This is a genomic window from Streptomyces sp. NPDC007025 (genome assembly GCF_042869455.1).
Taxonomy (GTDB): domain Bacteria; phylum Actinomycetota; class Actinomycetes; order Streptomycetales; family Streptomycetaceae; genus Streptomyces.
Window position 1 is genome coordinate 382,020 of record NZ_JBIAFT010000002.1, and the last position, 56,691, is coordinate 438,710.

The following is a 56,691-nucleotide window of genomic DNA, read 5'->3' on the forward strand; positions in this document are numbered from 1 at the left end:
GCTGGTCCTGCCAGGCGTCCCCGGCCAGCGGCCAGCCGTGGATGAAGACCACCGGCCGTCCCCGTCCCCAGTCCTTGTAGAAGATCTCGACGTCGTCGCGTGTGGTGATTACGGGCATGGCGCGTTCCTCTCACGGGCAGCTGGATCCCCCCGCGGGCCGGGACGGCGCCCGCCCCCTCCCCATGCTCCGCTCCGGCGGGCAGATCCGCAATCCGAATCCTTCGCCCCCCGGCTGACCACCGGGTCCGCCGGCCGCGGAGAGGTGCGGGGCGCTGCCGGGAAGCCCGGGACGCGCTCCGGGCCGGCTGCCTCCGGAGCGTCTTCCCGGCCCGGCGGTCCTCACCCGGGCGGCTGTGCGGCCACCGGTGCGGCCTCCGGCGCGGGGGCGGCGTCGCCGGGCGGTGTCAGGACGGTCCGCTCCGGGATGTGGGCCGTGTCGTTGCGGCACAGCAGCCAGTACAGGGCAGCGGGCGCGGCGAGTCCCACCAGCCAGGAGATGTCCGCGCCGCCGAGCGGATCCACCAGCGGTCCGGTGTAGAAGTGCGTGGCGAGGAACGGGAACTGCACGCAGAGGCCGACGCCGTAGACGGTGAGGGCCCTCCAGCGCCACGCGCCGTACCGCCCCTGCGGGTCGCTGAGCGCCGGCAGGTCGTAGCGCTCCCTGGCGATCAGGTAGTAGTCGACGAGGTTGATGGCCGACCACGGCGTGAACGCGGTGAGCAGGAAGAGCAGGAAGTCCTTGAAGGAGGTCAGGAAGCTGTCCTTCCCGGCCAGCGCCACCGCGGTGCCGGCGGCCATGATGACGGCGATGTACCCGGCCCGGGCCCGCGGCCCCAGCTCGCGCTGCCCCCGGAAGCCGCTGACGCCGGTCACCATCGACATGAATCCGCCGTAGGTGTTGAGGACGTTGATGGTCAGCTTTCCCAGCGCGATGACGAAGTAGAGCAGCGAGGCCATGAGTCCGGCGCCGCCCAGTCCCACGAGATAGCTCACCTCGTGCCCGACGAACGCCGGACCGGCCGCCGCGGCGGCCAGGGCGCCGAAGGTCATGGACCACTGGGAGCCGAGCACCGAACCGCCCAGCGTCCACCAGAACGTGGCGCGTGCCGAGGTCGAACGCGGCAGATAGCGCGAGTAGTCGGCGACGTACGGGCCGAAGGCCAGCTGCCAGGAGGCGGAGAGCGAGACGGCCAGCAGGAAGAGGGGGAGGGAGAACTCCCGCTCGGCCAGCAGTCCGGACAGGTCCGCGCGCTCCAGCAGCCGGGCGCCGAGAAGGACGAAGGCCAGGGCGCACACCAGGCTCGCCACCCTGCCCAGCGCGTGGATGATCCGGTATCCGACGGCTGCGGCCACGGCGGTGACGGTGGCGAACAGCACGATGCCCGGGGTTTCGCCGAGGTGTGTCAGCTCGCCGACGGCCTGCCCAGCCAGCACGCTTCCGCTGGCGAAGAACCCGATGTACATCACGACGACCAGGGCCAGCGGCACCACCGCGCCCCGTACGCCGAACTGGGCCCGGCTGGAGATCATCTGCGGCAGTCCCAGCCGCGGCCCCTGCGCGGAGTGCAGCGCCATGACCGCCCCGCCGAGCAGGTTGCCCAGCAGCAGACCGGTCACCGCCCAGAAGGCCGGTGCCCCGAAGACGACGGCGAGGGCGCCGGTCACCACGGCGGTGATCTGGAGATTGGCACCCAGCCAGAGGGTGAACTGGCTGAATGCCCTGCCGTGTCGCTCCGCGTCCGGGACGACGTCGATCGAACGCCGCTCCACCACTCCCGCCATCGGCCGCACCTTTCCTCCACCGGTCCGGACAGCTCTTCCGGCAGTCGTCCGGCCGGTTCTGCATGGGTGTATTCATGCTGGGGGGAGAGTGAATGGACGTCAATACATCGGCGGGAATCCTGTGGCCGACCGCTTCGCACCGGGCGCCCTGCTCCGGAGTGGCCGCGCTGCGGATCCGCCTGCTCGAACGGGGCCGACAGCCGCTCGCCGGGCAGCCCGGCGAGGAGTGCCGGAGCCCCTGCATCCTCGCCGAGAAGATGGCCGAAGCCCACGAGGCCTGGCGGCGCAGTCTGGCCACGACCTCGCTCGCCGAGATCATCGACCGTCTGCCCTCCTCGGCTCCACCGCGCACCCGGCTGCGCCTCACCGGGACGCCGTAGCCTCCGCGCCCCGCGAGCGCGGACCGCACCCGGCATGCTCCTGCCGAGCCCGGCGAGCCGGAACGATCGCTAAGGTGGCCGCGTGACGAACGACATCGACCTTCGGCACCTGCGGCGCTGCGTGGACCTGGCGGCGGAGTCACTGGAAGCGGGCGACGAGCCCTTCGGCTCCGTACTGGTCGGGGGAGACGGCATCGTGCTGGGAGAGGGCCGCAACCAGGTCGCCTCCGGCGACCGCACCCGGCACCCCGAGTTCGCCCTCGCCCGCTGGGCCGCGGAGCACCTGACCCCCGAGGAGCGGGCCGCGGCCACCGTCTACACCTCGGGCGAGCACTGCGCCATGTGCGCCGCCGCCCACGGTTGGGTGGGCCTCGGTCGGATCGTCTATGTGGCCTCCGGTGCCCAACTGGCCGACTGGCTCGCGGCATGGGGCGTCCCCGCCGCGCCGGTCGCCGCCCTGCCGGTCACCCGGGTGGTGCCGGACGCCGTCGTGGAAGGACCGGTGCCCGAACTCCTCGACGAGGTACGGGCTCTGCACCACCGTCTGCACACGGGGTCCGGTCCGCGCGCCGCCGGCTGACGAGCCGTCCCGCGAGCCGCCCTGGGGCTGCCGACGCCCGGTCGGAAGTGGCGCGTCCCGGTTGCTCGCCGCTGGTCCGAGCGCGCGGCCGGTGTTCCTGCCTCCGGCCGCGGGGGCACCGCCGTACGCGCCCGGCGCCGCCGCTCACCGCCCGGGGCGGCACCCGGCCGCAGAGGTGTCCCGGGCGGCGGCACCCCTGCGCAGGACGAGATCGGCCAGCGCGCGCGGCGCCTCCGCCTGGCCGCGGATCCCGGGGAACGCGTTGACGTCCACGATCAGCGGGCCCCCGTCGCCTTCGACGAGGTCGAGTCCGTACACCTCCAGGCCGAAGGCCGAGCCCGTCCGCAGTGCGAGGTCGTACCAGGCGCGCGGCACGTCGCCGGGGGCGAGGGGCCCGGCCGGCTCGCGGCCCGCGGTTCCCGCGCGGCCGTCCTCGGCCAGCTCCGAGCGGCGCAGCCCCGCGAAGAGCCGCCCGGAGATCACCCAGAGCTTGCGGTCCCAGCCGTCGTTCGCCGCGAACGGCTGCACCACGACCGGCTCGGAGCCCCATGTGCCGCACAGTGCACGGATCTGCCGGGCATCGTCGACCCGGGCGACGAGGTCCCCGCGCCTGCTGTAGCGGCTCTTGACCACGACCGGGTACTTCGGTGGCAGTGCGGCCAGCTCCCGCAGCGCGCCCACCGTCCGGCTGGGCGCGAACGGCAGCCCGGCCCGGTGGGCGAACTCGGCCATCCGCGTCCGGTCCTGGCATCGTGCGGTCGCCGCGGGGGAGTTCACCACCACCGCACCGTGCCGCTCCAGGGCGTGAGCCAGGGCGAGTGCGCGCGGGGTGCGGGCCTTGAGCAGGTAGACGTCGGCGAGCGGGCGTTCCGGTTCGGCGGACTGCTGAGCGGCCTCCGCGGTCGTCGGGTCGATCACCTCCACCTGGTGGTCGGGACGCAGCAGGGCCGTGGCGGCGGCCAGCAGCGGATGGTCGGGCCGCGGGGTGATCAGGGCGACCCTCACCGCAGGTCACCGACCGCGGCGACCTGCGAAGCGGCCGGTTCCGGGCCGAACGTCCCCCCGGGCGGCGTCGGCAGCACCGCCTGCGGGGGCCTGGCGCTCCCCTCGTGCGCCAGGGCGAGGATCGCCCGCGCCACCCGTGCCGTCGCGTCGGGCACCTGCCGGAAACTCGGGAAGTCGTTCACGTCGACGACGACCGGGCCCTCGGGGCCGAGCAGCACGTCCACGCCGTACAGGTCGAGTCCGTACACGCTTCCCGTCTCGGCGGCGAGAGCGGCCACCTCCGCGCTCAGCGGCACCTGCTGCTCGGTTACCGACAGCTCGGGGTGCAGCGGTGAACAGCGCTGGGTGGCGAACATCTCTCCGCCGACGCAGTACACCTTCAGGTCCGTACCGGAGTTGGGCACGTACGGCTGGGCGATCAGCAGCCCTTCACCGGCCAGCTCGTCGCACAGCGGCGGCAGCAGATCGGGCGAGGCCACCAGCCGGACGGCACGGCCCGCGCTCCCGTCGGCGGGTTTGACCACCAGGGGGAAATCGGAAGCGGGGATCTCCCCCAGCGATTCCGGCCGTGCCACCGCGTAGGTGACCGGTACCGGCAGTCCGCGGCTGCGGCCCACCGCCGCGGCGAGGGCCTTGTCCCGGACACCGCGGACCGCACGCGCGTCGTTGACCGTGGTGAGCCCCACCGCGGCGGCGGCCTCCAGCAGCGTCAGCCCGGGGCCGTGCGGCACGGTCTTGAGGACCCAGGCGTCGTGGCTGCCGGCCCGGATGTCCTCCGAGACCCGGATCAGCGAGACGCCCGGCCGCAGCACGTCCACACAGTGGCCCCAGGCCCTGAGCCGGCGGATGACCGCCGTCGGCATTCCGTCCTCCCGGTACCGCTCCTCGACCAGGAAACAGAGCCTCATGAGCTTTCGCCGCCCCTCTGCGCAACTCCGGATGCCGGAAGAACCGTCCGGCGTCCTGCTGACCATCCAACTGCATGATCCGCCCCGCCTTCTGGCGGCCCGTCACCGCCCCGGGAGCTGCGCCGCGGGCTGCTGCCGCCCGCGGTGGCGGCTGCCGGGGAACGCCGGGGTGACCGACCGTGGTCTCCCGGCCGTGCGGGGCCCGCCTGCCGTGCGCGCGCCTCAGGCGCCGCCTGCCGCCGCCCACCGGCGGCTCCAGTCGCCGAGCGGGCGGAGGGCGTCGACGAGTTCCTCGCCGAGCGGCGTCAAGTGGTATCCGTCGTCCCGCGGGGTGACCAGCCGGGCCTGGGCCAGTTCCTCCAGCCGGGTGCTCAGCACGCTGGAGGACATCCGCTCACACCGGCGCTGGAGCTCCCGGAATCCGGCCGGGCCCTGGCTGAGCTCCCAGACGATGCGCATGGTCCAGCGGCGTCCGAGCAGATCGAGGGCGGCCATGATCGGGCGGCCCGACGCGGATCCGCGGACCGGTGTACCGGGCCGGGGTGTTGCGGCTCCCGTGTCCACTCCTGGCTCCCTTCTCTTGTGCTTCGGCTGTCGAAGCAGCATAGTGGTTCGAAAATCGAAGCAGGGAGGCACTGTGCCGCGCATCGAACCGCTCACTCCTCCGTACCCCGCCGACATCGCCGGGGCACTGGATCGCTGGATGCCCCCGGGAGTGCCGCACGAGCCCCTCGCGCTCTTCCGGGTGCTGCACCGCAACCCCGCGCTCGCCTCCCGGATGTTCGCGCTGGGCGCCGGTCTGCTCGGCCACGGCTCGCTGCCCGCCGTCGACCGGGAGCTCGTCATCGCGCGGGTGACGGCACGTGCGGACTGCGCCTACGAGTGGGGTGTGCACGCCGCAACCCTCGCCCGGCAGGCCGGACTCGGCCCCGAGCAGTTGCGTGCCACCCTCGACCCCGGCGCGGCGGCCGATCCGGTCTTCACACCCCGGCAGGCGGCGCTGTTGGACGCCGTCGACGAACTGCACGAGACGGCACGGCTGACCGAGCCCGCCTGGACCGCGCTGCGGTCCCACTACGAGGACGCGCAACTGCTGGAGCTCCTCGTGCTGATCGGCTGGTACCGGACCATCAGCTGCCTGGCCAACGGGCTGCTGCTGGAGGGTGAGCCCTGGGCGCCGCCGTTCCCCTCCCGCTGAGCTCCCGGTACCTCGGCCCCGTCCTCGGCGCCGCTCCCGGTCGGCCCCCGGTCACCCGGAAGAGCACGGTCAGGCCGGGGGCCCGCCCTGGGGCGTGTGCTCCCGGGCGGGCCCCGCGACCGGCGCGCTGCCCGCCGCGCTGATCAGGCGCACCCCGCGCACGGACGGCAGGCACAGGACGCAGGCGTTGGCGGCCACCTGCCAGCAGACCCCGACGGCCAGCACCGTCGAGATGCTCGTACGCTCCGCCAGTGGTCCGGCCAGGGCCAGGCCGAGCGGGCCGATGGAGCAGGCACCGAACGACACATAGGACATCACCCGCGAGAGCGCCGCACGCGGCACGTACTGCTGAATGGTCGTCATCCACAGGGCGTTGAAGACCGAGTTGGCCACCCCGGCACACAGCGCACCGGCACACACCACCCCGAGTGGTGCCCCGGCGGCCAGTGCGGCGGAAGGGGCCGCCCACAGCGCCGTGACCAGGGTGGTGACCAGCAGGGGCCGCGAGGGCCGCCGGCCGAGCAGGAGCAGCCCGCCGGTGACGGAGCCGAGGCCGTAGACCGCCATGACCGCGCCCCACGAGCCGGCTCCGGAGTAGCTCTCCTCCGCGGCGGCCGGTCCGAGCACCAGATACGGCGCCCAGACCACGAAGTTGAACATGGTGAACTGCAGCGTCACCGTCCACAGCCACCGGTGCGCGGTGAACACCCCCCAGCCCTCCCGCAACTCGCGCAGCACACCGGTGCCGGCGACCGCCGCCCGGGACGGCGGGACGCGCAGCAGCATCAGGAACAGGGCGCACACGGCGTAGGTTCCGGCGTCCACCATCAGCACTGTGGCGGGGGAGGTCAGAGTCACCAGCACCCCCGCGAGCGCGGGACCCGGCACGCTCGCCACCGAGTTGCCCAGGCCGACCATGGTGTTGGCGTCCGGGAGCCGCGCGGCGGAGACCACGTGCGGCAGCAGCCCGTCGAAGGAGGGCTTGAAGAAGGCTTCGCCGACGCCGCCGAGCGCGGCCAGCAGGAGGAACTGCCACAGCCGGACCGAGCCGGTCAGGAGCAGGACTGCCAGCACACCCTGGGTCAGTGCGCGCAGCCAGTCGGAGCACAGCATGACCAGCCGCCGGGGCAGCCGGTCGCCGAGGACGCCGCCGCCCAGCAGGAGGGCGACGAGCGGCACGATCCGCGCCGCCATCACGAGGCTGAGGTCGGAGAGCGAGCCCGTGGCCTCCAGGACCGCGAACGCGAGCGCGACCGTCGCCATGGCCGTACCGAGCATCGAGGTGGTGCAGCCGATGAAGAAGACGCGGAAGTTCCGTTCCCGCAGGACGGCCGCCTGCCGCAGTGCTTGGCGGGGGGAGGGCCGCGGGCGGCTCGCCATGTGTCGGGTCACTCCTTCGGTGTGTTCGCCACGGGACACTCTCCTGCCACGCTCACGGCGCCGGCACCCGCGTCCACCGGCACCGCTGCCTGCGCGTTCCCTGACGACCGGAGGCGGTTGCTCAGCCGTCCAGCCAGTCGCCGGCGACCGCGGACGGCGCGTAGCCCTGGGCATTCCACAGGAAGTGCGGATGGGCGCAGCCGAACATGTAGGAGAGCAGGGCCGTGTCCTCCTTGCAGGCGGGCGGCCGGTGCAGGGTGTGGAACAGGTCCGCGCCCACCTCCCCGGAGTCCGTCTGGACCGCGCGGGCGCCGCGGCCGCCCGTCAGGCAGGCCCGGACTCCGGCGACGTAGGTGCGGCGCAGGATCTCCCAGACCGAACCGACGTTGCCGCGCCACTCGCCGTGCAGCGCCTCGAAGGCGGCCAGTTCACGGTCGAAGAGCCGCCAGACCGCGGGCTGCTCCCGGCGGCAGCGAGCCGAGAGCGCGGCCGCCGCGGCACCGAGGTGCTCCACCAGCGGGATGTCGCCGACCTCCAGCGCCACCCCCTCGGTCAGCAGGCCGGTGCAGGCATTCGGCTCGATGCCGCACAGGAGGCAGTCCTCCCGTGCGCGGAGGCCGTCGGTGATCCCGTCGAACCACAGGGCGTGCCGGCCTGTCAGCCCTTCCCAGACGACGGTGGTGTTCATCAGCCAGGAGTTCCAGCGCAGGTCGTGGGACTCCGGCAGGCACCCGTACTTGAGGAGTGCGACGACGCAGGCGCCGTAGAGCGCCTTGTCGTGGGTGGACATGGAGCTCAGCCAGAAGTTGCTGGCCTCACCGGTGACCGCGTCGGCGCGTACGTCGGTCATGTCGTTGAGCACGCGGCACAGGACCAGCGCCGCCAGGTGCTCCTCCTGCCACAGTTCCTCGTCCGGCGAGACGTGCCAGAACAGGCAGTCCATGAGCTGAAGCAGCGAGTAGGAGGGCTTGTCGAGCGGCGTGCGCTGGGGGAGTGTGACCGTGCCCGCCAGATGCTGTGCGAGCCAGTACTCGTCGACCGACCGTTTGTGGGCGGCGTAGAGCCCGCACAGCAGAGCGCGCGCCCCGTTGCTCGTGCGGTCCCGCGCGAGCCCCCGCCGCACGCGCCGGGCGCTCTCGGACACCTCGATCGCCGCCTCGACGCGCTTGTACTCGTGGAGCACCAGGATGTCGTCCTGGTGCCGGAAGCGGAGGCCGAGGTCCCGTTCGGAGTCGTTCATCTTCCGGGTCCACACCCAGCCGCCGGTCAGCACGCTGTCGAGTTCCTTGCGCTCGGGCCAGGTCTTGACCCTCAGCGGGCGTCCGTCGCTCCTGCGCCAGTCGTAGTCCTCCAGCCCGCGGGGGAGGGGCTCGGGCAAGTGGGCGCAGAGGGCACAGGCGCACGTGTCGTCGTACGCGGGTGCGTCCGGGCCTGCGGCGCGCTCGCGCCAGGCGCCCTCCAGTAACGTGCACGAGAGCCGGCACAGGTCGACGCCGGTCTCCAGCCCGGGGAAGTCGTTCTGTACCACGGCAAGGCCCGCCTCCAGCCGCCGCAGGCGCTCCGCCCCGTGCTCGTCGAGTGCGGTGAATTCCCGGGGTGTCCGGCGCAGCGCGCCCTCCACGGCGAATGTGGCGCGATGCCGCTCTTCCCGGCGGACTGCCGTGTCGCGACGCGCGATGCCGGCTTTCTCGCGTTGTTTGAAATCGTCTGTAGAACTCCTGATCATATTCTTGATCATGTTTGCCAGTTCGCCACTGGTCGCGCTTCGTTCCATCGGTGAGTCCCTCCTGCTCGTGGGGTCGCCCACGGTGGTGCTGCGCGCATGACAAGCGCGCGCGGTTGCGGCGGCTCAGCGCACTCCTCGGGTGGGGTGCCGATCCGGACGTTCGCCGATGACCTGTCCGAAGCAGGTCGGCAGGCAGAAGGGCCCTTCCGGTCACGCGCTTCGTGGGGTGGGCCGCGAGGCCGGCGGGACGTCCTGCCGGTACCAGAGGAGTCTCCCCATAATCGTCGGATGCATCCGGGGTGTGTACGCGGTATGTGCCTGGCTCATGTGACTGATCCAGGACGATCAAAGTAGACCAGAAAAAGAACTCCTACGTGAGTAGATGTTCAAGAATCATCAACAAATTACTGCGGAGAACTGTTCGAACAATCCCGGCCGTTCCGCCGGTGACTGCGGGTGGCATATGACACCCGCAGTGCGCGAGGTGAAGCGCCCTCGCCTGTCCCCGCCCGCAGGTCGGAGCGGATCGCCCGTCGGCTGCCGCGGGAGTCCGGGGGCCGGGGCCGCCGCGGCCGAAGGGAACCGGATTTCACCCAGGGCTGTTCGAACGGAAGTCCGGGATGTATGGCGGAACATGGCATCTCCTGCGGGGCAGCCCCGCGCCTGGCTAAACTCCCCGACTCCCGGCGGGTTGGCGCGCTCCCGGGAGCTGTGGCCTGCCGTCACACCGCTTCTGGAGCACTTTTCGAAAGGAAGTGGAAGTGTCGGCGGACCACTCGGCGAGAGCCGTCTCCGGTCATGGATCCGGCCGTCCGAAGAGCGATTCCGACCCGCCCCGCCCGAGCAATTGGTTGAGGACCCAGATGGAACTTGCCACGACCCCACCCGCAGCCCGGCTGCCCGCTGCCTGGTACGCGTGGTGGGCACTTCCCGTAGCGATATGCGTGGCCACGGCCGTCGCGGTGGTCGCGGGGTCGGCCGGGGCACAGCCGGCGGTCCTCATCGCCGGAGCGGTGGCCACCGCGGCCACGGCCGTGTGCGTCGAGCGCCTGCTGAACTGCGAACGCCGGTTCCGCCACGCGGCCGGCAGCCACCGGGACCAGGCGATGCGGGACAAGGAGCAGTGGGAGCGGTGGCTGGCCTCGGTCGAGGAGAAGTACACCGCCGAGCTGTCGGCCCTGCAGGCGCGCCTGACCGACGTCACCGAGCGGCACCGGGTGCAACTGTTGCGGCTGCCGGAGGAGTTCCTGCCGACGGCCATCGACGCGCTGCGCCAGGGCGAGGCGATGGACGACCTGCTGCGGCCGCTGGCCGAGGACCCCGAGGTGCCCGAGGAGTTCCGCGGCACCTTCCGGAAGATCCTGAGGTCCGCCATGATCGCCATCGAGGAGGAGTTCGACCGCAGCACCTCGGCCCGCCAGTCGGTGGTCAGCATCGGCAGCCGGATGCAGGTCTACACCAGCAAGATCCGGGCCCAGCTGCACGAGATGCAGGGCGTGCACGGCAACCTGCCGACCGTGGCGCGCGACCTGATGCAGCTCGACCAGGAGATCGGCCCGGCCGACTGCCTGGCCGCCAGCATCGTCGTGCTGGGAGGAGCGGACCGGCCGGGCAGGCAGTGGCAGACCCACCAGCCGCTGATCAGCGTGGCCCGGGGCGGCATGGCGCGCATCAAGGAGTACAAGCGGGTGCAGCTGCGCAGCCTCCCCGAGCTGGGCGTGGACGGCAGCCTGGTCGACCATCTCACGCTGATCCTCGCCCACCTGATGGACAATGCGACGCGGTACTCGCCCCCGGCCGAGACGGTGATCGTCTCCGGCCGGGAGGTCCCCAACGGGCTGGGCATCGAGATCCAGGACGCCGGGACCGGGCTCAAGGAGGAGAAGCGGCGCCAGGCGCTGCGGCTGCTGGACGGGGTGGCCGTCGGCTCGGGCCCGGGCGGACTGGCCGAGGACGCCCAGCTCGGCCTGCGGGTCGTGGGCAACCTCGCGCGCAAGTACGGCATCACGGTCACCTTCGACCACTCGCCGTGGCTCGGCACCGCCGTCGTCGTCGTGGTGCCGCACAAGTACTTCAAGCCCCTCGACCAGCCCCGCTATCCCGACCCGTCCTCGGTGCGGGCCGCCATCCCCCGGCGGCGGCCCGCACCGGTCCCGGTGAGCCCGCCGGCGGACGAGGTACCGGACGAGGAGCTGCTGCCGGGCGGCACCACGCCGGGCGGTCTGCCCAAGCGGAGCAAGCAGTCCGCGGACGGACCCGGCGTGCGCCACGGCATGCGCGCCCCGGCCGGCGAGGACCCGGGCGTACCGCCGGAGGAGTCGTTCGCCGGACTGGCCGCCTTCGTCTCCGGCAGCGGCCCCTCCTCCGCCCCCGACCCGCACGACCGCCTCGATGACCGACAAGAGGGTGACTAGCCACATGACGCAGCACCAGACCGACCTGAGCTGGGCGCTCCGCGAACTGGCGGAGAGCATCCAGGAGATCCGCTTCGCGCTGGTGGCCTCCTCCGACGGGAAGGCCATCACGTCCTACGGCGCGGACCCGGACGACGCCGACCGGTTCGCCGCCATCGTCGCGGGCCTGCAGTCGCTGGCCCAGCCGGTCGCCGAGCAGTTCCCCAAGGAGAACGGCCAGCTCCGGCTCGCCGGGATCGAGGTGGACGGCGGGCACCTGTTCGTCGTCCGCGCGGGAACCGAGACATACCTGGGCGTGCTCGCCAGGTCCGGACTCGACCAGGGCCTGCTCGGGCACCAGATGAGGGACTGCGCCCGCAGGATGGGGGACCTCCTCGGGACCGTGCCGCGGCAGGGGCAGCCTGGATGACCCAGCCGCGGCAGGGCTCGGGCCCGGGCGGGCTGGAGCGCTACTACGTACTCACCGGTGGCCGCAGTACCCCCGGGGGAGCGGCGACCCTCGACGTGGCCACCCTGCTCGTCGCCCGCTCCGCGCCGGAGCCCGGGGTCCAGCCCGAGCACGACGCCATCCTCCGCTGGTGCCGCGACCCGCTGTCGGTGGCCGAACTGGGTGCGCACCTGCGGCTGCCCTTCAACATCCTCGCGGTGCTGGTGGCCGATCTGCTGGGCGCAGGCCGGGTGGAAGCCCGTGATCCGATCGCAGGTACGGGCGACCCCGGCCCCGACCTCGCGCTTCTCGAGGAGGTACTCAGTGGACTTCAACGGCTTTGACCAGCCGGCGTTCCCGCAGCGGGCGGACGCGCTGAACCAGGGGAGCCGGTCGGTCAAGGTGATGGTCGCGGGCGGCTTCGGCACGGGGAAGACGACCATGGTCGGCTCGGTGAGCGACATCGTGCCGCTCACCACGGAGGAGACCCTCACGCAGGCCAGCGCCGGAGTCGACGACCTGGTCGGTGTGGCGGACAAGAAGAGCACCACGGTCAGCCTCGACTTCGGCCGGATCAGCTTGAACGAGCAGCTCGTGCTGTACCTGTTCGGCACGCCGGGCCAGGAGCGGTTCTGGTTCCTGTGGAACGGGCTGTTCAAGGGCGCGCTCGGCGCGGTCGTCCTGGTGGACACCCGTCGCCTGCAGTCCAGCTTCCGTGCCATCGAGGAGATGGAGCGCCTGGAGGTCCCGTTCGTCATCGCCGTCAACGTCTTCCCGGACGCCCGCCGCCACCCGGCCGAGGAGGTGCGGGAGGCCCTGGCCGTCACGCCCGCCACCCCGATCGTCGACTGCGACGCACGCGACCGGGTGTCGAGTCGCGATGTGCTGATCACGCTCATCCGCCACGTCAAGGAACGCTCCGCCGCCGTATTGGAGTCCCGATGAACGCCCAGCCCTCCGACGGTACGCGCCTGGAGGCGCCGCTCCCGCCCGCCGGCTGCCCGGTGGGGCACACCGGTGCGGCGACCCGGCTGTACGCGGCGGAGTCCACGGCCGATCCGTACGCGACCTACTCGCGGCTGCGCAAGCAGTACGGGCCGGTGGCGCCGGTCCTGCTGGAGGGGGACGTGCGTGCCTGGCTGGTGCTCGGCTACCGGGAGAACCGGCGGGCGCTGGACAACCCGGGCCAGTTCAGCCGGGACTCGCGACGGTGGCGGGACTGGCAGGAGGGGCGGATCGAGGAGATGTCCCCGCTCATCCCGATGCTGGGCTGGCGGCCCGACTGCCTCTCCCAGGACGGGGAGCCCCACCAGCGGCTGCGCGGCGCGGTCACCGACAGCATGGCGACGGTCGCGAACCGCGGGATACGCCGCCACGTCGTGCACTTCGCGCACAAGCAGATCGACGCCTTCGCGCACACCGGCCGCGCCGACCTCGTCCCGCAGTACTCCGAACACCTGCCGATGCTGGTGCTCACCCGGCTCTTCGGGCTGCCCGAGTCGGACGGGGAGCAGCTGGTGGCGTCCTGCGCCAGGATGATGCGGGGCGGTGACGGCGCCGTCGAACACAATGAGCGGATCATGCAGGTCCTCGCCGGTCTGACGGCGCACAAGCGGGCCGAGCCCGGACCCGATTTCGCCACCGGACTGATCGAACACCCCGCCTGCCTGGACGACGGCGAGGTGCAGAACCACCTCCGCCTCGTCCTCATCGCCGCTCACACCACCACCAGCAATCTGCTGGCCCGGGTGCTCCAGGCGGTGCTCAGCAGCAGTTCCCATCTCGCCGATCTGGTGAGCGGGCAGCTGACCGTCACGGCGATCGTCGAGGAGATGATGTGGAACTCGCCGCCGCTGGCCGTGCTGCCGGGCCGGTTCGCCACCGCCGACTGCGAACTGGGCGGCCAGCAGGTCAAGGCGGGCGATCTGCTGATCCTCGGACTGGGTCCGGGGAACCTGGACCCGGAGATCCGGCCGCGCACCGGCACGGCCGTCCGCGGAAACCAGGCCCATCTGGCGTTCAGCAGCGGCCCGCACGAGTGCCCGGGGCAGGCCATCGGGCAGGCCATCATCGAGACGGCGGTGGAAGTACTGGTGCACCGGCTGCCCGGTCTGCGGCCCGCGGTCGATCCCGCCGAGCTCACCGACACGGCCTCCACCTGGGAGACCCGACTGGACCGCCTTCCCGTCACCTTCCCGGTGTAGCGCCGGAGTCGGGGGCGGCGCGGCTTCGACGGGCCGGTTCTTTGGTACAGACCTATTGACCTACTGGTCTAGTCCATTTAAGGTCTGCGTCACCTTCATCTGTGGCGGCCTCGCGGAGGCGGCACGTCGCGGGGCCGCCGCCCGGTGCGACACCGACCCCCCAGGAGGAACAGATGGTGTCCCCCAGACGCGGGAGAACCCCGCTCAGACGCGGGAGAGCCGCGCTCTCCGCGGTCGCGGCCGCGACCGCGGCGCTGCTGCTCGGCGGTCTCACCGCCCCCGCGGCAGCCGCTCCGCACGCCGCACCCCCCTCCGGTACGAACTCCGCGTCCGCACCGGCCGGCGCGGACGAGTCCTGCCGTCCCGACGGCCTCTACTCCACGCCGGGCGTCGACGTCCCGTACTGCTCCGTCTACGACGACAGCGGGCGCGAGAAGATGGGCAGCGACCATCAGCGCCGCGTCATCGGCTATTTCAGCAGCTGGCGCACGGGCAAGGACGGCAACCCGGCGTATCTCGTCGACGACATCCCGTGGGACAAGGTCACCCACCTCAACTACGCCTTCGCACACGTCGGCGGCGACAACCGGATCTCGGTCGGCGCCGACGGCGCGGACAACCCGGCCACCGGGATGACCTGGCCCGGTGTCCAGGGCGCGGAAATGGACCCCGCGTACGCCTACAAGGGCCACTTCAATCTGCTCAACAAGTTCAAGAAGCAGCACCCGGACGTGAAGACCATGATCTCCGTCGGCGGTTGGGCGGAGAGCGGCGGCTACCTCGGCGACGACGGGGAGCGGGTGGCCTCCGGCGGGTTCTACTCGATGGCCACGAACTCCGACGGCTCGGTGAACCGCACCGGCATCGAGACGTTCGCCGACTCCGCGGTGGACTTCGTCCGCACCTACGGCTTCAACGGCGTCGACATCGACTACGAGTACGCCACCAGCATGAAGGACGCGGGCAACCCGCTGGACTGGTCGCTGGCCAACCCGCGGCGCGCGGGCCTGGTGAAGGGCTACGACGCGCTGATGAAGGCGCTGCGCCAGAAGCTCGACCGGGCCGGGGCCGAGGACGGGCGGCACTACCTGCTCACGGCCGCCGCACCGGCCTCCGGATGGCTGCTGCGCGGCATGGAGACGTACCAGATGCAGAAGTACCTGGACTACGTCAACATCATGTCCTACGACCTGCACGGCGCCTGGAACAAGTACGTCGGTCCGAACGCCTCGCTCTTCGACGACGGGAAGGACGGCGAACTCGCCGCCGCCGGGGTCTACAACACCTCGCAGTACGGCGGCATCGGCTATCTGAACACCGACTGGGCGTACCACTACTTCCGCGGATCGATGCCCGCCGGCCGCATCAACATCGGACTGCCCTACTACACCCGCGGGCACAAGAACGTGCAGGGCGGCACCGACGGGCTCTGGGGCACCGCGCCCTCGTCCGACTGCCCCGCCGGGTCCGGGCTCAGCACGTGCGGCGACGGCGCCGTCGGCATCGACAACCTGTGGCACGACAAGGACGCGAACGGGGAGGAGTCCCCCGCGGGGTCGAACCCGATGTGGCACGCCAAGAATCTGGAGAAGGGCGTCGTCGGCGACTATGTGACCGACTACGGCTTCCCCGCCGACACCTCCCTGGAGGGCACCTACACCCGGCACTACGACTCGACGCTCGTGGCGCCCTGGCTGTGGAACGAGAAGAAGAAGGTCTTCCTCTCCACCGAGGACGAGCAGTCGGTCGCGGCGAAGGCCGACTACGTGGTGGACCGCGGCCTGGGCGGCACGATGGTCTGGGAACTGGCGGGCGACTACGGCTGGAACGACGACAAGGGCCAGTACGAGAGCGGCGACACGCTCACGACCGTCATGTACGACGCCTTCAAGTCCGCCTCCCCGTACGGTGCGCGGCGGGCGGGCACCGACCTGCCAGCCGACGCCGTCGACATCGACGTCTCCTTCGGGGATTTCCCGCTGGGCGACTCCAACTACCCCATCAGCCCGAAGCTGACGATCACCAACAACACCGGGACCACGCTGCCGGGCGGTACCGAGTTCCAGTTCGACTACGGAACCTCCGCCCCGGACAACGCCAAGGACCAGTCCGGCTTCGGCGCGAAGGTGATCAAGAGCGGCCACAGCGGGCCCAACAAGGGCGGACTCGACGGCGACTTCCAGCGCGTCTCACTGAAGGTGCCGGGCTGGCAGTCCGTGCCGCCCGGCGGCTCGATCTCGCTCGACTTCGTCTACTACCTGCCCGTCTCGACCCCGTCCAACTGGACGGTGACCATCGACGGCACGACCTACGGGCTCGCCGGGGACCTGAGGCGCGGTACGACCGTGGTGGAACCCGGCTCCGGCGACCCGGGCGATCCCGGGGAGCCCGGCGAGTGCTCCGGCGACGCGTGGGCGGCCGCCACCGTCTACCACGGCGGCGACGTGGTGGCGCACGGTGGTCATACCTGGAAGGCCAAGTGGTGGACGCAGGGCGACGAGCCCGGCACGAGCGGGGGAGGAGGCGTCTGGGAGGACCTCGGCTCCTGCTGAGCCGAACGCTGCTCCCAGGCCGTCGGCGGCGGACGGCCTCCGTCCGCCGCCGACGGCGCTCCGGCGCCCGCAGCTGTTCCGGGGCGCCGCCCGGCGGTACGGACCGCCGCGTGGCAGCGGGCCGGGCACGCCGAGGTTTCGCGCGCCACGTCCTGGTGACTCCGGAAGACGGCGGACACACGGCCCGGACACCGGGCGTGTGACTTTCGCCCGGCGGCCACGGAAGGACTGCGGGAAGCAGCAGATGACCGCACCCCGCTCTCCGCCGTCGGCTGCGGGCCGTCCGCCCGCGGCCGGAACGGCCCGCCGGACGCGGAGGAGGCCCGATCCGCCGCGGAAGGAGATCCCGATGTCGCACCACACGCTCCACACCACCGCGGCCTACTCGGTGAAGGGCGACCCTTCCTCGCCGGACGGCGACCGGGTGGGCGTGGAGGAGGGCGGAAGGGAACTGCCGGTGGCCGCCCCTCCCGGCCCGCAGGCGGCCCACGACGGGACGGAATGGAGCCCGGAGCAGCTCTACGCCGCCGCGGTGGCGTCCTGCCTGCATCAGACACTGGGTGTGGTCGGCAGCGAGACGGGCGCCGACCTGAGCGGCAGCCGGGTGCGTGCCGAGGTGGCCCTCAGCCACGAGGGCGCGCTGCGCTACTCCTTCACCACCCGCGCCGCGGTCGCGCTGCCTCACGTCGATCCGCGCGCACGGAACGGCATCGTGCGGGAGGCGATGCGTTCCTGTCCGGTGTCGGCGGAGGTCGAACTCGTCGACCCCTGACATCCGCGCCCCGGCCGGGCTGCCGACGGCCCGCGGTCTCGCCGCCGCCTCGCATGCTCCGGCGCTCCGTCGCCCGGGCACGTGTCCGCTCGGCTACGCCTTCGCGCCGCCGGAGGTCCGCAGCATGCCGGGGGAGAGGTCGAAGCTGAGCGCGAGCCCCTTCTCGGCCGCCTCTGCGCCGGTGAGCCGGACGCCCTCGGGCAGCTCGTCCTTCAGGCTGACGGTGCGCGGACCGAGCTGGTCGGCGAACCCGTCCATGCCGGGCAGCGAGGTCAGGGTGTCGATCCGCAGCTGCTGACCCATGACGCGCACGCTCTTCGGGGTGATGGTCAGGCCCCCGTCCGGGGAGGCGGAGACCGTGTTCAGCACGGTGACCGGGATCCCGAGACCGCCCACGGGGCCCGAGAGCGTGAGGTGGCTGCCGTCCGTGCCCGGCTTCATGTCCCGCACCGGCCCGGGCAGCTGCTCGGCCAGTTCGTCATAACCCACTGTGACGGTGGCCGACCCCGAGTGCGCGCTGCCGTCGGTGGACACGCCGTGCAGGGCCGCGTCCACGGCGAAGGACGTCCCCTCGCGCCGGACCTCGTCCGCGCTGATGTGCACGGTCCCCACCCGGCCGGTCAGGGTCTTCAACCCGGCCAGTGGGTCCGTGAGCTCGGCGTGCACGCCGCTGGCGGAGTCGCCGAGCTCGGACCGGACGGCCTCGGTGGCGCGCTGCTGCGCCTCGTGTTCGACGAACGCGTTGGTACCCCCGCCCGCGGCGGCGACGGCAGCGAGCGCGGAGACGGTGACGAGAACGATACGGCGGGTCTTCATCGAGGGCGGTACTCCCTGTCTGGGACGCGGCGCCGGGACGGTGGCGCCGGCACCGCCCGGGCCCGGGGACGGGACCTCGACCGGTGCGCACCGGGCGGGTGCCCGGCGGCTACGTGCGGGGGATGGCGGTGGTGGCCGACCGCGTCGTCGGTGTCGGCGTCGGGCTTCCGGACCGAGGTCCCGCCGGGGCGCCTGGGGTACGGCCCGGCCGGGCGCCGGAGCGCCTGGCCCTCCGGACCGGACTTCCACCATGTGCCGGATTCCGGTTCCGCCACGGGTGGCTCCGGAGCGGTAAGAGCACTTTTGGTGGAGTATGCCATGACAGCCGGCCCGCACCATGCGCCCTGCGTCACACCTCACGGCCTTCGCCCCGCTGTGCACCGGGACCCGCACGGAGCGTGGCGCGTGCGCCTCCCCGGCCGGCGCGCCCGTGCGTCGCGGTCCGCGACGTGCAGCCGGCATCCGCGATCCGGCCTGCCGCGTGCGGGCGGGTCGTCCTCCGCGGCGGTGCGGAAGGGGAGTGGTGCCGGGCCGGTGCGTGCCGCGATGCGCTGGGGGCTTCCGGTTTCGGAGTGGCGCGGTAGCTCATTGGGATGGTGCCCGGGGGCAGGCTCTCGACGCCACTGTCACGCAAAAGCAATGATTTGCGCACCAGTTGCACCTGCGTCGGCATTCCGGCGCAATTCGGTGAAGGAGCAGTGTGCGATGAACATGCGCGGAGCGGTGTGCGCGGTGGCGGCGGCGGTGGCCTTCGTGGGCGTGGGGAGCGCGCACGCGGCCACCCTGTCGAGTCCGGGAGTCTCGGCCGCGCCGGTCCGGGCGGCCGAACGGGCCGCGGTCGGACGGGTCATGAGCGACCACATCATCCGGCCGCGGGCGACCATCTGCAAGAACCAGGCCTGGACCTCGGGGAACGGCCGGGCCGTTCTGCGGATGCAGCAGGACGGCAACTTCGTCCTCTACAAGGACGGCCGCGCCGTCTGGCAGGCGCCGCACACCTGGAGCCGCGGCAACTGCGCCGTCTTCCAGGAGGACGGCAACTTCGTCGTCTACGACAGCGCCGGAAAGCCGGTCTGGGCGGCCGGCACCTGGCACAAGGGTGCCTACCTCGCCATCCAGGACGACGGCAACGTCGTCGTCTACAACAGCGCCCGGCGGCCGGTCTGGGCGACCAACACCGGCGACTGACGCCGTTGCCCGGCCGTTCCCCGCGGTGCGCGGGGAACGGCCGGGGTCCGGAGCACGTCCGCCGCCCGCCTCACCTGGCCGGTTCGTCCGCCGGCTCCTCGGGTGCGGCCGACGGCCCGACCGGTGCGGACTCCGGCCCGTGCGCCGCCGGCAGGGCGCAGGCCATCAGCGCCACGGCCGCGCACACCGCCGCGCTCGCCGCGAACACCGACCGGTACGCCAGGTCCGCACCGGCGTGTGCGGTGGCGAGGGTGACGAGGGCGGCGAGTCCCACGACCCCGCCGAGCTGGCGGGTGGTGTTCATCAGCCCGGAGGCCGCACCCGCGTCCTGCTCGTCCACCCCGGAGGTGACGGTGGTGGTGATCGGGGTGATCAGCAGGCCCATCCCGGCGGACATCACGATCGCGGGTCCCAGCAGGCCGCCCCAGTAGCCGCTGTGCTCCCCGATGCGGCTCTGCCACAGGAAGCCGACCGCGGCGAGCAGGGCGCTGAGCACGATCAGCGCGCGGGCGCCGGTGCGGCGCATGGCGACGGGAGCCAGCCGCGCTGCCGTGATGCCGACGAGGGTGTGCGGCAGGAAGCCGATCCCGGTGGCGAGCGCTCCGTAGCCGAGGACGTCCTGCATGTAGAGCGAGAGGAAGTACCACATGGGGATGAAGCAGGCCCCGGCCAGCAGCATGGTGACGTTGCCCGCCCAGATCGGCCGCAGCCGCACCAGCCGCGGCGGCATCAGCGGCGCCGCCGCGAACCGGGCCTCCGCGTACACGAAGGCGGTCAGTGCCGCGGCACCCAGTCCCAGTCCCGCCAGCGTGCTCGGGTCGCCCCAGCTGTGTTTCCCCGCCTGGTTGACGCCGTAGACCAGCGCGGTGACCCCCAGGGTGGCCAGTACCGCGCCCGGGATGTCGAGCCGTCCGGAGCCGCTGCGTTCGGTGTCGGCGGGCAGCAGACGCACGGCCGCCAGCACGGCCGCGGCCCCGATGGGCACGTTGATGAGCAGGATCCAGCGCCAGGACAGCGTGTCGGTCAGCACGCCGCCGATCAGGTTGCCCGCCGCGCCGCCGGCCGAGCTGACGGCCGTCCAGATCGCCAACGCCTTCGTGCGGCGCGCGCCTTCGGCGAAGGTGGTGGTCAGCACCGTCAGCGTGGCCGGGGCCAGTACCGCGGCGCCCAGCCCCTGGACGGCCCGCATCGCGATGAGCAGGCCCGGCGCCGCGGCGAGGCCGCCCACCAGACTGGCGGCGGAGAACAGTACGAGCCCCCACAGGAACACCCGCCGACGGCCGAAGAGATCGGCCAGGCGGCCGCCCAGGAGCAGGAAGCCGGCGAAGACCAGCGCGTAGCTCCCCACGACCCACTGCAGTCCCGCGGCGTCGAAGCCGAGAGCGGTCCGGATGGACGGCAGTGCGACGTTGACCACGGATACGTCCAGAACCACCATGAACTGCGCCGCGCAGGCCAGCCAGAGCAGCGCCGTCTGACGGCTGGTCAGGGCCCCGGCCCGCTCCGCGCTCTCCACCGGGCCGCCGGCGGCCCGGCCTTCGCGTTGTCCCATGTCTTTTCCCCATCGTCGCCCGGACTTTATAGTACAGCGGTACTATGAAAACGCGCCGATCGGAAAGGGGTCACCGTGCCGAAACGCGTCGACCACACCCAGCGCCGGGCGCACATCGCCGACGCCCTGGTCCGGGTGGCCGCGCGCGACGGGCTGCACGCGGTGACGCTGCGCGCGGTCGCCGCGGAGGCGGGGATGTCCCTCAACCTGGTGCAGTACTACTTCGACACCAAGGCCGAGCTGCTGCACGCCGCGCTGCTGCGGCTGGAGCGGCTGAGCCACGAGCGGTGGGCCGAGCGGCTCGCGGACCTGGACGATCCCGACTCGGCACGGGCCTGTCTGGAGGCCTTCGTCGACGAGGCGCTGCCCGCCGACGAGGCACGCCACACCTTCCGCCTCGTCTGGATGTCCTACGCCGTGCTCGCCATGACCGACCCCGAGTTGGCCGCGCAGCCCTTCGTCGCAGGCCCCGACCGGCTGGAGCGCCAGCTCGCCGGGATCCTCACCACGGCGCAGTCCGCGGGAGAGATCGCGAGCGACCTCGACCCCGACGCGGAGGCCGCCCGGCTGCTGAGCCTCAGCCACGGCGTCGGGACCAGCGTCCTGGTCGGACAGCGCACCCCGGAGCAGGCCCGCGACGTGCTGCGCTACCACCTGACCCGACTGTTCCGCGCCGCCCCCGCCCGCCCCTGAGCGGCCGACCACCGTCCGCCGGCGGGTCCCGACGTCGCGCCGGGACGGGACCACGGCCTCCGGGCTTCGCCCCGGCCGCGGACCGGCCGGATGGACGGCGAGCACGTCCCCCTCGACGCACAGGAGGAGTCAGTGACCACCCACAGCCGGCAGGCACGGGACTTTCCCTTCGAGACCCCCGCCCGCCTGTCCATGGAGCCGCTCTTCGCGGCGCTGCGCGAATCCGAACCCCTCAGCCGGGTGCGCCTCCCGTACGGCGGCGAAGCCTGGCTGGTGACACGCTACGAGGACATCAGGACGGTGCTGGGCGACCCCCGGTTCGGCAGAGCCGGGACACTCCACGAGCAGGCACCGCGGATCCAGCCCGACCCGGCCGGCGAGGGCGTCCTGATGTCGCTGGACCCACCGGACCACACCCGGCTGCGCAAGACCGTCGCCGGAGTGTTCACCAAACGCCGGGTGGAGGAACTGCGGCCCGGCACCGAACGGACCGCCCGGGAGCTGCTGGACGCCATGGAGGCCGCCGGCCCGCCCGCGGACCTGGTCGCCTCCTTCGCTCTGCCGCTGTCCGTCACCGTGATCTGCGATCTGCTCGGCGTGCCCCGGGAGGACCGCGAGAAACTGCGGAGCTGGTCCGACGCGCTGCTGTCCACCACCGCGTGCACTCCCGGCGAGATGGCGGCGTCCACCGAGGCGCTGGCCGACTACTTCGCGACGCTGGTACGGCAGCGGCGGCAGAAGCCGGCCGGCGACCTGCTGGGCGCGCTGGTGGACATCTGCGACAGCCAGGAGGGGCGGCTCGACGAGGAGGAACTGGTCCTCCTCACCCGCGATCTGCTCATCGCCGGTCACGAGACCACCGCGAGCCAGATCGCCAACTGCACCTACTTGCTGCTCCAGCAGCCGGACGGCGCGGCACGGCCGGATGCGGACGGGCGGATGCCGATGGCCGCGGTGGAGGAGCTGCTCAGGTTCATCCCCCTGGGGTCGGGCAGCTTCCGGGCGCGGGTGGCCACCGAGGAGGTGGAGCTGTGCGGACGGCGGGTGCGGCCCGGCGAGACGGTGTTCGCGCCCACCGTGGCGGCCAACTGGGACCCCGGGGTGTTCAGCGACCCGGGCACGCTGGACTGGGAGCGGTCCCCCAACCCGCACCTCGCCTTCGGACACGGCGTACACCACTGCCTGGGTGCCCAGTTGGCCAGGATGGAGCTCCAGGTCGCCCTGGGCGCGCTGCTGGACCGCCTGCCGGGCCTGCGGCCGGCGGTCGGGGAGGGGGAGATCGAATGGAAGACGGGGATGCAGGTCCGCGGCCCCAGGACGCTGCCGGTGCGCTGGTGACGGGGGAGCCCGCGGCCCCGCGCTGGCGGTTGGCGGTCGACGCGGAGCAGTGCATCGGATCGGCCGCCTGTGCGGGTGCCTGCGCCCGCTTCCGGATGACGGCCGACGGCCGTGCCGAGCCCGTGGCCGAGGTCGTCGACGCCGAGGAGGCGGTACGGGACGCCGCCGAGTGCTGTCCGGTGGAGGCCATCACGGTGACCGATGCGGACACCGGGGCGCCCGTCGCCCCGTAGCGGCCGCCGGCCGGAGGGCCGGGCGTCCCCGGGCCGGGCGGGGCGGCGACCGTCGCCGCCCCGCCCGCGCGTCCGGGGCCCCGGCCTTGGACGGGGCTGAAGACCGCCTTGCTTCGGCGTGGAGCGCGGGGCGCTTGAGTGAAGGCGGTGCGGCGCACCGCGTGCGGACCCGCCTGGCCGCGTCCAGGAGGCCGCCCGCGTGCGCGCCACATGTCCCGTCGTACGGGCCGGCTCGTGCGCCGGGTCCACTGATCTTCCGGCCGCTAAGGGAACTTCATGACCTTCGTCATAGAGCTCGACACGAACGTCACGCTCGACCAGCTCGAGGACGTGGCGCGGCAGCGGACCCCCGTTCGGCTGTCCGCGCCCGTCCGCGACCGGGTCGGTGCCTCGCGGGCAGTCCTGGAGAAATTCGTCCAGGACGAGCGCGTCATCTACGGCGTCAACACCAGCATGGGGGGCTTCGTCGACCATCTGGTCCCGGTCTCCCGGGCGCGGCAGCTCCAGGAGAACCTGCTCAACGCCGTGGCCACCAACGTGGGCGCCTACCTGGACGACACCGCCGTGCGGTCCATCATGCTCTCCCGCATCGTCTCCCTGGCGCGGGGCAACTCCGCGATCACCCCGGCGAACCTGGAGAAGCTGGTCGCCGTCTTCAACGCCGGGATCGTGCCGTGCGTCCCGGAGAAGGGCTCGCTGGGCACCAGCGGCGACCTGGGCCCGCTGGCGGCGATCGCCCTGGTCTGCGCCGGCCAGTGGAAGGCCCGCCACCGGGGCCGGACGCTCTCCGGGAAGGAGGCCCTCGACCAGGCGGGTCTGGAGCCCATGGAGCTGGGCTACAAGGACGGCCTCGCACTGATCAACGGCACCTCCGGCATGGTCGGCCTGGGCACCATGGTGCTGCGGGCCGCCGACCGGCTGGTCGAGACCTACCAGCGGGTGTCGGCGCTCTCCGCGGAGGGCCTGGCGGGGATGACCAAACCCTTCGACCCGCGCGTGCACAGCGTCAAGCCGCACCGGGGCCAGCACGCGGTGGCCGCGCGGCTGTGGGAGGGGCTCGCCGACTCGCGACTGGCGGTCAACGAACTGGAGACCGAGCAGACCCTGGTCGGGGAGATGGGCGCGGAGGCCAAGGCGGGCTCGCTGGCTATCGAGGACGCCTACTCCATCCGGTGCACGCCCCAGATCCTCGGTCCCGTGGTGGACGTGCTGGAGCGGATCGGTGCGACCCTGCAGGACGAGCTGAACTCCTCCAACGACAACCCGATCGTGCTGCCCGAGGAGTCGGAGGTGTTCCACAACGGGCACTTCCACGGCCAGTACGTGGCGATGGCGATGGACCACCTGACGCTGGCGCTGGCCACCGTGACCAACCTCGCCAACCGGCGCGTCGACCGCTTCCTGGACAAGAGCAACAGCAACGGGCTGCCCGCCTTCCTGTGCCGGGAGGATCCTGGCCTGCGGCTGGGCCTGATGGGCGGCCAGTTCATGACGGCCTCGATCACCGCCGAGACCCGCACCCTGACCGTGCCGATGTCCGTGCAGTCCCTCACGACCACCGCGGACTTCCAGGACATCGTCTCCTTCGGGTTCGTCGCCGCACGCCGGGCCCGCGAAGTGGTGGCCAACACCGCCTACGTCGTGGCCTTCGAACTGCTCTGCGCCTGCCAGGCGGTCGACATCCGGGGCGCGGACAAGCTGTCGTCCTGGACCCGGCCGCTCTACGAACGCACCCGCGCGATCGTGCCGTTCCTCGACCGGGACGTCACGTTGACCGACTACGTCGAGCAACTGGCCGCGGAGCTGACGGGCGACGGGTTCGCCGCCGACGCCGCGCCGGTGCGCTGAGCCCCGGGCGGGAAGGAGAGCCATGAGTACGACACTGTCCGAACAGGCGGTCGCGGACTTCGTCAGGGACTGGAGCACGGCTGAGGAACGCGGCGACCACACCGCGCTGGACGGGCTCCTCGCGGACGACTTCGTGGGTGTCGGACCCCGCGGGTTCATCCGCAGCCGCGAGCAGTGGCTGGAGCGCTACCGGTCGAAGACCGTGCGCAATTCCTCGTTCGAGGTGAGCGACCTGCGCATCCGGATCCTGGGCGGGACGGCCGTGGTGGTGGCCGCGCAGACCCAGGAGAGCGTCAACGGGGACGCCGACGCCAGCGGAGCCTTCCGCTTCACGCTCATCGTCACCGGCGGGGCCGGGCGACTGCGCCTCGTGGGCCTGCACCTGAGTCCTCGGGCCGCCGCGGCCTCCGGCTGAGTCGCCTGCACCCCCGTCCCGGCGGCCGTCCGCGCCTGTCATCCGGCGCGGGCGGCTTCCGCGTGCCCGGCGGCGTCGTCCGCCGCGGCGTCCTCCCGGGTCCGGAGGGCGAAGCGCTGGATCTTGCCGGTCGCCGTGCGGGGGAGGGCCGCGACGAACTCCACCAGGTGCGGGAACTGGTGGCTGGGCAGCCGGTGCTCGCACCACTGCCGCAGCTGCCGCGCCAGGTCCTCGGTGCCGTGCTCGGCGTGGTGCAGCACCACGAACGCCTTGATCCGGGTCAGCCGGTCGGTGTCGACACCGACCACGCCCGCCTCGGCGACCTGGGGATGCTGCTGGAGGACGGCCTCGATCTCGGTGGGCGCGACCCACAGTCCGGACACCTTCAGCATCTCGTCGGCGCGGCCCTCGAACCAGTAGTACCCGTCCTCGTCGCGGCGGTAGCGGTCACCGGTGCGGTACCAGGTGCCGTGCAGCACCGAGCGCGTGCGGTCGGCCCGGTGCCAGTACCGGTCCATCATGCTGCCGCCCTGCACGTACATCTCCCCGCTGCCCGGCCCCGCGATCTCACCGCCCTCGGGGCTGACGAGCCGGATCCGGTAGCCGGGCACGGCCTTGCCGGACGATCCGGGGCGCAGCGCCCGCGGGGAGTTGCTGCAGTAGACGTGCAGCATCTCGGTGGAGCCGACCCCGTCCAGCACATCCAGCCCGGACAGGTCCCGCCACCGCTGCCAGACGTGGGCCGGCAGCGTCTCGGCCGCCGAGACGCACAGCCGCAGGGAGCCCAGATCACGGCGGCCGGCTCCGGGGGAGCGCGGCATGGCGTTGTACAGGGCCGGTACGGAGAACAGCACCGTGGGGCGGAACCGTTCGATCGACTCCAGCACCAGGTGCGGTGCGGGGAAGCCGGGCAGCAGCACGCTGCCGGCCCCGGACCACAGCGGGAACAGCAGGCTGTTGCCCAGGCCGTAGGCGTGGAAGAGCTTCGTGCTGGACAGATGCACATCGTCCCTGGTCAGGCCGAGGACCTCGCCCGCGTACTGCCGGCACACGGGTGCGATGTCCCGCTGCAGATGGACCACCCCCTTCGGGTTGCCCGTGGAGCCCGAGCTGTAGAGCCACAGCGCCGGGTCCTCGGCGTGCGTCGTCGCCGGATCCAGCGCGCCCTCGTGGGCCTCGACCAGGTCCGGCAGGCAGAGCCGGTCCGTCACCCCGCACGGTCCGCCGCTGAGCACGGTCACGCCCGTCTCCCGCAGCGCTGGGGCCAGTTCCTCGTACCGCTCCGCCTCCACGACGGCCGCCCGTGCGTAACTGTCACCAGCGTAGAAGCGGATCTGCTCGGGGCCGGTCCGGGAGGTGAGCGGCACCGGGACGGGCACGGCGCCGATCCGTGCGGCACCCAGGAAGGCCGTGAAGAAGGCCGGTGAGTCGTCCAGTACGAGCAGCACCCGCTGCTCGCGCTCCACTCCGAGCGCGCGCAGGGCGCGCCCCATGGCGCACATCCTCCGGTGCAGTTCGGCGTAGCTGACCGCACCTTGCGGCCCGAGGAGGGCGGCCTTGTCGCTGAGGCCGGCTTCCAGGTTGCGGTCGACCAGCGCCGAGAGGTTCCAGTGGTCGGCGTTCATGGCGGCTCCTGTTCGGGGCGTCGGGCGGAACGCGGCTGGGTGCGCCCCTGCCCCGGGGCCGGCGGAACCGGATCCGGGGCAGGGGCAGGGGCAGCGCGGAAAGGGCGCATGCGGCACGCCGGTCAGGGGGCGTGCGGGGGGATGTTCTGGTTGAGCCGGAAGAGATTGGCCGGGTCGTAGCGGGTCTTGACGGTCCGCAGCCGCTGGTACTTCTCGCCGTAGGAGTCCCGCGTGCGGTCGGCCTCCCCGGGGTTGAGGAAGTTGACGTAGCCGCCGGAGAGCTTGTCGGCCAGCTTCCGGTAGCCGTCCCTGGCCCAGGCGGTGTGGCGGGCGTCCTCGGCCGGGTCCCGCCATGCGGAGGCGAGATTGACCACGAAGGGCGTGCGGCGGTTGGGGAAGGCGGTCGCGTCGTCGGGGACGCGGGCCACGGCTCCTCCCAGGTACAGCAGTTCGAGCTGGGTGAACGGGGAAGCGATGCCGGCGGCGTGCTCCAGCACCGTGTCGAGGGCCTCGTCGTCCAGCTCGGCCAGGTATCCGCTCTTGGTGTAGACTCGGTCGGGCACGACCGCGCCGGGGAAGGAGTACGCCTGCAGGGCCCGGTAGGGCAGCGTCGCCTTCGTCAGCCCGTGCGGCTTGCCGACCGGCAGGATCGCCTCCAGCTGCCGCTCGCCCTCGTGCGGATCGCCGATCCAGCAGCTCATCGCGCAGATCACCGGCTTGCCGTGCATCTCGGCCGGCAGTTCGGGCAGCGGCGGTGCGAGACGCAGATACAGGGCCCAGGTCAGCTCGTCGGGTGCCGTCGCCATGTGGTCCCGCCAGGCCCGGATGACCTGCGGCCCCTCCTCCAGCGAGTAGTAGGTGCTGGTGAACCGGACAGGGCCCACCGGGTGGAGGTCGAACTCGAACTCCGTGGCCACCCCGAAGTTGCCGCCGCCGCCCCGCACCGCCCAGAACAGATCCGGGTTCTCCTCCTCGCTCGCCGTCAGGACGCTGCCGTCCGCGGTGACGACCTGCGCGGAGACCAGATTGTCGATCGAGAGCCCGTACTTGCGGCTCAGCCAGCCGAAGCCGCCGCCCAGTACGAGTCCGCCCAGGCCGGTGTGCGAGACGACGCCGGCCGGTGTGGCGAGCATGTGCGCCTGGGTCGCCGTGTCGAACGCGCCCAGCAGGCAGCCGCCCTGTGCCCGGGCGCGCTGCCGCCGCCGGCTGACCCGGACGCCGTTCATCGGCGAGAGGTCGATGACGATCCCGCCCTCGCACGTGGAGTGCCCGGCCATGCTGTGGCCTCCACCGCGTACCGCGACGACCAGTCCGCTGCGGCGGGCGAACCCGACCGCCGCCACCACGTCCTGGGTGCCGGAGCAGCGGGCGATCAGCGCGGGGCGGCGGTCGATCGTGCCGTTCCAGATGCGCCGCGCCTCGTCGTAGTCGGCGTCTCTGGGCCACACCAACTCACCGCGGAATGCGGCGCGGAACGCTGCCACGTCGGACGGGTCGAGCTCTGGGAAGTGCATGCGTCTCCCTTTCTGCAGCGCTGCCGCTGCGGGGCGTGGTCCCGGGCCGTGGCCGGGAGTTCAGAAATCCGGCGACAGCGCCGAGAGGGCGCCCGGCCCGGCCGCCAGCTGCTCCAGCGCGGCCCGCACCGCCTTCACGTCGTCGTCGGGGGCGCCGGCCCGGGCGGGCAGCAGGGCGAGTGCTTCCGTGCCGCCGTCGGCGACCGCCCGGGTGCGCCGCGCCAGGGCGGTCAGGCTCTGCCCGGGGCCGGCCTCCACCAGCAGGTGCCGCCCCTTGCTCAGCAGGCGCTGGAGCGTGGGGCCGAAGAGCACGGGCTCGGCCGGCTGGCTGGTCCAGAACCGCCAGTCGGTGGCGGTCGCCTCGTCGAGCGTGTGGCCGGTGTAGGCCGACAGCACGGTGGTGTGCGGCGGGCGCAGCGGCGGGCGGGTGAGCGCGTCGGCGTGCGCGGCGGCGACCCGGCGCATCACCGGATGGTGGAACGGCTGCAGGGCGCGTGCCCGGGAGCAGGTGACACCGGCCCGGCGCAGCGCGGTCTCCGTCTGGCTCAGGGCCGGTTCCGGAGCGGAGAGCAGCACCTGACGGGGGCCGTTGACGGCTCCTATGACCACGTCCGGGGCCAGATGGGGCCCGACCTCCTCGGGACCGGCGGCCACCGCCAGCATGCCGCCGGGCGGCGCGTGCCGGTAGACCCCGATGTACTCGGAGAGGTAGTGCAGCCCGCAGTCGAAGCTGAAGACGCCCGCCAGGGTGGCGGCCGCCAGTTCTCCCACGCTGTGCCCCAGCACCGCGTCCGGGCGCAGACCCGCCTCCGCGAGCATGGTTCCCAGCGCGCAGTCGACCGCGTACAGCAGCGGCTGGGCGTAGGAGATGTCGTCGAACGCGGCGGGCGCCTCGGCCGCCAGCCAGCCCGCGCGCAGGGTCCGCCCGGTGGGGCCCAGAGCGTCGAAGGCGTGGTCCATGGTGGCGGTGAAGGACGGTGAGACGCCGTAGAGTCCGGCGGCCATCCGGGGATGCTGGGCGCCCTGGCCGGGGAAGGTGAAGACGACCCGCGGGCGCTGGGTGGTCGGTGTCGGCGCGTCCATCTGCTGGCTCCTGCGGCACGGTGGTGGGCGGACGAGGCGCGGAGGGGATACCGGGTGCGCCTCAGTCCCGTTCGGCGGGCACGTTGGCGTAGTCCAGGACGGCGCGCGGCGTGCGCAGGTCGCGGATGACGTCCTCGGGGATGTCGATGTCGTGGCGGTGCTTGAGCTGGGCCGAGGTCTCCAGCAGCACCAGGGAGTCGTAGCCGAGCATGTCGAACTCGCGGTCGAGGACCTCCGCGCCGTGCGCGGCGGCCTGCTGGTCGCCGGAGCACTCGGCGAGGATCTCCAGGAGCTGGTCGAGGCTGAGCATGTGAACGGGTCCCTTCTCGGCGGATCGGCGTACGGGGGAGGGCACTTCAGCGGACTGCGGGGAGCATCGGGGCAGGCCCGGGGAGGCGCGGCGGTCCTCAGGAGAGCGGGCGCTCGACGACGACCACGGAGTTGAAGCCGCCCGCACCGCGCGCGAGGACGAGCGCGGTGGACAGCGGGCCGAATCGCGGTGCGTCACGGACGAGGTCGATCCGGTGGTCCTCGGCGGGTTCGCCGATGTTGACCGCCGGCGGGATGACGCCGTCCCGCAGCGCGAGCAGGGCGCACACCACGTCGAGCGGCCCGCCGCCGGCCATCAGGCGGCCCACCATGGTCTTGGGCGCGCAGACGGGGACGCCGAAGGGGCCGAAGACCGCACGCAGGGCCGCGGCCTCCTGGGCGTCGAGTTCGGGTACTCCGGCCGCGTCGGCGACGACCAGGTCGACGGCGTCCGGCCGCAGGCCCGCGTCGGCGAGCGCGAGTTCGATCGCCCGCTGCAGACCGGGTGGCCGCGGCACCCCGGGGGCCGGGTCGAAGGTCGAGGCGTGGCCGGTGATCCTTCCGTACGGGGGTCGGCCCGACCGTGCGCGCGCCGAGTCGGCCGCCTCCATGACGAGTACGGCGCCGCCCTCACCCGGTACATAGCCCCCAGCCCGCCGGTCGAACGGCAGGTAGGCGGTGGCCGGATCGGTGGCCGTGCTGACCGCGCCGGAGGCCAGATGCGACACCCATCCCCAGGGGTCGAAGGAGGACTCGACCCCTCCGGTGAGCATGAGCCGCCCGCGGCCGCGGTTGATGGTGCGGCGGGCCAGCCCGATCGCGTCGAGTCCGCCCGCCTGTTCGGCCACGACCACCCCTCCGGGGCCGCGCATCTTGTGCCGGATGGAGATCTGGCCGGTGTTCACGGCGTAGAACCAGGCGAAGCACTGGTAGACGCTGACGTGCTGGGGCCCCTTGGACCACAGCTTGCGCATCTCGCGGTGCGAGAACTCGAAGCCCCCGGTCGCGTTCGAGGTGACCACGCCGCACTCGTAGGTGCCGAGCTCTCCGATGTCCGCCTGCGCGTCCTCCAGCGCCTGCTCGGCGGCGACCAGCGCGAGCCGGGTGACCCGGTCGGTCTGCGGCAGCAGCCGGCCGGGCAGGTGCGCAGCGGCGTCGAAGCCGGTGATCTGCCCGGCCAGCCGCGCGGTGTACGGCTCCGGGTCGAACTCCCGCAGCGGCGCGATGCCCTGGCCACCCGCCAACGTGGTGTTCCAGTACTCCTTGGGCCCCAGCCCGGTGGGAGCGGTCACACCCAGCCCGGTGATCAGCACGTCGGTGCTCATACTCCTGCTCATCCGCGGCCTCCTCGCCACTTCTCCAGCACCATGGCGCTCTGGAACCCGCCGAAGCCGCTGCCGACCGTGAGCACCGTGTCGAGAACGCGCTCGCGCGCCTCCAGCGGTACGTAGTCCAGATCGCACTCGGGGTCCGGCTCGTGCAGATTCGCGGTGGGCGGCACCACGCTGTCGCGGATGGCCAGCGCGCAGGTGGCCACCTCGATCGCGCCGATCGCCCCCAGGGAGTGCCCGATCATCGACTTGATGGAGCTGACGGGGATGTCGTAGGCATGGCCGCCCAGCGCCTTCTTGAACGCCTCGGTCTCGTGCAGGTCGTTCTGCTTGGTTCCCGAGCCGTGCGCGTTGACGTAGTCCACGGACGTGGGGTCGGCGCGGGCCTCGTCCAGCGCCAGCCCGATGGCGCGCGTCATCTCGTTGCCGTCCCGCGCCAGCCCGGTCATGTGGTACGCGTTGGACTGCGCGGCGTATCCGGTGATCGTCCCGTAGATCTCGGCGCCCCGCCGCCGCGCGTGCTCGCTGTCCTCCAGGACCAGCATGGCCGCACCCTCGGCGATGGCGAATCCGTCCCGGGTCCGGTCGAAGGGCCGGGTGGCGTGTTCGGGGTCGTCGTTGCGGCGGGTCGTGGCCTTGATCGCGTCGAAGCAGGCCACGGCGATCGGGGTGACGGGCGCGTCGGTGGCGCCGGCGACCATCACCTCCGCCCTGCCTTCCTGGATCAGCTGGCAGGCGTGACCGAGGGCGTCGATGCCGGAGGTGCAGCCGGCCGAGACGACGGAGACCGGACCCTCGGCGCCGACCGCCCAGGCCGTCTCGCGGGCGAGGGAGCCCGGCACGAAGTAGTCGAAGAGGTGCGGGGACTGGTAGCTCTGGTCGACCCGCCACTCGCGTCCCTCGTCGGAGAGGACGACGTACTCGTTCTCGATGCTCGTGGCGGATCCCACCGCGTTCCCCACACTCACCCCCAGACGCGTGGGGTCCAGGCCGCTCCCCGAGGCGATCCCGGCCTCCGCGGCCGCCCGCCTGGCGCAGGTCACCGCCAGCAGCCCGGCCCGGTCCAGCCGCCGGATCTCCCGGTGGCCGAACCCGCATGCCAGGGGGTCGAGGTCGATCTCTCCCGCCGCCTGCGAGCGGAACGCGGTCGGATCGAAGGCTGTGGTCCTGCGGATGGCGCTGCGCCCCGCAGTGATCATCTTCCAGAAGCCCTCGGTGTCCGTCGAACCGGGCGCAAGGACGCTCAGGCCAGTAATGACAATGTGTCGGCTCACACTCCGAGACCCTGCGGGGCGCCGCTCCAGCGGCGGGCAACCGCCGCTCCCGCGCCGCTCCAGCGCGCCTTGCCGCACCCCGGTGGCCCTGTTGCCCGGGCCTGGACCGGCGCTGCATCGGGTGCCTGGAGTCTCGCTGTCGGGTCGGCACACTCCGGCCGCCCCGACGAAGGGAGAAGGCTTCGCCATGCCCGCACACACCGAGTCCCCGAGCGTCGCCCTGGTCACGGGGGGCACCAGCGGCATAGGTCTGGCCATCGCGCAGGCTCTGCTGCAGGACGGGCTCAAGGTCGTCATCACCGGCCGCGACACCGGCAAGCTGGACACGGCCGTCAGGTCGCTGAAGATGGAGGACGACTGGTTCGACGTGGCCGGCTACGCCTGCGACGTGCGGGACCGCGGCGCGGTCCACGACATGGTGGAGCAGTGCGCCAAGGAGCACGGCGAGCCGCGGATCCTGGTCAACAACGCCGGTCGCAGCGGCGGCGGTGCGACGGCCGCGATTCCCGACGAGCTGTGGCTGGATGTCATGGACACCAATCTCAACAGCGTGTTCTGGGTGACGCGCGAGGTCGTCCGGGCCAGCGAGGCCATCAAGCAGCCGACCGGGCGGATCATCAACATCGCCTCCACGGGCGGCAAGCAGGGGGTGCCCTACGGAGCCCCGTACTCGGCCGCCAAGGCCGGTGTCATCGGCTTCACCAAGGCGCTGGCCAAGGAACTGGCCCTGGCCGGCGGCCCGACCGTGAACGCGGTGTGCCCCGGCTATGTGGAGACGCCGATGGCTCAGGACGTACGCGCCAGCTACGCCGAACTCAACCAGATCAGCGAGGAGCAGGTGCTCACCGAGTTCCAGTCCAAGATCCCCATCGGCCGCTACTGCACGCCCGAGGAGGTGGCCGGCATGGTGCGCTACCTGGCCGGTCCGGCCGCCGCCTCGGTGACCGCGCAGGCGCTCAACGTCTGCGGCGGACTGGGAAGCTACTGACGCCTCGATCCGCCGTCCGGAGAGGGAACCCCCGTATGACCATCGATGTATCCGCCGAGTCCTCCGCGTTCGGGTTCGAGGGCCAGCCCTACTACGAGCACCGGCGGCTGCGGCTGTACGACGCCGTCGTGGTGCACGCCTCGAACCGGGTGCTCTGGCGCTGCCCCAAGGACCGGCTGCTCGACCACTACAACGAGTGGATCACCTCCCGCCACCTGGAGGTCGGCCCGGGCTCGGGTTACTACCTGGACCACTGCCGCTTCCCCCCGGGCGGCGACCCCGAGCTGACCCTGCTCGACCTCAACCCCGACCCGCTGCGGTTCGCCGCCCACCGCCTGCGCCGCTACACCCCGCGGTGCGTGCAGGCCGACCTGCTGGAGCCGCTGTCCGGACTCGGTGCCGGCGGATTCACCTCCATCGCCTGCAACTACGTGCTGCACTGCCTGCCCCAGCCGCCCGGTGGCAAGCAACTCGTCCTCAAGCATCTCAGCCGGGAACTCGCGCCCGGCGGTGTGCTGTTCGGCAGCACCGTGCTGTCCGGGGGTGTCAAGCACACCGCCCTCTCCCGCCGCTTCAACCTCCTCTACCAGCGCCAGGGCTCCTTCCACAACCAGCAGGACAGCGTGCGCTGGCTGCACCGGGCGCTGGAGGAGAACTTCACCAGCCACTGGATCGAAGTGCGCGGCAGCGTGGCGCTGTTCGCGGCCCGGGCGGCGGACAGCGCACGGACCGGTGCGCAAGCGCCGGGCGACCTTCCGCGCGAGAGGCCGGACGCGTGACCTCGGCAGCCGTCTACCGGGATGCGGCCGTCCCGCTGCGGGCGCTGTGGTCCTCTCCCTTCGCCCGCTGGGGCGGCGCGCTGTCCCGGATCTCCAGCCTGGACGCGGCGGTGGCCGTCACCGACCGGGCGCTGTCGGAACGCGGTGTGGACCGCGCCGCCGTCGAGGGCCTGGTGCTCGGCTGGACGGTTCCGCAGCCCGCGATCTTCTACGGGGCCACGACGCTGGCGGCCCGGCTGGACATGCCGGGTGTCTTCGGCCCGATGCTCAGCCAGGCGTGTGCCACCTCCGTCGCGGCACTGCACCAGGCCGCCGCCTCGGTGTCGGCCGGGGCCGGTCCGCAACTGGTGGTCACCGCGGACCGGACGAGCAACGGCCCGGAGCTGGCCTGGCCCGCGGCCGGGTCCGAGCGCGGCCCGGTGCGGGAGAACTGGGTGCGGGACAGCTTCTCCCGCGATCCGGTCACCGGCCGCAGCATGCTGGCCACCGCCGAGGCCGTCGCGGCCGAATGCGGCTTCACCCGCGGGGAGCTGGACGCCCTCGCCGTGCTGCGCTCGGAGCAGTACACCGCCGCGCTCGCCGACGACCGTGCCTTCCAGCGTGCCTGGATGGTCGCCGTCGAGGCCGAGGACGCCGAGCACGGGCCGGTACGGCTGTGGGCCGACGAGGGGATACGGACCGTCTCCTGCGAGGCCGCCGGCGAACTGCCGCCCGTCCGCACGGGCGGCATCCACACCGCCGCCGCGCAGACCCACCCCGCGGACGGCACCGCGGGCGCGCTGGTGACCACGGTGCCAGGCGCCCGCGAACTCGCCGGTGGGGGCCCGGTCGTGCGGCTGGTGGCGTCCGGCCACGCCCGGGTGGAACCGGCCCGGATGCCCAAGGCGCTCGTACCGGCCGCCCGCGCGGCGCTGGACGCCGCCGGGCTGAAGAGCGAGTCGATGGACGCCGTCCACACGCACAACCCCTTCGCGGTGAACGACCTCTACTTCGCCCGGGAGACCGGGATGCCGCCGGAGGCCATGAACACGACCGGCAGCAGCCTCGTCTTCGGACACCCGCAGGGCCCGACCGGCCTGCGGACGATCACGGAGCTCGCGCACGTCCTGCGGGCGCGCGGAGGCGGCCTGGGGCTGTTCACCGGCTGCGCGGCGGGCGACACCGCGGCGGCGCTCGTCGTCGAAGTGTCCGACTGACGCGTCCGTGCGCACCGGAGGGGCCGCGGGCACCGCCCGCGGCCCCTCGCCGTGCCCGGGCTCCGCCGCGGCCGCTGGGTCACCCCGGGGCCCGGCCTCCTCGCACCTCCCCGTGCGCCGGGGCCGGGCGGCGAAGGAGACCGAGCCGCCGGTCATCCCGCGGGGCCCGCCAGCGCCCTGGCCAGTCCCGCACGGGCGATCCCGCTCGCCTGCACCTGCCGGACCGCTGCGCTCTCGCGCGCCATCGCCTCCTCCACCTGCTGCGGAGAGGGCCGCAGCAGCCGCAGATGAGCGGCGGTGGACGAGCCCGGCGAGGTCCACCGGTGGATCAGCCCGACAGCGGCGGAAACCAGCGCGTCCGGCTCCACGACATCGTCGAAGAGACCCAGGTCGCGTCCCTGCCGGGCATCGACGCGGGCACCGCTCAGCAGCAGATCCAGAGCGCGGGAGGGGCCCGCGAGCCGAGGCAGGAAGAGGCTGGCGGCGTTGGAGACGGTGAGTCCGACGCCGTTCTCCGGCCACGCGAAGCCCGCCGAGGGCGCGGCGATCCGGGCGTCGAAGCTGAGCGCCAGCTCGCCCGCGCCGCCCACGGCCAGACCGTTGACGGCGGCCACCACCGGGACCTCGGCGCCGAGCGCGGCCCGCGAGACGTCGTTGAACAGATCCATCTCGGCCGGCAGGTCGAGCTGTCCGGCAGTCGCCTCGCGCAGGTCCATCCCGGCCGAGAAGGCCCGCCCCCGGCCGGTGACCACCACTCCGCGCACCAGACGGCCGTCGCCGTAGTGCCGCAGCAGCCCGGCCAGATCGCGGCGCATGTCCCGGGAGAGGGCGTTGAGCTTCTCCGGACGGCTCAGGGTGAGCACGGCGACATCGTCCCGGACGGCGACCGCCAGCTCCTCCGGGCTGCGCAGCCGCACCGCGCCGCTCATACCCAGGAGTCCTTCGCCGCGTCGAACGCACCGCTGCGCTGGTCCGTGCCGGGGCGCAGCAGCCGGGTCTTGCTGACCCGCGCCGAGGGCGTCATCGGGAAGCTCCCGACGCACTCCAGATAGGCGGGCACCTTGAACTTCGCGAGCTGGCGCCGGGTGTGCGCCAGGACGCTGCGGACCGTGGCGCCGGTGGGGCGGTAGCCGTCGCGCAGCAGCAGGAACGCTTTGGGCAGTTCGCCGAACAGCTCGTCGGGGATGCCGACGACGGCGGCTCCCAGGACGGCCGGATGCGCTTCGAGGACGCTCTCCACCTCCGCCGCCGCGATGTTCTCACCCCCGCGCCGGATCACGTCCTTCAGCCGTCCGGCATGGCGGATGCCCCCGTCCGGGCCGATGCAGCCCAGGTCTCCGGTGCGGTACCAATCGCCGCGGAACGCGCGCCCGGTGCTCTGCGGGCTGTTCCAGTACTCGCGCATCAGGGGCCGACCGCGGACCAGGATCTCGCCGGCCCGGCCCGGCCGCACCGGGTTGCCCTGCTCGTCGGCGACCACGACCTCCTTGCCGGGCGGCGGACCGCCCAGCCTGCCGGTGCCTGTACAGGCCGCGTCGTGCGGCGGCACGATCAGGTCCAGTCCGCTCTCCGTGGACCCGTACACCTCGCGCCAGGCCGCGCCCCAGCGCTCCTCGAAGGGGCGGTGCAGCTCGCGCGGGATGCCGGAGCACAGCACCAGGCGCATGGCGTGGTCCCGGTCGCCGGAGCTGGGCGGCTGCTTGTGCAGCAGCATCGGCATGCTGCCCAGCACATAGGTGACGGTGGCCCGGTGTTTCCGGACCGCCGGCCAGAAGCCCGACGCGGAGAACCGTTCCAGCACCACCAGCGGGATGCCCTGCATCAGGCACATCACGGCCTTCCACTGGGGATCCACGTAGGAGAACGCCTGCGCGGTGAGGACCACGTCGTCCGCGCCGAGGCCGGACGCGGCGACGATCCCCCAGGCCGTGCGCAGCCAGTAGTCGTGGCTGAGCACGCACGCCTTGGGAAAGCCGGTGGTGCCTGAGGTGTACTGGAAGTTGACCGTGTCGTCGGGATGCCACCGCTCCGCGCCCGGCGCCCGGCCGCCGGGGCCGCCCACCGCCGCGACGGCCAGCTCCCGCACCGTACGGACCGCGCAGCGCTGCCGGAGGGTGCCGCCGACCCGGCGGGCCAGGTCGGCGCAGCCCTCCGAGGACAGCAGCAGCGCGGCCCCGGAGTCGGTGAGCAGATGGGCCAGATCGGACGCGCCGCAGCTGCTGTTCACCGGCACCGTGACGGCGCCGGCCTTGACGGCGGCGAGCCAGCACAGCGGCCAGTCGGCGGAGTTCTCCATCAGGAGCGCGATCCGGTCCCCGGGCACCACCCCGTGGGCGAGCAGCGCCCCGGCCAACCGGTCGGTGCGCTCGTCGGCCTCGCGAAAGGTGAGCGTGTCGCCGCCGCAGCGCAGGAACTCCCTGTCCCCGTACAGCCGGGCCGCGTCCCGGACGAGTTCGGCGAGGTTCTGCCACCGCGGCCCCGCCCGGGAACCCCAAGCGGCGGGAATCGGTGCGGTCTGGGCCTGAGGGGCCGGTTCCATGCTGCTGGGCCTCCGTCGCGTCAGGTGGTGGCCTGCGCCACCGTTCGTCCTGGGACAGGGCACCAGCGGCGACTCGTGCGCGGAGCAACGCGGCGTCACCGCGCGGTCTCGGCCGTTGCCCGGGGCGAGCCCCGGGCTTTACCGGGCGTGGAGAGCGGCCTGGAACCGTCGCTGCGAGCAGGAGCAGTGCGAGCCGAGGCGGAGGAGGAAGCGTTGACGACCCAGGTCCCGCACGAAGTGGAGGAGAGCCCGGTGGCCGGTGCGCTGTTCGTCCAGGTGCAGCAGTTCTACGGCCGGCACATGCGCGCCATGGACGAGGGCCGGGTGGCGGACTGGACGGGCGACTTCACCCCGGACGCGCTGTTCGCCACCAACGCGCGGGCCGAACCGCAGCGCGGCCGGGAGGAGATCGCCCGGAACGCGGCGGCGGCCGCGCGGCAACTGGAGGAGAAGGGCGTCCTGCGCCGCCACTGCGTCACCACGCTGGAGGTCGAGGAGGACTCCTCGGGGGTGCTCGTCGCCCGGATGTACGCCCTGATCAGCAAGACCGTCGTCGGTAGCGCCCCGGAGCTGGAGTTCGTCTGCACCTGCCAGGACGAGCTGGTGCGGCAGTCCGGGCGGCTGTTCATCAGGCACCGGCAGGTCTACCGGGACGACCTGCCCCGGACCTGATCCTCCGGCCGGAGTCCGCGAGCCGGGAGAGGTGCCCGGCCCGCGGGCGGCGGCAGCGCGAGTGCCGGCCGCCGCGGCCGGTCACGCCTTCCAGGGGCTGGCGGCCGGCCACTTCAGCCGCAGCGGCGGAGGATCGGTGGTCCGTCCCGGGAACGGAGTCGAGCGTGCGCTGTCCAGCCGCGGGTCCGCGGAGAGGATCGCCTGCTGCAGCGTCTGCAGTTCCCGGGACGGTTCCAGGCCCAGTTCGGTCACCAGGGACTGCCGGAGCTGGTTGAAGATCTTGAGTGCCTGGGGGCGCCGGCCGCAGCGGTAGAGCGCCAGCATCAGTTGGCGGTGGAATCCCTCGTGCTGCGGGTACTGGGATGCGAGACCGCTCAATTCACTGAGCACCTCGTGATGCCGGCCGAGTTCGAGTTCCGCCTCGATCCGGGTTTGCTGGACGCCGCTGCGGCTCTCCTCCAGCCGCACGATCTCCGCCTCCAGATGCAATCCCCGCCGTACGTTCGCCAGTGGCGGCGCGGCAAAGATATGCAGCGCCGCGCGGAACTGTTCCACTGCCGCCGGGTGATTGCCCGACTGAAACGCGTGCTGCCCGGCCAGGCGATGCTTTTCGTAGCGCTGGAGGTCTACTTTCTCCGGTGCGATACGAAATTCGTAGCCATTTGGCGTGGTGACCAGTACATCCTTCGGAGATGCATTCTTGAGGAGGTCTCCCAGCATTTGGCGAAGTTGAAATATGTACGTCTGCAGTGCGCTCAGTGCGCTCCGGGGAGGCCGCTCGGCCCACAGCTCCTCGATCAGTGCATCGGTGCTGACCAGCCGGTTCGCGTTGACCAGTAAGAGGGCGAGCACCTGCCTGGCTTTGGGTGCGCTCGGCGTCCTGGTGCTGCCCCAGGTCCTCAGCGCAACATGCCCGAGAACTTCAACGTCCACAGTTCCATCACCCCGTTCGCGGTTTGAAAAACGACACAGTGGGCACCGAAGCGTTTTCGGGTGCGATTCCTGGGGCGCTCGCCCCGCGTGAGCGGCCCTGCCGGGCGCTTTTCTACGCGCGGAATGACACCGGTATTCCCCGCCGCTGTGGCGCCGTTGCCGCAGCAGGGGTCGTATGGATTCTATGCAGGTGACGGAAACGTATCCGGGGGACAATTTCATGGTCAAGGACTCGGGAGGCGAATCCGGCCATATTCGGGTTTCCTATTTGGCTGTCACATGCACGGTCATCAGGAAGCCGCCTCCCGCATCCGGGCGGGGCGGGTCGGATCTGAGCCGTCCGGGCCGTTCTTCCCTTCTCGTAAGGGTAGGGTCCGGTTCCATTCCTGCCCCGCTGCGGCGACGGCCGCGCTCCGGGCCGCGGCCGCGGGCGGCGGTATCGGGTGCGCGGGATTGGCCGGGTTCCTGCGCTCCGCCGCCTCGGGAGTGACCCGCGGGATCCGGCGGCCGGCCGGGCCCACCCGCTCCCGGGGCGCGGCGTCGCCGGAGGTCAGGGCCCGTGTGCCGAGAGGTGGCCGGACCGTGTCGGTGCGCTGCCCGACGGGGTCCGTGGGCGGGGCCGCGACCGTCGGAAGAAACAGGCAGCTTGTCTGATTACTGACGTCGCGGCCTGTGTGTTTCGTTACATCTGGAATGAGACCCTGTCAGGGTGGCTCGCCCATCCCTCCTTGCACGCTGCACCCCGGAGCCCCTGACGCCCCGTCGCCCCCAACGCCTGCCGGGCGCGCACCGTCCGCCGCCGACGGCACACCGTGCGGTTCCGGCCGGGGAGGGCGTACCACCGCGGCAGCCGATCAGGGAGACTGAGACCCTGCACAGACCGTGAGGAGTTCTCGCACCGATGGCCAGCCCCCGCCCGGGTTCCGCACCGCGTCAGCCGACGATCGCCGATGTCGCGCGGGCCGCCTCCGTCTCCCGCACCACGGTCTCGCACGCGCTCAACGGGCTGGGCAAGGTCGACCCCCGCACCCGCGAGCGGGTCAAACGCGTGGCCGAAGAGCTGGGCTACCGCCCGAATCTGCGGGCCCAGCGGCTGCGCCGCGGAGAGGCCAAGGCCATCGCGCTGCTGTCCTCGATGCCGCTGGCGGTGGCCGGGGGGCCCTCCCGGCTCGGGTTCTACATGGAGGTGGCGGCCGCCGCCGCCGAGCACGCACTCGCGCACGGCTTCGCGCTGGTGCTGCTCCCGCCGGGCGAGTCGGGTGCCGGGCTGGCGACGGTGGACGTGGACGGTGCGATCGTCGTGGAACCCGGGGAGGAGGATCCGGTCGTCGCGGAGCTGGCCCGGCGCGGACTGCCGTGCGTGGCGCTGGGCCGCCCGCCCGGCGCCGACGGCGAATCCTACGTCGACCTCAACGCCGAGGCGGTCGCCGCGCTGCTGCTGGATCACCTCTCCCGGCAAGGAGCCCGGCACCCGGCCCTGGTCACGGCTGCCGGAGCCCGGTCCTCCGCGGTGGACGCGCGGGCGGCCTACGCGCGGGCCGCCGAGCGGTACGGATGGCGGCCGGTGACGGCCGTCGCCGAAGAGTCCGGGGGTGAACAGGCGGGCCACGAGGCGGTCGGCGCACTGCTGCGCGACCATCCGCGTACCGACGCGCTGTGCGTACTGGTCGACGCCTTCGCGGTGGGCGCGGTACGGGCGGTGCGGGAGAGCGGGCGCACCGTCCCGGACGACGTCATGGTCGTCACCCGCTACGACGGCCTGCGGGCCAGGACCTGCGCACCCGCGCTGACGGCTGTCGACCTCCACCTCGAACAGGCCGCTGCGGCAGCGGTCGAACTGCTGCTGCGGCGGCTGCGCGACGAAGCGCCGTACGCTCCCGTCCGGGCGCCGGACCCGACGCTGGTGGCACGTGCCTCCTCCAGCCGCGGGCCCGGCGCCGCCGGCGAGTAGGGCCCGCTCAGATCCCCAGCATCAGCACCAGCCCGGACACCAGCGCGAAGGCCAGCACGGCCAGCCGCAGCCGGCGCGCGTCGAGCCGGTGGTGCACGAACCGGCTCAGGGCGGCGCCGGCCGCCAGCGCGGGCAGCACCCAGAGCACGGTGCCGAGATGGTCGGCCCGGCCGCGCCCGGTCGCGAACAGCAGCGCCAGGGAGGCGATCTCGCCGACCAGGAAACAGACGGCGACCGTGGAGCGCAGTTCGGCGGGCGGCCGATGCTGGTACACCAGCGCGAGCGGCGGGCCGCCCACTCCCGTGGCCGTCTCGGTGATGCCGGTGACCAGCCCGGCGCCCAGATAGGCGCCGCGGCCGGGAGCGAACTCCGGTGCCGCCAGGCTGACCAGGGCGGCGAGCACGGTCGCGGCTCCGACGAACAGGCCGAGGTCGCGTTCCGGGATCGCCGTGAGCAGCAGCAGCCCCGCCGGGGTTGCCGCCAACCGGGCACCGGTGATCCAGCCGGCCCCGCGCAGATCCAGGCTGGACCGCTCCCGCCAGGCCACGTACAGGTTGAGCGGGATCATCGACGCCAGCAGGAAGACCGGCAGCAGCCCCGGGTCCACCAGACCGGCCACCGGGGCCACGATGAGCGCGAAGCCGAGGCCGCTGGCTCCCTGCACGAAGGCCGCGGCGGCCACCGTCGCCGCCAGCAGCGCGAGGAGATCGCCGCTCATCGGCCCGCCTCCGCGAGCCGGTGGCCGCGGGCCGCGCCGTCCAGGCCGGTGTGTCGTCGGCCGCTGCCGCCGGCCGCGGTGCGTCGTCGCCTGTCGTATCGTCGGCTGTTGCCGAGCGCGGCGCCCGGGGTCATCGCGCGGCCTGCGTCGAGGGCCGGTGTACCCGGACCACCGGTGCCCGGTCCACCACCGCGCGGGCCGACTCCCGGGCCCGTGCCACCAGTTCCGGACCGTCCCAGTCCACGGGACGGCCGTACCACAGACGCAGCCGCCCCGCGGTGAAGACCGCGGTGATCTGGTCGCGGTTGCCGCGCCGCACAAGTTCCCAGGGCAGGTCGTGCGAGGGGCACATCTCCGGCCCGGTGAGGTCGACGAGCAGGAAGTCGGCGGCGGCACCCGCGGCCACCAGCCCCGTCCGCACGCCCCCGGCCCCCGGCCCCCGCCCGCCGCCCAGCCCGACGGCGTCGGCCCCCAGCCGGGTACCGTGCTCGAGCCAGGTCCGGCCCCCGCCGCAGGAGGAGTCCCCGGCGGCCAGACCGTGGGTGAGGCGCTGGGCGGTCTCGGCGGCGTCGAGCAGCCGGAAGGCGTCCCCGCGGGTGCCGTCGGTCCCCAGCCCGAACCGGATCCCCTCCTCGGCCATGGTGAGTGCCGGTGCCACGGCGTTGCCCTTCCAGGCGCTGGCCACCGGGTTGTAGCTGACGGCGGTTCCGGTGTCGCGCAGGAGGGCGAGTTCGTGCGGGGTGAGCAGGGTGGCGTGCCCGGCGAGCAGGTGGGGGCCGAGCACGCCCAGTTCGTGCAGATGCTCCAGCGGCCGCGAACCGTGCCGCAGCAGCGAGCGTTCGACTGCGGCGAGATGCTCGTTGACGTGGATTTGCAGGACCGCGCCGGCTTCGGCGGCCAGGTGCGCCATGGCGCGCAGGGTCGGCTCGCTCGCCGCTTCCGGTATGGAGACGGCGAGCGAGGGATGCACCAGCGGGTCGCCCGCGTAGCGCGCGAGGTGCTGCTCCGCCCGCGCCCGCACCTCCCGGGCCGCGCCGGTGCCCCCGCTGTCCGCGCTCTGGTCGGCGTCGTTGCAGATCTGCCCGAGCACACAGCGCAGTCCCGCGTCGCGGGCGGCGTTCGCCACGACGTCCACGTCCACCGGGGCGCGGGTCCCGGCTTCGGCGACGGTGGTGAACCCGCCGCGCAGCGCCTCCAGGGCGGCGAGTTTCGCGGCCACGTACGCCGACTCCTCGTCCAGTGCGCCCTCCAGCGGTACCCACACCCGGCGGAATATCTCCGAGGGTTCGCCGAACGCCAAGGCGGCGCCGAAGCTCTGGGTGAGGTGGTGGTGGGCGTCGACGAAGCCGGGCAGCAGGGCGGTGCCGGGCAGCCGGACCGGCGTCAGGTGCGGGAATTCCCGGGTCAGCCGGGCGGCCGGGCCCACGGCGGTGAACTCGCCGCCGTGCACGACGACCGCGTGCTCGGCGGCGGGACCGCCGGGCAGCAGCACGGTTTCGGGGGCCAGCAGCAGGGGCTCGCCGTCGCGCCGTGCGAGGGAGCCGGGCGCGGGAAGGTGCAGGGGGTGCATGGTGTCCTTGCTGTAGAGGTGTCCGTGTGCGAGGTGTCCGAGGTGTTCGAGACGCCGGGGACCGGAGACGTCTGGGGCACAGAGGATCGCGAGGTCAACGGGCGGGGGATCCGTCCCCGGCGGTGGCGGTCGCGCCGGTGCCCGCCGGCTTCGCGGCCTCCGCCGTGTCCGTCCCCGCCGTGTCCGCCGTCTCCGGGGCTTCCGTCGTCTCCGCGCGGGGACGGGTGCGCCAGGGCACGCGGTGGAAGAGCGCGTGCAGCAGGGCCGCGCTGAAGGCGCCGACCGCGACCCCGCTCTCCAGCAGGATCCGCAGATTCGGGGGCAGGTGGTCGTACACACCGGGCACCAGGATGGGCAGCAGTCCGAGCGCCAGGGCGACGGCGACGATGAACGTGTTGGTGTGGTCGTCCAGGCCGCTGCGGCCGAGCATGTGCACCCCCAGCACGGTGATCACCCCGAAGACGACCAGAGCGGTGCCGCCCACGACCGGCGCGGGGATGGCGTTGACGATCCAGGCCACGGGTGCGAGGAAGCCGATGGTGATCAGGACGAGGCCCGCGGCGACGGTGACGAAGCGGCTGCGGACCCCGGTGATCCGCACGATGCCGATGTTCTCTCCGCTGGTGACCATCAGCGGCAGCCCGAAGAAGCCGCCGGCCAGCGAGATGACGGCGTCCCCGCGGATGGTGCGCGGCGCGTCGCGGCGGGCGTCCGGTTCCTTGCCCACGGCCTCGCTGTTGATCACGGTCTGGCCGGTGGCCTCGGCCATCGAGGCGAGGCTGTAGACCAGCAGCGGCACGGAGGCGAGCAGGTTGAACTGCGGTGTGCCGAACGGCATCAGTTCGGGTGCGTGCAGCAGCGCCCCGCCGTCGGCCGCGGTCGGATGCACCCGGCCCAGCAGTGCCGCCAGCCCGGTACCGGCCAGCAGCCCGAGCAGCACGGAGAGCTGACGCAGCGTGCCGCGCAGCAGCCCGTAGGCCCCCGCGGTGCAGCCGACCGTGGCCAGGCCGAGCAGCAGGGCGCCCGGTTCGCCGAAGCCACTGCTTCCGGGGCGCCCGGTGACCAGCAGCGCGCCGACCTTCACCAGATTCACGCCGACGATGACGATCATCGTCCCGATGACCAGCGTGGGGAAGAACCGCAGCAGCCGGGAGAAGACCGGCAGTACCACGAAGTAGAAGACGGCGGTGATGATGACCGCGCCGCAGGCCGTGCGCAGGCCGTGCTGGTCGGCGATGGAGAGGAAGAGGATCAGCGGGGCGCCGCCGGGCAGCATCACGAACGGCAGCCGTGCCCCGAAGCCCCAGGGGCCCAGCGACTGGAGCAGTGAGCCGAGTCCGGAGAGCACGAAGGCTGCGGACAGCAGGTTGGCCGTGAGCGCCGGGGTCAGGTGGAGGGTCGAGCTGACCAGGAAGACGCTGGAGATGGGCGTGGCGGCCATGACCAGCACGTGCTGGATGCCGAACAGCAGCATCCGGTGCACCGGGCGGGGGTCGTCGACGGGGTGTTTCGGTGGGCCTGCGGCGCCTGCCGCGGCGGGGTCCGGGCCAGGGCGAAGAGCGTTGCGTAGCGACACGGTTGGGCTCCGTTCCGGATTCGGCTCGCTCGGTTCCGCCTGCGTATCCGGGCCCGGACGGTGGCCGGATCACAGGGGCCAAATCGATTTGGCCGCCAGTATGGGCGGCGCGTCACGGCGCGTCAACACATTGCCCCGGACCCCGGTGCGGCCCTGTGTCCCGCCTCCGGTGACATGACGCCGGCCGGCGGGAGATGACGGCCCTGCGTGAGCTCACGGTCGCCGGGAGGGCTCTCGGTGCCGGCCGGAGACCGCGAGGAGGCTGGCAGGGCGTGGACGCGACGCCGTCCAGGTGCTGTTCGCGCGGAAGGTGCACGCACGGCGTCGGCGGGCGACGCGGTCCAGGTGTTTCCGCTCAGGGCCTCGGCCGGACGCCGGGCGCTTACGTGACGCGGTGGCGTATCGCCCCGGCGTCCGTCCGGCTCCGCGACACCGGCGAAGCCGGGTCGCTTCGCTCTCCGGCGCGGTCGGATACGGCCCTCCGTGCGCTTTCGGCCGCGCCTTCAGGCGTGCCCGGGGCGCGGACCCGGACGCATGCCGTGCCCGGTGTCGCAAGTGATCCCGCCTGGGGGCCGACGCGTCGGCTCCGGCGGCCGGGCGGGTCGCTGTCCGGTCGTGGTGGCCGAGGGGGCCAGGGGCCTTCGCGGTGCGGTGCCGGGTTGCGCGCGCAGGAGGATGCGTGCGGCTGCGGCCCGGGCTCGCAGGTCACCGGCCCGGGCCGTGGCGACATCGTCCGCGCGGCCGCCTGACCGCGACGGTCCCCGCTCCGCGACGGTCCCCGCTCCGCGGCGGACGCCGCGACGGCGCGAACAGCCGCTCCGGTCGACCGCCGTCCTTCCCGGGCCCCGCCCGCCCGAAGTGCCCGCGCCTGTGAGCGGACGCGGGCACCGGGTGGGGGCGTGCGGGTTAGTCGCCCGTGGTGACCCGCACGTAGTCGACGGTCATCTGCTGCGGGAAGTGCGTGGAGCCGTCCGGGTCGCCCGGCCAGTAGCCGCCCACGGCGAGGTTGAGGATCAGGAAGAACGGCTTGTCGAACACCCAGGGGTTGCCGCCCACGTCGGCGGGCGTGCGGGTCTGGTAGACGTTCCCGTCCACCGACCAGCTCACCGAGCCGGGTGACCAGTCGATGGCGAAGGTGTGGAAGCCGTCGGCGAACGCCTCGCCACCGGGCAGAGTGTATCCGGCGCCGATGCCGCCCGATCCGGAGTAGCCGGGGCCGTGCAGGGTGCCGTGCACGGTGCCCGGCTCGAAGCCCACGTTCTCCATCACGTCGATCTCGCCGCAGGCGGGCCAGCCGACACTGCCGATGTCGTCCCCGAGCATCCAGAAGGCAGGCCACATGCCCTGGCCGCGCGGCACCTTGACGCGGGCTTCGACGTGGCCGTGGGTCTGGGTGAACCGGCCCGCGGTGTTCAGCCGTGCCGAGGTGTACTCGCACCTGCCGTACCAGCACTGGTAGTTGCCGGGGTTCTCCTTGCGGGCGGTGATGACCAGATGGCCGTTGCCGTCGAGCGCGGCGTTGTCGGTGCCCGCCGTGTAGTACTGCCGCTCGTGGTTGTCGACGTTGTCGCCGGTCTCGGTCTGCCACTTCCCGCTGTCGACCGGAGCGCCCGCGGGGCCGTCGAACTCGTCGGAGAAGGCGACCGCGCGGGTGCCGCCGGAGGGGTGCTGGGCGTCCACGGCGTCGGCGGACGCCGTGCCGGGCAGCAGTGCGGCGGTGAGGCAGCACAGCAGGGAGGCGCCGCACGTGGCGATGCGGCTTCGGCGGGAGAGTCTCATGTCAGCCCGTCCTTTCGTGGGGGGAAGTGGACGTTGGGCCTGCGCATGACAAACAACCTCGCGGAGCGCGTCCGCGAATCGTCCGCGTGCGGCAGGCCACGGGCCTTCTTGATGACTTGTTGTAAGTGCGTCGGATCTGCCCGTCAAGGCTTTGGTCCAGACCGGGTTGTGTTCAAGGAATGACGCCGAGCGCTTCCCGTGCCCCGGCGGACGCCCTGCTCGGCAGTCCCTCCCGGTGAACCCCGCGGCACCTGCTGACCTGTCGAGCACCCCTCGCGAACTGCGGATTCCGCGCCGGGAGCCCGAGCACCGCACGTGCCGCACCAGCCGGGCACGGCACGGTGCGCAGGTGACACCTGTTCGACATGTGTCCGCCGCACCGGGCGGACGCCGAACCGCGGTCGCGCACCCGTGAGCGGGGCGCGTGTGCGGTGCCGCAGTCGTGAAGGCGCCGCGCTTGCGGGCGGATTCTTCCGGGGCGCGCGGCCCGTCCCCCGGAGCTCTTCCGCACCGGAGAGCCGGGAGGGGCCCCGCCTGCGCGGAGCCCCTCCCGGCCGGTGCCGCGGCGGCCGCTCAGGTGCGGACCAGCTCCCGGTCGTCGTCGGCGTCCGGACCCTCACCGCTGCCGTCGGCGGCGGCACGGAGTCCCTCGCCCTCGATGTCGACGTCGGGCAGCGCCCGGTCCAGCCATCCGGGCAGCCACCAGGCCCGCTTGCCCAGCAGGGCCAGGACCGCCGGGACGATCGCCATCCGGACGACGAACGCGTCGAAGAAGACCGCGGTGGCCAGGCCGAAACCGATCATCTTCACCATCGACTCGCCGGAGCCGATGAACCCGGCGAAGACGGCCATCATGATCACCGCTGCGGCCGTGACGACCCGCGCGCCGTGCCGGAATCCGGTCACCACCGCCTGGCTCGGCTCCTCGCCGTGGACATGCGCCTCCCGCATCCGCGTCACGAGGAACACCTCGTAGTCCATCGCCAGTCCGAAGACGACACCGACCATGAAGATCGGCATCATCGACATGACCGGGCCGGTCTGCTCGACGCCCATCAGACCGGACAGCCAGCCCCACTGGAAGACGGCCACGACCGCGCCCAGCGCCGCCAGCACGCTCAGCAGGAAGCCGAGGGCCGCCTTCAACGGGACCAGGATCGAGCGGAAGACCACGATCAGCAGCAGGAACGCCAGGCCCACCACCAGGGTCAGATACGGGACCAGCGCGTCGTCGAGCTTCTGGCTGACGTCGATGTTCATCGCGGTCGAGCCGGTCACCAGCACCTCGGCGCCGGTGCTGGACCTCACGTCCGGGCCTGTGCCGCGGATCCCGTGGACCAGGTTCTCCGTCGCCGCGGACGACGGTTCGGAGCTGGGGACCACGGTGATGATGGCGGTGTCGCCCGCCCGGTTGTACTTCGCGGGGGTGACCGCCGCGATGTCGTCCAGGCCCTTGATGTCCCCGGTCACGGTGGCGACCGCGCCCTTGGGGTCGTCACTGGCCGCGGCGTCGACCACCACCGTCAGCGGACCGTTGAAGCCCGGGCCGAAGCCCTCCGACAGCAGGTCGTAGGCGCGGCGCTGCGTCGTCGACGTCGGCTGCGAACCGTCGTCGGGCAGCCCCAGCTCCAGCGCGGAGGTCGGGATCGCCGCGGCCCCGAGGCCGACCACCCCGAGCAGCAGGACTGTCACCGGCCGGCGCACGACGAAGCGCGCCCAGCGGGTCCCCGCGTTCGGCCGCTCCGCGCCCGAGGCCGTCTTCCGCGCGGCCCGTCCGCCGCCCAGCAGCCGGCTCTTCTCGCCCGCGGGCTTCACCCGGCGGCCGACGTAGCCGAGCAGGGCCGGGACCATCGTGAGGGCGATCAGGACCGCGACGGCGACCGTGCCCGCCGCCGCGACACCCATCTTGGTCAGCATCGGTATGTTGACGACCGCCAGGCCCACCAGCGCGATCACCACGGTCAGCCCCGCGAAGACCACCGCCGAGCCGGCGGTGCCCACGGCCCGGCCTACGGCCTCCTCACGGTCGCGGCCCTCGGCCAGTTCGGCGCGGTAGCGGGAGACGATGAACAGCGCGTAGTCGATGCCGACGGCGAGTCCGATCATCATCGCCAGCGTGGACGTCGTGGACCCCAGCTCCAGCGTGCTGGCCAGCGCGGTGATCGTGGCGACCCCGGTGCCGACCCCGATCAGCGCGGTGAGCAGCGGCAGTCCGGCGGCGAGCAGCGAGCCGAAGGTGATGATCAGCACCACGGCGGCGACGGCGATGCCGATGATCTCGGTCGCCCCCGTCTCCGGTGTCGTGGTGAGCGCGTCCCCGCCGACCTCGACCGTCAGCCCGGTCTGGCGCGCGTCCGCAGCGGCCTCCCGCAGGTCGTCCCGGGTGGAGTCGGCCAGCTCCATGCCGGAGGACTCGTACGCCACCGACGCGTAGGCGGTGGTGCCGTCCCGGCTGACGCTCTTGGCCTGGTACGGGTCGGCGACGGAGGCGACCTCCGGACCGCCGGAGAGCTCTTCGACCGTCTGCTGGACCGCCGCCTTGTTGTCGGGGTCGGTCATCTTCTCGCCCGCGGGGGCCTTGAAGACGACGCGCGCGGTGGCGCCGTCGGCGCTGCTTCCGGGGAAGCGCTGCTCCAGCAGGTCGAAAGCCTTCTGGGCCTCGGTGCCGGGGATCGAGAACGAGGTGCTGCCCGCGGCGGGCGCACCGGCCGCGCCGATCCCGGCGACCGCCAGCAGCGCCACCCAGAACAGGGCGACGAGGTGCCGTCGCCGGAAGGCGAGGCGTCCGAGTTTGTAGAGAAACGTGGCCACGACGGCGTACTCCCGGTCTGTCGTGCGGTGTGAGGGCAGGATCGATCAGCCCGACGACGTGAGCGGTGACGTCAGGTGGAGGGAACGGGCGGGTTGACGGGCAGGGCTCGTCAGCGAGCCGGGACGCCGAGGGCGGGGAGCACGACGGCGTCGATGTAGGAGGCGAGGAACGCCTGGGTGGGCGGCTGGTCGTCGATCAGCGCGCGGGTGGCGAAGGCGCCGATCAGCATGTGCACCACGTACTCCAGCGCCGGGTTGTCCGCCCGGACCTCGCCCCGGTCGACGGCCCGCCGCAGTACCCCGTGGAACTCCGCCATCTCCGGCTCGATGAGCAGTTCCTTGAACGCCTGCAGCAGGTCCGGGTTGTGGTGCACCGCCATGAACAGCCCCCGCATCAGGGCGGAGTTCTGCTCCATGGCGCAGTCGTCCTCGCGTGCCACGAGAGCGTGGAAGTCGCCCCGCAGGGACCCGGTGTCGAGGTCGCCGGTCCGGCCCGGCTTGCTGTGCCGGACCGCCTTCGCCACGAGCTCCGGCTTGCCGCCCCACTGCCGGTAGAGAGTCGCCTTGCTGGAGCGGGTGCGGGCCGCCACGGCGTCCATGGTGAGGGCGTCGTAGCCGACTTCCCGGAGCAGGTCGAGCACGGCCTCGTACAGCTCGGCCTCGCGCTCGGGGGTGATCCGGCTGCGGCGCGTCGCTGTGCTCTCCGTCATGCCTCCCTCTCTTCCCGCTCCGAACGAAACGGTTTCGTACAGAGAACGGTACGCCATCCGGAATAGCGAAACGAAACGGTTTCGTACGTGTTCTGGGTCACACCTGCGGCCCGTGCCCTGTGGTCGCGGGGCGGCCCCGCACCGCCGCCACCCCGGGCTGCCCGCCGCCGTCCGGGGGGCTCGGCGCCGAGCGGCGCGGGCGGCCTCGGCGACAGCGCGGCAGCCGGCCCGCCACTCCCGCGGCCCGGCGCCCCGGCGACGGGAGTCCGGCGCGCGGCGGACCGTCCGGGTGTCCGGAGCCATGGCGCGGCGTCCGCGGGGTAGACGACAGCCATGACGCCCTCCGGCACCCCTCCCGCAGCCACCTGCCCCGACGCCCCGTCGGTCCCCGCACGGGCCGGGGAACACACCCGCGTCCGTGGCGCATAGCCTGGTCGCGGCTCCCCGCGCCGCCGCTCCGCACCGCACCGGCGCACCGCCCCCGGGCCGCGCCCAGGCCCGCACGAACAGCACACGACCCCAGGAGTACGGGTGCCGCGCAACACGCACGACACTGCCCCGGACACGGAACGAGGCCAGGAGAAGCCCGAGTCGGCAACCGGTCGGCCCAACACCCCCGCGCGGCCCGGCGCATGGCGCCGGGCGCGCTGGGTGCGCGTCGTGCGACCCCTGGCGGCGGTGCTGGCGGCGCTGTGCGTGGCGGCGCTGGCGACGGTGGGCACGCTGCGCAACACGGTCCTGGACCGCGGCTACTACCAGCACGTCCTGGACGAGGAGCGGGCCTACGACCGGCTCTACGACGAAGTGCTCGTCGCCCCCGAGGCCCAGCCGGTCACCCGCAGCCTGCTGGCACGCCTGCCGGTGCCCGAGTCCGTGGTGACCGCGAACCTCAAGACCGTCCTGCCCCCCGCGACCGTGCGCGAACTCACCGACGAGCAGATCGCCGAGGTCACCAGCTATCTCCGGGGCGAGAAGGACACCCTCTCCGTGTCGGTCGACCTCTCCCCGGTGCTGGCCAACATGGACAAGCTCGCCGAGGTGTACCTCGGCGGTCTGGTCTCCCAGGCCCAGGGCCGCGACAAGGCCGACTTCCCGGCCGCCGTGCAGCGCATCGACGCGGCGCTGGACGATGTCGCCGCCGGACGGCGCCCTGCGGACCTGCCCACTGTCGACCTGAGCGACCGTGCCGTGCGGGACCTCAGCAAGCTGCTGCTCTCCGCCGTGCCCGAGGGGCAGCGCACGTCCCTGCGCCCGCAGATCGAGGGCGCGCTCGGGGTGGGGGACGTCGCCACGGCCCTCGCCGCGGTGGGACCGCATGTGATCGGCGGACGCGCGGGCGCCGGAGCCGACGAGGGCGAGCAGGAGCTGCTGCGCATCACCGAGGGCGGCCGGTGGGATGTCGTCAAGGACCTGGACAGCGGGGGTGTGTACACCGGCCCGCTGGAGGAGGCGCGGGGCTTCACCCGGCTCGCACTGGGACGGGTCTACCCGCTCGCCGTCGCCGTCGGGGCCCTGTCCGTCGCCTTCCTGTGGCTCACCGGACCCCGCCGCCGGCTGCGCAGGCTGCGCGTCGTCGGCTGGAGCATGGTCGCGGGCGGCCTCCTGACGGCCGGCCTGTTCCGGCTGGTGCAGTGGAAGGCGGACGGCCTGTGGGGGACGGCGCCGGGCTCCTGGCCGCCCTCGCTGGCCGTGCTGGTGGAGGACCTGGAGAGCACCGCACTGAAGACGCTCACCGCCGCCGGAGCCTCCGCGGCCCTCACGCCGGTCGCGGTCGGGGCGCTGCTGGCCGCGCTCTCCTACGTGCGGCGGCGGCCCCGGGCCGCACAGTCGCTGTCCACCAGGGGCCGCACCGGGATGCTGGCCGGTCTGTCGGCGGTCACCACCACCGCGGTGGTGCTGGGGGTCACCTTCGTCCCGGCCGCCGCGAGCGGCTCCGGCTCCGAGCAGGCCCTGTGCAACGGCTCGGCCCGCGCCTGCGACCTGCGCTACGACCAGGCCGCCTACGTCGCCACGCACAACTCGATGTCGACCACCGCCGACCGTTTCATCAGTCCCCTCCAGGACGGCGACATCACCGCCCAGCTCGACAGCGGTGCGCGCGCGCTGCTGGTGGACACCCACACCTGGGAGCGGCCCGACCAGATCGCCGAGCGGCTGAAGGTCTCCGAGTTCGCCCCGGAGATGCGCGACAAGATCACCGGACTGATCGACGACGCCACCCCCACCGAACCGGGCCTGTGGCTGTGCCATGCCGTCTGCCGCGGCGGCGCCATCCCGCTCGTCGACACCCTCCGCGACATCCGCGCCTGGCTCGACGAGCATCCGGGGGAGGTCGTGACGCTGATCGTGCAGGACGGCATCACCGGAAAGCAGACGGAGTCGGCGTTCCGGAAGGCCGGTCTGGAGGACCTGCTGTTCACCCCCGACGACGATCCGAAGGCGGAGTGGCCGACGCTGGGCAAGATGATCGAGGACGACAAGCGCCTGGTGGTCTTCGCCGAGCACGCGGACGGGCCCGCGCCCTGGTACCGCAACTTCTACCGGTACGGGATGGAGACCCCCTACGCCTTCTCCTCTCCGGAGAAGATGTCGTGCGCGCCCAACCGGGGCGGGACGGGCAAGGGGCTCTTCCTGATGAACCACTTCATCACCAGCGGCGGCGGCAGCCGGATCGACGCACGGGAGGTCAACGCGAAGGGATTCGTCCTCGACCGGGCCCGGCGCTGCGAGGCCGAGCGCGACCACCCGGTGAACTTCGTCGCCGTCGACTTCGCCAATCTCGGCGACGCGGCGGCCGCTGTGGACACCCTCAACGCGGGGCGGCGCCCCTGAGCACCCCTGTACGCGCCTGATGCGGCGCCGGCCGGCCGTGCTCGGCGCGGCGCCGGTTCAGGCCCGGGCGGCGCAGTCGGGGCACCGGCCCCGGTAGGTCAACTCGGCGCCGGAGACGGTGAAGCCGAACCGCTCGGAGGGCGGCAGGTCGGCCAGCGGGTCGCCACCGGGGTGGACGTCCCGGATGGTGCCGCAGTCGGAGCACACCAGATGGTGGTGTGACCGGTGCGCGTTGGGGTCGTAGCGCCTGGCGCGGCCGTCGGTGGCCACCTCGCGGACCTCGCCGAGCAGCACCAGCTCGCCCAGGGCGTTGTAGACGGTCGCGCGGGATATCTCCGGCAGCCTGGCGGCCGCGCGTGCCAGTACCTCGTCCGCGGTGAGGTGGACGTGCTCGCCGTCGAGTACCTCGGCGACAACCCGGCGCTGGGCGGTCATCCGCCAGCCGCGTCGGCGAAGCCGTTCCAGCAGGTCACTCATGCCACCAGTCCATTCATCACCCGACAGCCGGCCGCCGGAGGGAATTCCCGGAGTGGTTGTCGTATTGACTTGGAATTCGTCCATCGTAGGATCGGCTCCAGCGACAGCCAAGGGGCAGGACACAGCAGGAAAAGACCGTCGTCGTCGGGCAGTTCCTGGGCCGTGGTCCGCCGAATCCGGAGGGATCCCATGTCTGAGAATCATGAGGCGATCGTCGTGGACGCGAAGGCGGAGGACGCGGGCTGCCCGGTCGCGCGCGCCCCGCACCCGACACAGGGCGGCGGGAACCGCCAGTGGTGGCCCGACCGGCTGAATCTGAAGATCCTCGCCAAGAACCCCGCCGTGGCCGACCCGCTGGGCGACGGGTTCGACTACGCCGAGGCCTTCGCCGGCCTCGACCTCCCGGCCGTCAAGCAGGACATCGCCGAGGTGCTGACCACCTCGCAGGACTGGTGGCCGGCCGACTTCGGCCACTACGGCCCCTTCATCATCAGGATGGCCTGGCACAGCGCGGGCACCTACCGGATCAGCGACGGGCGCGGCGGCGCCGGGGCGGGCCAGCAGCGGTTCGCCCCCCTCAACAGCTGGCCGGACAACGCGAACCTCGACAAGGCCCGCCGGCTGCTGTGGCCGGTGAAGAAGAAGTACGGCAGCGCGCTCTCCTGGGCCGACCTGCTGATCCTGGCCGGAAACGTCGCGCTGGAGTCCATGGGGGCCAGGACCTTCGGATTCGCCGGCGGCCGCGAGGATGTCTGGGAGCCCGAGGAGGACGTGTACTGGGGCCCGGAGACGACCTGGCTGGGCGACGAGCGCTACACGGGCGACCGGGAGCTGGAGAACCCGCTCGGCGCAGTGCAGATGGGCCTCATCTACGTCAACCCGGAGGGCCCCAACGGCAATCCGGACCCGGTCGCCGCGGCCCGGGACATCCGGGAGACGTTCCGCCGGATGGCGATGAACGACGAGGAGACCGTCGCCCTGATCGCCGGCGGCCACACCTTCGGCAAGACCCACGGCGCGGGCCCGGCCGACCACGTCGGCGCCGACCCCGAGGCCGCCTCGCTGGCGGAGCAGGGCCTGGGCTGGCGCAACTCCTACGGCACCGGCAAGGGAGCGGACGCCATCACCTCCGGCCTGGAGGTCACCTGGACCGCCACGCCCACCCGGTGGAGCAACGCCTTCTTCGACAACCTCTTCGGCTACGAGTGGGAGCTGACCGAGAGCCCGGCCGGTGCCCAGCAGTGGCGGCCCAAGGACGGAGCCGGCGACGGAACCGTCCCGCACGCCCACGACGCGTCGAAGAAGATCGCCCCGTCGATGCTCACCACGGACCTCGCGCTGCGCTTCGACCCCGTCTACGAGCAGATCTCCCGCCGCTTCCACGCCGACCCCGAGGAGTTCGCCGACGCCTTCGCGCGTGCCTGGTACAAGCTCACCCACCGCGACATGGGGCCCAAGTCGCTGTATCTGGGCCCCGAGGTCCCCGAGGAGACCCTGCTGTGGCAGGATCCGCTGCCCGAGGCCGGGGGAGACGCCCTCGGAGCCGAGGACATCGCGGCCCTCAAGGCCCGGCTGCTCGACTCCGGGCTGACCGTCGGGCAACTGGTCACCACCGCCTGGGCGTCGGCCTCGACCTTCCGCGGCAGCGACAAGCGCGGCGGCGCCAACGGCGCCCGCATCCGTCTGGAGCCGCAGCGCGGCTGGGAGGTCAACAACCCCGACGAGCTCGCCACGGTGCTGAGCACCCTGGAGTCCGTCCAGCGGGAGTTCAACTCCGGCGGCAAGCGGGTCTCGCTGGCCGACCTGATCGTCCTCGGCGGCTGCGCGGCGGTCGAGCTGGCCGCCCGGGACGCCGGGTACCCGGTCGAGGTGCCGTTCGCGCCGGGCCGGGTCGACGCGACCGAGGAGCACACCGACGCGGAGTCCTTCGCCGCGCTGGAGCCCACGGCCGACGGATTCCGCAACTTCCAGGGCAAGGGCAACCGGCTGCCGGCCGAGTACCTGCTGCTGGACCGGGCCAACCTGCTCACCCTCAGTGCCCCGGAGATGACGGTCCTCGTCGGCGGTCTGCGCGCCCTGGGCGTGAGCTCCGGACCGGCGAAGCCCGGTGTGCTCACCGACACCCCCGGCAAGCTGACCAACGACTTCTTCGTCAACCTGCTCGACCTCGGCACGACGTGGCGGGCCACGTCCGAGGACCAGAGCACCTTCGAGGGCCGGGACGCGGCCACGGGCGGGGTCCGGTGGACCGGCAGTCGCGCCGACCTGGTCTTCGGCTCCAACTCGGAGCTGCGCGCGCTCGCCGAGGTCTACGCGAGCGACGACGCGGGGGAGAAGTTCGTGCGCGACTTCGTCGCCGCCTGGGACAAGGTGATGAACCTGGACCGGTTCGACCTGCGCTGAGTTCGGCAGGCCGCAGCACCTGACACGGGCGCCCGGCAGCAGGGCCCGGGCCGGTTCGCCGGTCCGGGCCCGTTCCGCTCCCCTCCGCGGCGAGGTCGGGGTGCCGCGCTGTCAGTCCCCGCCGTCGCCGGGCACCGCTTGGCCGTGCCCGGCCGCCCAGTGCCCGGCCGCCGAGCGGAGCCGCGCGGCCGCGGCGGCGACGAGGCCCCC

49 protein-coding genes (2 of these 49 running past the window's edge) are annotated in these 56,691 nt (G+C 72.8%); 23 read left to right on the forward strand and 26 right to left on the reverse strand.

All coding sequences use genetic code 11. The annotated features are described in order from the left end of the window. Positions 1–118 carry the start of an alpha/beta hydrolase gene (locus ACFYMO_RS05340; protein ID WP_366769985.1) on the reverse strand. The gene continues 710 nt to the left of window position 1, outside the view, so only the first 118 of its 828 coding nucleotides appear in the window; the start codon lies at positions 116–118; the stop codon falls past the left edge of the window. Between the two features lie 221 nt (positions 119–339). Further along, on the reverse strand, positions 340–1,782 hold the full coding sequence (locus ACFYMO_RS05345) for a cytosine permease (RefSeq protein WP_366769984.1): 1,443 nt from the start codon (positions 1,780–1,782) through the stop codon (positions 340–342). Positions 1,783–1,874: 92 nt separating this feature from the next. On the opposite strand from ACFYMO_RS05345, the gene ACFYMO_RS05350 reads away from it, so the two are divergent. Next, complete coding sequence (locus ACFYMO_RS05350; RefSeq protein ID WP_366769983.1) at positions 1,875–2,162, forward strand: hypothetical protein; 288 nt, start codon at positions 1,875–1,877, stop codon at positions 2,160–2,162. A gap of 82 nt (positions 2,163–2,244) precedes the next feature. After that, the gene (locus tag ACFYMO_RS05355) at positions 2,245–2,742 is read left to right on the forward strand and encodes a nucleoside deaminase (protein WP_366769982.1); all 498 of its coding nucleotides are present in this window, start codon (positions 2,245–2,247) and stop codon (positions 2,740–2,742) included. Positions 2,743–2,886: 144 nt separating this feature from the next. Here the strand turns inward: ACFYMO_RS05355 and ACFYMO_RS05360 are convergent, their stop codons facing one another. The 3 genes from ACFYMO_RS05360 to ACFYMO_RS05370 all read right to left on the reverse strand — a co-directional run bounded on the left by ACFYMO_RS05360 (position 2,887) and on the right by ACFYMO_RS05370 (position 5,150). Beyond that, positions 2,887–3,747, reverse strand: a complete 861-nt coding sequence (locus ACFYMO_RS05360) for an alpha-L-glutamate ligase (protein WP_366769981.1) — start codon at positions 3,745–3,747, stop codon at positions 2,887–2,889. After that, complete coding sequence (locus ACFYMO_RS05365; RefSeq protein ID WP_366769980.1) at positions 3,744–4,655, reverse strand: hypothetical protein; 912 nt, start codon at positions 4,653–4,655, stop codon at positions 3,744–3,746. The genes ACFYMO_RS05360 and ACFYMO_RS05365 overlap by 4 nt, the downstream gene beginning before the upstream one ends. 222 nt (positions 4,656–4,877) lie before the next feature. Further along, positions 4,878–5,150 (reverse strand): helix-turn-helix domain-containing protein, encoded by a 273-nt coding sequence (locus tag ACFYMO_RS05370; protein ID WP_366770152.1) that lies wholly within the window; start codon positions 5,148–5,150, stop codon positions 4,878–4,880. Positions 5,151–5,292: 142 nt separating this feature from the next. Between ACFYMO_RS05370 and ACFYMO_RS05375 the strand changes: the two genes are divergently transcribed. Continuing rightward, the gene (locus tag ACFYMO_RS05375; RefSeq protein WP_366769979.1) at positions 5,293–5,853 is read left to right on the forward strand and encodes a carboxymuconolactone decarboxylase family protein; all 561 of its coding nucleotides are present in this window, start codon (positions 5,293–5,295) and stop codon (positions 5,851–5,853) included. A 69-nt stretch (positions 5,854–5,922) separates the two neighbouring features. Here the strand turns inward: ACFYMO_RS05375 and ACFYMO_RS05380 are convergent, their stop codons facing one another. Both ACFYMO_RS05380 and ACFYMO_RS05385 read right to left on the reverse strand, forming a co-directional pair. Then, positions 5,923–7,233: an MFS transporter gene (locus ACFYMO_RS05380; protein WP_388544346.1), complete on the reverse strand. Its 1,311-nt coding sequence runs from the start codon at positions 7,231–7,233 to the stop codon at positions 5,923–5,925. A 121-nt stretch (positions 7,234–7,354) separates the two neighbouring features. After that, on the reverse strand, positions 7,355–8,971 hold the full coding sequence (locus ACFYMO_RS05385; protein ID WP_388544349.1) for a hypothetical protein: 1,617 nt from the start codon (positions 8,969–8,971) through the stop codon (positions 7,355–7,357). Positions 8,972–9,822: 851 nt separating this feature from the next. Between ACFYMO_RS05385 and ACFYMO_RS05390 the strand changes: the two genes are divergently transcribed. The 7 genes from ACFYMO_RS05390 (at position 9,823) to ACFYMO_RS05420 (ending at position 17,328) form a co-directional block, all read left to right on the forward strand. Further along, positions 9,823–11,373 (forward strand): ATP-binding protein, encoded by a 1,551-nt coding sequence (locus ACFYMO_RS05390; RefSeq protein WP_388544352.1) that lies wholly within the window; start codon positions 9,823–9,825, stop codon positions 11,371–11,373. A 4-nt stretch (positions 11,374–11,377) separates the two neighbouring features. Then, entirely contained in the window at positions 11,378–11,782 is a 405-nt protein-coding gene (locus ACFYMO_RS05395) for a roadblock/LC7 domain-containing protein (protein ID WP_074999516.1), read from the forward strand. Next, on the forward strand, positions 11,779–12,144 hold the full coding sequence (locus tag ACFYMO_RS05400) for a DUF742 domain-containing protein (RefSeq protein ID WP_276473911.1): 366 nt from the start codon (positions 11,779–11,781) through the stop codon (positions 12,142–12,144). Before ACFYMO_RS05395 ends, ACFYMO_RS05400 begins: the two co-directional genes overlap by 4 nt. Then, positions 12,125–12,745, forward strand: coding sequence for an ATP/GTP-binding protein (locus ACFYMO_RS05405; protein WP_388544356.1), 621 nt, complete (start codon positions 12,125–12,127; stop codon positions 12,743–12,745). Before ACFYMO_RS05400 ends, ACFYMO_RS05405 begins: the two co-directional genes overlap by 20 nt. Continuing rightward, positions 12,742–14,004 (forward strand): cytochrome P450, encoded by a 1,263-nt coding sequence (locus ACFYMO_RS05410; RefSeq protein ID WP_366769975.1) that lies wholly within the window; start codon positions 12,742–12,744, stop codon positions 14,002–14,004. The genes ACFYMO_RS05405 and ACFYMO_RS05410 overlap by 4 nt, the downstream gene beginning before the upstream one ends. Positions 14,005–14,177: 173 nt before the next feature. Then, a complete protein-coding gene (locus tag ACFYMO_RS05415; RefSeq protein ID WP_388544359.1) occupies positions 14,178–16,556 on the forward strand; it encodes a chitinase C-terminal domain-containing protein in 2,379 nt (792 codons plus the stop codon). A 349-nt stretch (positions 16,557–16,905) separates the two neighbouring features. Next, entirely contained in the window at positions 16,906–17,328 is a 423-nt protein-coding gene (locus ACFYMO_RS05420) for an OsmC family protein (RefSeq protein ID WP_366769973.1), read from the forward strand. A 93-nt stretch (positions 17,329–17,421) separates the two neighbouring features. Here the strand turns inward: ACFYMO_RS05420 and ACFYMO_RS05425 are convergent, their stop codons facing one another. Continuing rightward, positions 17,422–18,144, reverse strand: a complete 723-nt coding sequence (locus tag ACFYMO_RS05425) for a hypothetical protein (protein WP_388544362.1) — start codon at positions 18,142–18,144, stop codon at positions 17,422–17,424. A 705-nt stretch (positions 18,145–18,849) separates the two neighbouring features. Between ACFYMO_RS05425 and ACFYMO_RS05430 the strand changes: the two genes are divergently transcribed. Continuing rightward, positions 18,850–19,332, forward strand: a complete 483-nt coding sequence (locus ACFYMO_RS05430; RefSeq protein ID WP_366769971.1) for a hypothetical protein — start codon at positions 18,850–18,852, stop codon at positions 19,330–19,332. Between the two features lie 70 nt (positions 19,333–19,402). Here the strand turns inward: ACFYMO_RS05430 and ACFYMO_RS05435 are convergent, their stop codons facing one another. Beyond that, entirely contained in the window at positions 19,403–20,884 is a 1,482-nt protein-coding gene (locus ACFYMO_RS05435) for an MFS transporter (RefSeq protein WP_388544365.1), read from the reverse strand. A 75-nt stretch (positions 20,885–20,959) separates the two neighbouring features. On the opposite strand from ACFYMO_RS05435, the gene ACFYMO_RS05440 reads away from it, so the two are divergent. The 5 genes from ACFYMO_RS05440 (at position 20,960) to ACFYMO_RS05460 (ending at position 25,411) form a co-directional block, all read left to right on the forward strand. Next, entirely contained in the window at positions 20,960–21,577 is a 618-nt protein-coding gene (locus ACFYMO_RS05440; RefSeq protein WP_388544368.1) for a TetR/AcrR family transcriptional regulator, read from the forward strand. Positions 21,578–21,709: 132 nt separating this feature from the next. Then, the gene (locus ACFYMO_RS05445) at positions 21,710–22,915 is read left to right on the forward strand and encodes a cytochrome P450 (RefSeq protein WP_366769968.1); all 1,206 of its coding nucleotides are present in this window, start codon (positions 21,710–21,712) and stop codon (positions 22,913–22,915) included. Continuing rightward, on the forward strand, positions 22,912–23,148 hold the full coding sequence (locus ACFYMO_RS05450; protein WP_360697710.1) for a ferredoxin: 237 nt from the start codon (positions 22,912–22,914) through the stop codon (positions 23,146–23,148). Before ACFYMO_RS05445 ends, ACFYMO_RS05450 begins: the two co-directional genes overlap by 4 nt. 276 nt (positions 23,149–23,424) lie before the next feature. Further along, positions 23,425–24,996: a phenylalanine aminomutase (D-beta-phenylalanine forming) gene (locus ACFYMO_RS05455; RefSeq protein WP_366769967.1), complete on the forward strand. Its 1,572-nt coding sequence runs from the start codon at positions 23,425–23,427 to the stop codon at positions 24,994–24,996. 22 nt (positions 24,997–25,018) lie between these two features. Beyond that, positions 25,019–25,411, forward strand: a complete 393-nt coding sequence (locus tag ACFYMO_RS05460; protein WP_366769966.1) for a nuclear transport factor 2 family protein — start codon at positions 25,019–25,021, stop codon at positions 25,409–25,411. A 38-nt stretch (positions 25,412–25,449) separates the two neighbouring features. Here ACFYMO_RS05460 and ACFYMO_RS05465 read toward each other — a convergent pair whose 3' ends face one another. The 6 genes from ACFYMO_RS05465 to ACFYMO_RS05490 all read right to left on the reverse strand — a co-directional run bounded on the left by ACFYMO_RS05465 (position 25,450) and on the right by ACFYMO_RS05490 (position 32,547). Further along, positions 25,450–27,036 (reverse strand): benzoate-CoA ligase family protein, encoded by a 1,587-nt coding sequence (locus ACFYMO_RS05465; RefSeq protein WP_388544373.1) that lies wholly within the window; start codon positions 27,034–27,036, stop codon positions 25,450–25,452. Between the two features lie 122 nt (positions 27,037–27,158). Continuing rightward, positions 27,159–28,550: an FAD-binding oxidoreductase gene (locus ACFYMO_RS05470; RefSeq protein WP_366769964.1), complete on the reverse strand. Its 1,392-nt coding sequence runs from the start codon at positions 28,548–28,550 to the stop codon at positions 27,159–27,161. A 60-nt stretch (positions 28,551–28,610) separates the two neighbouring features. Further along, the gene (locus ACFYMO_RS05475) at positions 28,611–29,633 is read right to left on the reverse strand and encodes an acyltransferase domain-containing protein (protein ID WP_388544376.1); all 1,023 of its coding nucleotides are present in this window, start codon (positions 29,631–29,633) and stop codon (positions 28,611–28,613) included. Between the two features lie 61 nt (positions 29,634–29,694). Further along, positions 29,695–29,943, reverse strand: coding sequence for an acyl carrier protein (locus tag ACFYMO_RS05480; protein WP_366769962.1), 249 nt, complete (start codon positions 29,941–29,943; stop codon positions 29,695–29,697). A 97-nt stretch (positions 29,944–30,040) separates the two neighbouring features. After that, positions 30,041–31,279, reverse strand: coding sequence for a ketosynthase chain-length factor (locus ACFYMO_RS05485; RefSeq protein ID WP_366769961.1), 1,239 nt, complete (start codon positions 31,277–31,279; stop codon positions 30,041–30,043). Continuing rightward, the gene (locus tag ACFYMO_RS05490; RefSeq protein ID WP_366769960.1) at positions 31,276–32,547 is read right to left on the reverse strand and encodes a beta-ketoacyl-[acyl-carrier-protein] synthase family protein; all 1,272 of its coding nucleotides are present in this window, start codon (positions 32,545–32,547) and stop codon (positions 31,276–31,278) included. The genes ACFYMO_RS05485 and ACFYMO_RS05490 overlap by 4 nt, the downstream gene beginning before the upstream one ends. Before the next feature lie 187 nt (positions 32,548–32,734). Between ACFYMO_RS05490 and ACFYMO_RS05495 the strand changes: the two genes are divergently transcribed. Genes ACFYMO_RS05495 through ACFYMO_RS05505 form a run of 3 tightly spaced genes read left to right on the forward strand, consistent with a single transcriptional unit; the run spans position 32,735 to position 35,510 of the window. Next, positions 32,735–33,535: an SDR family NAD(P)-dependent oxidoreductase gene (locus tag ACFYMO_RS05495; protein WP_366769959.1), complete on the forward strand. Its 801-nt coding sequence runs from the start codon at positions 32,735–32,737 to the stop codon at positions 33,533–33,535. Between the two features lie 35 nt (positions 33,536–33,570). Then, positions 33,571–34,314 (forward strand): class I SAM-dependent methyltransferase, encoded by a 744-nt coding sequence (locus ACFYMO_RS05500; RefSeq protein WP_388544381.1) that lies wholly within the window; start codon positions 33,571–33,573, stop codon positions 34,312–34,314. After that, positions 34,311–35,510 carry a thiolase family protein gene (locus ACFYMO_RS05505; RefSeq protein ID WP_366769957.1) on the forward strand — a complete coding sequence of 400 codons (1,200 nt, stop codon included), beginning with the start codon at positions 34,311–34,313 and terminating at the stop codon, positions 35,508–35,510. The genes ACFYMO_RS05500 and ACFYMO_RS05505 overlap by 4 nt, the downstream gene beginning before the upstream one ends. A 152-nt stretch (positions 35,511–35,662) precedes the next feature. On the opposite strand, the gene ACFYMO_RS05510 is transcribed toward ACFYMO_RS05505, so the two are convergent. After that, on the reverse strand, positions 35,663–36,439 hold the full coding sequence (locus tag ACFYMO_RS05510; RefSeq protein ID WP_366769956.1) for an enoyl-CoA hydratase/isomerase family protein: 777 nt from the start codon (positions 36,437–36,439) through the stop codon (positions 35,663–35,665). Next, on the reverse strand, positions 36,436–38,049 hold the full coding sequence (locus ACFYMO_RS05515; protein ID WP_388544385.1) for a class I adenylate-forming enzyme family protein: 1,614 nt from the start codon (positions 38,047–38,049) through the stop codon (positions 36,436–36,438). Before ACFYMO_RS05515 ends, ACFYMO_RS05510 begins: the two co-directional genes overlap by 4 nt. Positions 38,050–38,262: 213 nt before the next feature. Between ACFYMO_RS05515 and ACFYMO_RS05520 the strand changes: the two genes are divergently transcribed. Further along, complete coding sequence (locus ACFYMO_RS05520) at positions 38,263–38,721, forward strand: nuclear transport factor 2 family protein (protein ID WP_366769954.1); 459 nt, start codon at positions 38,263–38,265, stop codon at positions 38,719–38,721. Positions 38,722–38,802: 81 nt separating this feature from the next. On the opposite strand, the gene ACFYMO_RS05525 is transcribed toward ACFYMO_RS05520, so the two are convergent. Beyond that, positions 38,803–39,654 carry an AfsR/SARP family transcriptional regulator gene (locus tag ACFYMO_RS05525; RefSeq protein ID WP_366769953.1) on the reverse strand — a complete coding sequence of 284 codons (852 nt, stop codon included), beginning with the start codon at positions 39,652–39,654 and terminating at the stop codon, positions 38,803–38,805. Between the two features lie 901 nt (positions 39,655–40,555). Between ACFYMO_RS05525 and ACFYMO_RS05530 the strand changes: the two genes are divergently transcribed. Further along, complete coding sequence (locus ACFYMO_RS05530) at positions 40,556–41,605, forward strand: LacI family DNA-binding transcriptional regulator (protein ID WP_366769952.1); 1,050 nt, start codon at positions 40,556–40,558, stop codon at positions 41,603–41,605. A 7-nt stretch (positions 41,606–41,612) separates the two neighbouring features. Here the strand turns inward: ACFYMO_RS05530 and ACFYMO_RS05535 are convergent, their stop codons facing one another. The 6 genes from ACFYMO_RS05535 to ACFYMO_RS05560 all read right to left on the reverse strand — a co-directional run bounded on the left by ACFYMO_RS05535 (position 41,613) and on the right by ACFYMO_RS05560 (position 50,769). After that, complete coding sequence (locus ACFYMO_RS05535) at positions 41,613–42,323, reverse strand: sulfite exporter TauE/SafE family protein (RefSeq protein WP_366769951.1); 711 nt, start codon at positions 42,321–42,323, stop codon at positions 41,613–41,615. Positions 42,324–42,453: 130 nt separating this feature from the next. Continuing rightward, positions 42,454–43,893: an amidohydrolase family protein gene (locus ACFYMO_RS05540; protein WP_366769950.1), complete on the reverse strand. Its 1,440-nt coding sequence runs from the start codon at positions 43,891–43,893 to the stop codon at positions 42,454–42,456. A gap of 94 nt (positions 43,894–43,987) precedes the next feature. Further along, the gene (locus ACFYMO_RS05545) at positions 43,988–45,367 is read right to left on the reverse strand and encodes a uracil-xanthine permease family protein (RefSeq protein WP_388544647.1); all 1,380 of its coding nucleotides are present in this window, start codon (positions 45,365–45,367) and stop codon (positions 43,988–43,990) included. A gap of 1,008 nt (positions 45,368–46,375) precedes the next feature. Continuing rightward, positions 46,376–47,248 carry a glycoside hydrolase family 16 protein gene (locus ACFYMO_RS05550; RefSeq protein ID WP_366769948.1) on the reverse strand — a complete coding sequence of 291 codons (873 nt, stop codon included), beginning with the start codon at positions 47,246–47,248 and terminating at the stop codon, positions 46,376–46,378. 573 nt (positions 47,249–47,821) lie between these two features. Further along, positions 47,822–50,059 carry an MMPL family transporter gene (locus tag ACFYMO_RS05555; protein ID WP_366769947.1) on the reverse strand — a complete coding sequence of 746 codons (2,238 nt, stop codon included), beginning with the start codon at positions 50,057–50,059 and terminating at the stop codon, positions 47,822–47,824. A 110-nt stretch (positions 50,060–50,169) separates the two neighbouring features. Next, complete coding sequence (locus tag ACFYMO_RS05560) at positions 50,170–50,769, reverse strand: TetR/AcrR family transcriptional regulator (protein WP_366769946.1); 600 nt, start codon at positions 50,767–50,769, stop codon at positions 50,170–50,172. Positions 50,770–51,300: 531 nt separating this feature from the next. Between ACFYMO_RS05560 and ACFYMO_RS05565 the strand changes: the two genes are divergently transcribed. Further along, a complete protein-coding gene (locus tag ACFYMO_RS05565; RefSeq protein WP_366769945.1) occupies positions 51,301–53,601 on the forward strand; it encodes a PI-PLC domain-containing protein in 2,301 nt (766 codons plus the stop codon). 57 nt (positions 53,602–53,658) lie between these two features. Here the strand turns inward: ACFYMO_RS05565 and ACFYMO_RS05570 are convergent, their stop codons facing one another. Next, entirely contained in the window at positions 53,659–54,078 is a 420-nt protein-coding gene (locus tag ACFYMO_RS05570; protein WP_366769944.1) for a Fur family transcriptional regulator, read from the reverse strand. A 189-nt stretch (positions 54,079–54,267) separates the two neighbouring features. Here ACFYMO_RS05570 and katG point away from each other — a divergent pair, with 189 nt between their 5' ends. Beyond that, positions 54,268–56,481, forward strand: a complete 2,214-nt coding sequence (gene katG, locus ACFYMO_RS05575; protein WP_366769943.1) for a catalase/peroxidase HPI — start codon at positions 54,268–54,270, stop codon at positions 56,479–56,481. A gap of 111 nt (positions 56,482–56,592) precedes the next feature. Here the strand turns inward: katG and ACFYMO_RS05580 are convergent, their stop codons facing one another. Then, positions 56,593–56,691: the end of a LysR family transcriptional regulator gene (locus tag ACFYMO_RS05580; RefSeq protein WP_388544393.1), read on the reverse strand. Its footprint extends 837 nt past the window's final position; the window shows 99 of its 936 coding nt (coding positions 838–936); the start codon falls outside the window, past its right edge — the gene reads right to left on this strand; its stop codon occupies positions 56,593–56,595.

Excerpts from the sequence above, each read along its gene's own strand:
- ACFYMO_RS05480 (WP_366769962.1), bottom strand. The coding sequence starts at position 29,943 with ATGCTCAGCCTCGACCAGCTCCTGGAGATCCTCGCCGAGTGCTCCGGC.
- ACFYMO_RS05455 (WP_366769967.1), top strand. The coding sequence starts at position 23,425 with ATGACCTTCGTCATAGAGCTCGACACGAACGTCACGCTCGACCAGCTC.
- ACFYMO_RS05515 (WP_388544385.1), bottom strand. The coding sequence starts at position 38,049 with ATGGAACCGGCCCCTCAGGCCCAGACCGCACCGATTCCCGCCGCTTGG.
- ACFYMO_RS05550 (WP_366769948.1), bottom strand. The coding sequence starts at position 47,248 with ATGAGACTCTCCCGCCGAAGCCGCATCGCCACGTGCGGCGCCTCCCTG.
- ACFYMO_RS05435 (WP_388544365.1), bottom strand. The coding sequence starts at position 20,884 with ATGGGACAACGCGAAGGCCGGGCCGCCGGCGGCCCGGTGGAGAGCGCG.
- ACFYMO_RS05510 (WP_366769956.1), bottom strand. The coding sequence starts at position 36,439 with ATGAGCGGCGCGGTGCGGCTGCGCAGCCCGGAGGAGCTGGCGGTCGCC.
- ACFYMO_RS05430 (WP_366769971.1), top strand. The coding sequence starts at position 18,850 with ATGAACATGCGCGGAGCGGTGTGCGCGGTGGCGGCGGCGGTGGCCTTC.
- ACFYMO_RS05415 (WP_388544359.1), top strand. The coding sequence starts at position 14,178 with ATGGTGTCCCCCAGACGCGGGAGAACCCCGCTCAGACGCGGGAGAGCC.
- ACFYMO_RS05465 (WP_388544373.1), bottom strand. The coding sequence starts at position 27,036 with ATGAACGCCGACCACTGGAACCTCTCGGCGCTGGTCGACCGCAACCTG.
- ACFYMO_RS05540 (WP_366769950.1), bottom strand. The coding sequence starts at position 43,893 with ATGCACCCCCTGCACCTTCCCGCGCCCGGCTCCCTCGCACGGCGCGAC.
- ACFYMO_RS05385 (WP_388544349.1), bottom strand. The coding sequence starts at position 8,971 with ATGATCAAGAATATGATCAGGAGTTCTACAGACGATTTCAAACAACGC.
- ACFYMO_RS05425 (WP_388544362.1), bottom strand. The coding sequence starts at position 18,144 with ATGAAGACCCGCCGTATCGTTCTCGTCACCGTCTCCGCGCTCGCTGCC.
- ACFYMO_RS05395 (WP_074999516.1), top strand. The coding sequence starts at position 11,378 with ATGACGCAGCACCAGACCGACCTGAGCTGGGCGCTCCGCGAACTGGCG.
- ACFYMO_RS05535 (WP_366769951.1), bottom strand. The coding sequence starts at position 42,323 with ATGAGCGGCGATCTCCTCGCGCTGCTGGCGGCGACGGTGGCCGCCGCG.
- ACFYMO_RS05485 (WP_366769961.1), bottom strand. The coding sequence starts at position 31,279 with ATGAGCAGGAGTATGAGCACCGACGTGCTGATCACCGGGCTGGGTGTG.
- ACFYMO_RS05475 (WP_388544376.1), bottom strand. The coding sequence starts at position 29,633 with ATGGACGCGCCGACACCGACCACCCAGCGCCCGCGGGTCGTCTTCACC.
- ACFYMO_RS05570 (WP_366769944.1), bottom strand. The coding sequence starts at position 54,078 with ATGAGTGACCTGCTGGAACGGCTTCGCCGACGCGGCTGGCGGATGACC.
- ACFYMO_RS05390 (WP_388544352.1), top strand. The coding sequence starts at position 9,823 with ATGGAACTTGCCACGACCCCACCCGCAGCCCGGCTGCCCGCTGCCTGG.
- katG (WP_366769943.1), top strand. The coding sequence starts at position 54,268 with ATGTCTGAGAATCATGAGGCGATCGTCGTGGACGCGAAGGCGGAGGAC.
- ACFYMO_RS05400 (WP_276473911.1), top strand. The coding sequence starts at position 11,779 with ATGACCCAGCCGCGGCAGGGCTCGGGCCCGGGCGGGCTGGAGCGCTAC.
- ACFYMO_RS05365 (WP_366769980.1), bottom strand. The coding sequence starts at position 4,655 with ATGAGGCTCTGTTTCCTGGTCGAGGAGCGGTACCGGGAGGACGGAATG.
- ACFYMO_RS05470 (WP_366769964.1), bottom strand. The coding sequence starts at position 28,550 with ATGCACTTCCCAGAGCTCGACCCGTCCGACGTGGCAGCGTTCCGCGCC.
- ACFYMO_RS05545 (WP_388544647.1), bottom strand. The coding sequence starts at position 45,367 with ATGCTGCTGTTCGGCATCCAGCACGTGCTGGTCATGGCCGCCACGCCC.
- ACFYMO_RS05460 (WP_366769966.1), top strand. The coding sequence starts at position 25,019 with ATGAGTACGACACTGTCCGAACAGGCGGTCGCGGACTTCGTCAGGGAC.
- ACFYMO_RS05345 (WP_366769984.1), bottom strand. The coding sequence starts at position 1,782 with ATGGCGGGAGTGGTGGAGCGGCGTTCGATCGACGTCGTCCCGGACGCG.
- ACFYMO_RS05350 (WP_366769983.1), top strand. The coding sequence starts at position 1,875 with ATGGACGTCAATACATCGGCGGGAATCCTGTGGCCGACCGCTTCGCAC.
- ACFYMO_RS05410 (WP_366769975.1), top strand. The coding sequence starts at position 12,742 with ATGAACGCCCAGCCCTCCGACGGTACGCGCCTGGAGGCGCCGCTCCCG.
- ACFYMO_RS05370 (WP_366770152.1), bottom strand. The coding sequence starts at position 5,150 with ATGGCCGCCCTCGATCTGCTCGGACGCCGCTGGACCATGCGCATCGTC.
- ACFYMO_RS05500 (WP_388544381.1), top strand. The coding sequence starts at position 33,571 with ATGACCATCGATGTATCCGCCGAGTCCTCCGCGTTCGGGTTCGAGGGC.
- ACFYMO_RS05380 (WP_388544346.1), bottom strand. The coding sequence starts at position 7,233 with ATGGCGAGCCGCCCGCGGCCCTCCCCCCGCCAAGCACTGCGGCAGGCG.
- ACFYMO_RS05495 (WP_366769959.1), top strand. The coding sequence starts at position 32,735 with ATGCCCGCACACACCGAGTCCCCGAGCGTCGCCCTGGTCACGGGGGGC.
- ACFYMO_RS05560 (WP_366769946.1), bottom strand. The coding sequence starts at position 50,769 with ATGACGGAGAGCACAGCGACGCGCCGCAGCCGGATCACCCCCGAGCGC.
- ACFYMO_RS05420 (WP_366769973.1), top strand. The coding sequence starts at position 16,906 with ATGTCGCACCACACGCTCCACACCACCGCGGCCTACTCGGTGAAGGGC.
- ACFYMO_RS05530 (WP_366769952.1), top strand. The coding sequence starts at position 40,556 with ATGGCCAGCCCCCGCCCGGGTTCCGCACCGCGTCAGCCGACGATCGCC.